This is a genomic window from Salmonella sp. SAL00670 (assembly GCF_046552235.1).
In the GTDB taxonomy this organism is placed as follows: Bacteria; Pseudomonadota; Gammaproteobacteria; order Enterobacterales; family Enterobacteriaceae; genus Salmonella; species Salmonella enterica.
In genome coordinates, this window is record NZ_JBGDUO010000001.1 from 798,125 (window position 1) to 855,795 (window position 57,671).

The window sequence follows — 57,671 nt, forward strand, 5'->3', positions numbered from 1 at the left end:
CCGAGGCAATCCCCGACATCCCTCTGGTCGAGCCGGAGCCCGAAGAAAAGCCGCTGGTAGAGGCGGCATTTAGTCAGGCGGATGAACCTTTGTTAACGTCTGTCATTGAGCCGCCGAAAATGCCGGAGGAACCTGCTGCGCCGCCCGTTATCGTTAGCGAGCCGAAGCCTGCCGCACCTATCCCGGTTGCTGAGGCGAAAAGAGCTCGTCGTCTACCGCTGTGGAGCTTACCTGTCGCTGCCGTGGTTATCGCCGCCGTCGCCACGCCTTTTTTCTGGCCATCTTCATCCGTTGACGGGGCCTCTCCTGTTCGCGCCGCGCCTGTCGCTACCGCGAAAACTGACGTTACCCCCTTGCCTGAACTCACCGCGCATTTGCCGCTGCATCGCGCTGAGGTGACGCCCGCCCCCAAAGCGGCGCCGTTGCCGGAAGCGCCTGTTATCATTGCCGCTATCCCCAAAGACGCGCTGGTGATGGACAATACGCAGATGAAGCTTGGAACCACGCGCTTTTTAAACGGTAGCTGGCGCATCAGTGTGGATGTCAAAGATCCGATTACCGGCAAGCCGCCCTCTCTGCGTTATCAGATCCAAAATAACAAAGGCATCGCGCGCGTAGTACATGGCGATAACGTGGTTTGTCGGGCGGAAATTTTCTCTGGTCTGCATCAAACGGGCGAGCTGATGATTAAAAGTCGCGGCAATGCGCGCTGCACCGACGGTTCACGTTATCCGATGCCGGAAATTACCTGTAAAGCAGGCGTCAATGACGTCGCAACCTGTACCGCCCGTTATGGCGACCACGCGGCAATTCCGTTGACGTTTAAAAAGATAGGTGCCTGATTTTATGTTGGTCAATCTGTGTGATTACAAACAGAGCGTCACGCTCATTGCAAACAGCGGCGTCCAGTTTCTTGATTTTGGCTTAACGCCGCAAGAGTCGGCCCACTACGGACGTTTTGTGCGCAAAACGGCAAACGGCCCGCTACTGCGCCTCGATTTTGATCTGACCAGCGGGCGCTACACGTTGCCAGGACGTGCTGGCGGCCAACCCGAAGTCGTGAAACCGGAAAGCACTCAGACGCTGCACTATTCTCTGGATGTACTCGACGGAATCTGGCTCCCCCTGCCGTTCCTGCGTTTTAATCCGCCGCGTACCTTTATTGACGGGCCGGATAACTGGGCGCGCATTCAGGTACGTAAACTCAGCGAGCCAGATAGCGCCGGAAACACACACCGCATCACCCTCGCCTTCGACAGTCAGCTGGCAAAAAATATGCCTGCGGCGTTGGCGCCTTGCGAAAACGATCTGCTCAATGGCACACGTTTTGCGCTCGCCTGGCGCGATGAAGAAGTTGCCGATTTTCTTGACCAGACATGGATTGACGGCTGGCTGCGCGAGTCGTTTCTTCAGTATGCCTCACAGGTGGAAAACCGTTCGGAACAGGCCATTCAGCAAGCGCTGCGTAGTTTTGAGTATCAGGCGCACTGGTTGAATTTACTGACGCTGTTAGGCGAACAGCTTACGGTGCCGGAAGTGAAGTTTGTGACACATACGTTAAGCACGCCCGCAATCCCGGTCGATCTGATTCTGGATGTCGGCAATACGCATACCTGCGGCGTCTTGATCGAGGATCATGGCGATGCGAATGACGGGTTACGCCAGACGGCAGAGCTTCAGGTGCGTTCTTTAAGCGAGCCGCAGTATCTGAACGATCCTTTATTTACCAGCCGGGTAGAATTCTCGGAAGCACGCTTTGGCAAGCAACACTTTTCTGTCGAAAGCGGACGAGACGACGCCTTTGTCTGGCCTTCCATTGTGCGTGTGGGCGACGAGGCTCGCGCCCTTGCTATGCAGCGTGTGGGCACCGAAGGCAGCAGCGGTATCTCCAGCCCACGTCGCTACCTGTGGGATGAAACCCCCGCCTTGCAGGACTGGCGTTTTAGCCAGATCCACGGTAAAACGCAGCGCGAACCGCTTGCCACCGCGTTTCCGCTGATGAATCTGATGAACGATGACGGACAGCCGTTATTCCGCCTGCCGTATGAAGAAAGGCTACCGGTTTTTTCGCCGCAATACAGCCGTAGCACCTTGATGACGCATATGTTGTGCGAAATTCTGGCTCAGGCGCTGGGGCAAATTAACAGCGTCGCCACCCGGCTGCGGCTCGGCTTTCCCGCCTCGCCGCGCCAGCTACGCACCCTGATTTTAACGCTGCCTTCCGCCATGCCGAAACAGGAGCGAGAAATTTTCCGCCAGCGAATGTTTGAAGCGCTGGCGCTGGTCTGGAAAGCCATGGGCTGGCATCCGCAGGATGAGGATTTCACCACGCCTAAGCAGCGTGAAAAAAGCGTGGTGCCGGTACCAGAAATACAGATGGAATGGGACGAAGCAAGTTGCGGCCAACTGGTATGGCTTTATAACGAAGCCATTTCGCATTACGCCGGGCGTACCGAATCCTTTTTTAATGCGCTGGCCAGACCGGATCGCCAGCCTGAACCCGGCGTCGTCCCCGGGCGCGCGTTGCGCGTGGCATCGATTGATATCGGCGGCGGCACGACGGATATGGCGATCGTTCACTATCAGTTAGATGACGGCGTGGGGGCCAATGTAAAAATTACGCCTCATCTCCTGTTTCGCGAAGGTTTTAAAGTCGCCGGGGACGATCTGCTATTAGATATCATTCAGCGTTGCGTACTCCCTTCCCTGCAAACGGCGTTGCAACGGGCAGGCGTTACGGATGCCGCCGCCCTGCTGGCGACCTTATTTGGTGATTCGGGACGAATTGATACTCAGGCCATTTTGCGCCAGCAAACGGCGCTGCAATTATTTATGCCGCTGGGCCATGCGGTACTTTCCGCCTGGGAGCAAAGCGACATTAACGATCCGTTTGCCGGTTTACATGCGACATTTGGCGATCTGCTGATCCGCCGCCCAACAAGCAACGTGATGAACTATATCCAGCAGGCGATCGATCATGCCTTACCGTCTGGTTCGCCGACATTTGATATATTCAATGTGCCGTTGCAAATCCAGTTTAGCCAGCTTCAGGAGGCTCTGCTGGCCGGTCAGTTTACGCTGACAACGCCGCTTCATGCGGTTTGCGAAGCGATCTCCCACTATCACTGCGATATCTTGCTGGTGACGGGGAGACCGACCTGTTTACCCGGCGTACAGGCGCTCATCCGGCACTTACAACCGGTGCCGGTTAATCGCATTGTGTGGATGGATAAGTATCAGGTACATGAATGGTATCCCTTCAGTCAGCAAGGGCGTATCGGCAATCCAAAATCCACTGCTGCGGTGGGCGCGATGTTATGCAGCCTGGCGCTGGACTTACGTCTGCCGCGTTTCAATTTTAAAGCGGCTGATATCGGCGCGTATTCGACTGTACGTTATCTCGGCGTACTGGATAATACCGTTAATACCCTTCGCGATGAAAATATCTGGTATCACGAGATCGATTTGGATAAACCCGGCGCAACGCTGGACGCTCGCTTGCATTTTCCGCTACGCGGCAACGTGACGTTGGGCTTTCGTCAACTGGCGAACAGTCGCTGGCCGGCAACCCCACTCTATTGCCTGAGTATTAATTCCGCCGAACTGGCGAAAACCATCGCTGGCGACGGCGTACTGAATGTGCGACTGAAATTACGCGGCAGTAGCAAAGATAGCGCCCCGGAATCGTTCATATTAAGTGATGCCTGGCTCCAGGACGGGACGCCGGTCGCCGCCGATGCGCTGACATTAAAATTGAATACGCTGGCTGACCGTCGCCACAGCGGCAGCCACTACTGGATAGATAGCGGGAGTGTATACCTGAAATGACAAAACCGTTAAACGCCACCCAGGCTGTTATCGAGTGGGTTAACAACACGCGCCGTTACGCAACGCGGCTGGATGACGAAGCCGACGCTCTGCTGGCGCAACTTACGCTTGCCGCGGCGGATGAGTCAGCGCTCAACGCCGCCTGCGCGTCACATGGCTGCGTTGGTCTGTACGGGTATGCGCAATCCGCAAAAGCGCATCTGTTAACGACGCTATGCGGTAACGAGAATGGCAAGCTGGAAATTATCACGCCGGACCGTGACTATGATTATTTCAGCCACATCAATCCGGGTCATGCGCCAGCGAATATGGCAATTCGCTTTACGCGCGACATTTTTTCAAACGAGAACGGCTGGCCGTTGCGCCTGCGCTTGATCAGTGAAGCTGAACTGGTGCAGATCTTTATTGCCTGGACCAGCGCGTCCCCCATTTGTCGCCAGGTCGAAAAATCCATTATCACATCACGCCTGGAGAAATGGCAATCGCTTCGCCAACCGCAGCCCGTCCCCGGCGTTACCGCTGAAGAGGTAGCGACCATCGCGAGTTTCTGGCGCTCTTGCCTGCCGTCCGCCAGACAACATATTGATGATGCGACATGGCAACACTTTGCCTCGCTCTTGCCTGCGCTGGATCTCACGACACGGGCGCACGCCTGGGCATTACTGTGGGGAGAGCAACCGGAGATCACCCAGCAATGGCTGGCGCTGGCGCATATGTTGCAACAAACCGGCCATGCCGGGGAACTGGCGGCGCCGCTCAGCCTGCTGGTCGATCATTTTGGCTTACCGGCGGAAAACTTCCTGACGCAAATGGCGCTAACCGCCAGCGATACGCAAAGCGATGTGGTGGTGCATCCGGTTAAGGAAGGCAGACTGCTCAATGCGGTCAGCCTTTCGCTTGATTCTCTGGCGCTGCTTACCCGCGAACTGGTGCTAACCGTTGAAAACAGCGTACTGGATAACGTTGATTTACTGGATATTCCGGTCGCGCCAGACAGTCATCCTCATCCGTTATGGCGGGCGAAATTAGGCTGGATGCTGGCCCATTACCGTCAGCAGATACAGCCCGATGTTCTGGTGATTTGCAATGCTCTGGCATCTCGCTCGCAAACGTCCACCGCCGCCCGTCACTTACTGGAGTGGGTTAACGCCACGCAGCCGCAGCATGAATCAGCGTTACCCGGCGTCGTCTGGGCTATTACTCCACAGGATGCCCGTTTTGCCACCCAGCAAAATCTGGATGAAGCCGTCCAGCAGTTGATGGGTAAACCTGGCGTGCATTGGGGAACGTTGCAGGCGCTGGATAAACACAGTATGCAGCGTTTGGTGGAGTGGTTATCGCAGGCGACATCGGCACCACAGCGACAGGCGCGCTTACAGGCGTTACGCGCACAACTGCGAGGCCGCGTGCGCGATCTGTTACCGATGTTTGATGACGCGCGGCTACCGGTTGAAACCGTGATCCGGCGTCTTCAGGCCCAGGCCGCCAGACATGGCGACCTGCTGGCCGGGCTGTTACCGCCAGTACAGAATTTCGAAGCGTTGCTGCGCACCCGACAGTCGCGAGAAGAACAGGTCAGCGGTTTATTTAATGACGCGATCGATCTCTTTGCCGACGAACCAACGCGCGCTTCAGCGTCAGAAGGTCACGAAACAGGCTACCAGGCGCACAAAATGTGGATCAATCATCTGCGCCAGTGGGCCCACTGCCGGGATAATGCGCAGCGTCTGGGACTGGAACCGCAGATGCTCAACGCCGTGGCGGAGATTTTAATTACCGCCAGCTATCGCCTCGGTTTACCTCAGCAGTTACAGAAAACCATGCAGCGCGAGGAGGTGAGCGGCGCGCAGCTTCATGCCATCATTGGTAACTTCATCGCCTGGCTCGGCTACGCCAATATCGAGGAGGCCCAACGCCCGGCCAGCCGCGTTCAGAAAGGCGCAGCCATTTTCGCCGCAACACCGCGTTCGACAATGTTGCGTCTAACAAAGCTTGACGAACAGCCCGTTCACGCCGCCAGCCGCTATGTCTATGACTGGCTTGTTGCGCTGTATACCCTGGCCAATGAGAACGCAGGATATCGGCATCCGCAGGACGTTACCGACGTAGACAGAGCGCAATTAATTGCCCTGATAGCCTGACCTGGCGGAAAAACCATGCCCGGTAACCTGTATCGGGCTTGAGGTCAGAAAAGCGAAAACAGCAATGCGACGGGGAAACTTATCGGCCATGTCGCGCCAACCAAAAAGGCGCTCAGGAAACGAATTCGTTTTTTGTCATGAGTCAAAAACCAGGTGATCAGGAATGATATCACCGCCATGACGGCGTAAAAAATTAATATCTTTTGAAAGAGGGTCATATCAGGCATCCGCGCCAACCAGAGGAAAAAACGCGCGCAATATGCTCTTTTTATTTGACACACATCAAGGTTTATCAGCCTTAACAGCAAAACGTTCTCAATGCACGGCTCCGCTCACAGAATATCCTGTTTACGTATTATTGCGGATCTCGCCAACCCGTACTATACCCATAGGGGTTATGATGAAAGGTGGCGAAAATGAATGTTTCCAGTAAAACCGTCGTGCTGATTAATGTCTTTGCTGCTGCAGGACTTTTGGGTCTGATCTCGTTGAGATTCGGCTGGTTTGCTTGAGGTGTTCAACCTTTGAGTACTTGCTGCGCATGTTGGCGGGGAGGTCCCCCTCTCCGCCGACACCCGCCTATTTTTTCACGATTTTTCTGAACAGTAAATGATCCTTAATGCTTAACCATGATGTGGCGGACAAGGGTGTAGTCTTCCAGACCATACAATGACATATCTTTGCCGTATCCCGACTGTTTTTGCCCTCCATGCGGCATCTCGCTAACCAACATGAAATGGGTATTAATCCAGGTACAGCCATACTGCAATCTGGCGCTAAGCCGGTGCGCCCGCCCGACGTCCTGAGTCCAGACGGAGGATGCCAGACCATAGCGAGAATCGTTGGCCCACCTCAGAACCTGATCTTCATCATCAAAGACGGTTATACTGACCACCGGGCCGAAGACCTCGCGTTGAACGATGGCATCTTCCTGTCTGGCGTCTGCCAGCAACGTCGGAGCGAAATAGTAACCTTTACCTTCCGTTTGACTTCCGCCAGTAATCACTCGGATATGGCTGAGGGCCTTCGCCTCCTCTACTGCCGCTGTGACGCGCTTCAGGTGCGCCAGCGAACTTAACGGCCCCAGCTCTGTCGACTCATCCTCCGGCGCGCCCATTTTCAGGCTGCTCACCGCGTTCCCCAGCTTTTCGACCAGCGCATCATAGATACCGCGCTGCGCGTATATACGGCACGCCGCAGTACAATCCTGTCCGGCATTATAGAAACCGAAAGTCCGGACGCCCTGCGCCACCGCATCCAGATCGGCGTCATCAAAAACAATCACCGGGGCTTTACCACCGAGTTCCATATGCGTACGTTTTATCGCTGGCGCAGTATGGCGCAGAATATGCTCCCCGGTCGCGATAGAACCGGTTAAAGAGACCATGCGTACTTTTTCATGACCGGTCAATACATCGCCAACAGTCTGCCCTCGTCCGAACAGGACATTGAGCACCCCCGGCGGAAAGATATCCTTCGCCAGCGCGGCAAGTTTAAGCGCCGTCAGCGGCGTGATTTCAGAAGGCTTAATCACCACGCAGTTACCTGCCGCCAGCACTGGCGCCAGCTTCCAGGCCGCCATCATGAGCGGATAATTCCACGGCGCGATAGAGGCAACTACACCAATCGGATCCCGGCGGATCATCGACGTATGTCCTTCCAGATATTCGCCCGCCGCCAGCCCACTCAAACAACGGGCCGCGCCGGCAAAAAAGCGAAAAACATCCACGATTGCCGGAATTTCATCATTAATTACGCAGTGCAAAGGCTTACCGCAGTTTTGCGATTCAAGCCGGGCGAACTCAAGGGCGTTTTGCTCGATGCTGTCCGCCAGTTTTAACAGACATTCCGCCCGTGCTTTGGGTGTGGTCTGCCCCCATTCGGCAAACGCGCTATCGGCGGCCAGCACTGCGGCGTCAACCTGCGCGGGCGACGCTTCCGCAATCTCAAGTATGACCTCGCCTGTCGCCGGGTTATAAACAGACTGCCTTTCTCCCTCGCCGTCCACCAGCACGCCATTAATCAGTAATTGATATTGCATAGCATTTTCCCATATCGTCATTAATCGATTTCCGGCGAACGGGCCGCCGCTTTCCTAAAAATAGACGGCGCGCCAGATGCTCACCCGGCACACTCGGGAAATTTAGTCAGGTTGTGAGCTGACACGCATTCCACCTCACACAAGGCTTTTAGCGCTCAGCATCTCGCGAATCAGGCTGCCAAGCTGTTTTACGGCCTGTTCTTCCCGTTCTCCCCAATGCCATGCGGTGTTAAAACGAAAGAAACGCGTCCAGGCGCCGGACGTTGAAAACATTTTCCCCGGCGCGATACTGATAAGGTGTTCAAGCGCTTTGGCGCTAAGTTCACCGGCATCAAGCTGCTCAGGTAGCTCCAGCCAAAGAAAATAACCGCTATCGTTATGGTGAATTTTTACTTCCGCCGGGAGATGGCGCAAAAGGGTTTGCCAGGCTTGCTGTTTACGTTCGGCAAGCTGCCTTCGCAATCGGCGCAGATGCGCGTCATATCGACGTGTCGAGAGATAATCCACTAACGCCAATTGCATGGGGGAACTGGTGGATAATGTGCTCATTAACTGCAAACGCTGAATTTGTCTGGCATGGCTTCCTCCCGCAACCCAGCCAATGCGAAAACCGGGAACCAGACATTTGGAAAAAGACGAACAATGCAACACGGTATCGTCGCGATCCCATGCTTTGGCAGGCAGAGGTTTCTCGCGGCCAAAGTAGAGTTCGCTATAAACATCGTCTTCAATTAGCGTCACGTTATGGTGCGTGAGTAACGCGACCAGCCGCGCTTTTTTCTCAGCACTCAGCGTGAACCCTAATGGATTCTGACTGTTGGTCATTAACCAGCACGCTTTCACCGGATATTCCTGTAACGCCTGTTCCAGCGCCATAAGATCGATACCTTCTTTAACATCGGTAGGTATCGACAACGCTTTCAGGCGCAATCGCTCCAGGGCCTGTAGCGCACCGTAGAAACAGGGGTTCTCCACCACCACCCAGTCTCCCGGCGCCGTCACCGCCTGTAAACTAAGATTCAACGCTTCCAGCGCGCCGGCGGTAATGACAATCTCGTCAGGAGAAACGGTAATCCCCTGCTGCGCGTAACGGCGTGCTATCGCATAGCGCAATTCTGCATTACCTGGCGGCAAGTTTTCGATGACGCTCATTGCCGTCGCGGTTTTACTGACCTGCGCCAGAGAGCGGTTCAATTGCGGCAAGGGAAACAGACGCGGATCGGGAAACGCTGAGGCAAAGGGCACCACAGAGGTATCACGGCTCGCCTGCAGCATCTCAAAAATATAGGTATTGATATCTACGGCTTCATCCCGAATAACGTGCGCTGCCGTCGCGACTGACCGACAAACCGGATGCGGCGCGACATAATAACCAGATTGCGGACGGGCGATAATCCGTCCCTGACTTTCCAGCAACTGGTACGCATGACCGACAGTCATAAAACTCATGCCGCTACTGGCGACCTGCTCCCTCAGCGAGGGTAATCGATCGCCGGGTTGCCAAACGCCAGAGGCGATTTGTTCTCTAATTTGCTCCGCCAGACGTTGATATTTTTTCATTATTCGATCTCATTGAGCGCTGCTTGCAGGTGGCAACCGCAGTGTATATCAGTTGTTAAAATTAACAATGATTTGCTAACTGTTATGGTGCTTTCCAACAGGCGTAATGATTAGATTTCGCAACAAAACGCCGTTTCAGGGTCTCTGCTTAACGGGAAAGTCAAACCAGGTGTTCGGGTATGGTTCATGAGTAAGAGAGAAGTGCCACCATTCAGTATCCAGTGGCGTAAAACCCGCATCACGCATCAATGTTTGTAATAACAACCTATTTGCGCGTTGCTGAGCGGTAAGTATGACATTATCGGGATGGGATAACGGACTAAAACAGTCAAAGCCGGTACCAAAATCCAGACTATTATCTGGCGAGCGTTGCGCCGCGGACGCAGTACAATTCACCAGTGGTCGTCCGGGATCGTATATTGGTATTTTACTGTCAAGTGGAACAATCGTTAGATCAAGCGTACTTCCCCGACTGTGGCCGGATCTGGCGGCAAGATAACCTTCCTCAAACAGACGATTTTTCTCTACCTGCGGATAAAATTCGTTTTTCATTTGGTTTTGAGAAGGATCTTTGGCCCACGCGATAAAGTCGTTCACTGCGCTTTGCGGACGGTAGCAATCATATATTTTTAAGGTAAGTCCGAAGGGGCGTAAACGATCGGCGGCCTGCTTCACTGCGTTCGCGGCTGGTCGTGTTAACAGGCAAACAGGCGCGTTATAGCCTTTAATGGGGCGACCAATAAAGTTATGGGAACTGAAGTATCGCATGTCTACCTGTACGTCGGGGGCGACCGTAGTAATATCGACAAAGTCTTTTGGCTGGTGGAGATCAATATGGTTTTCAGCTGACATTGCCTGAACGGACAACAGGCTGAACAGGAGGAAAGAAGATACGCATTTTACCATATGTTACACCTCGCGAGAGTCACAGGGGTGATTATGTATTTGAGCAGGTAAAGATTAGCGGACACCGCTTAAACAGATGGTTAAAATAAACATCATTCCCCCTGTAATCTGTGCCTTATCACAAATGGAGAGTTTATATTTTGCTTATACGACCACTGCGCCTCCTGTTCTATACCCAAAATAATTCGAGTTGCGTAAAGGCGGCAAGGGAGTGAGTCTCAGGAGCACAGATAACGATGTGTTTTCACAAAGGCGAGTCTACCTGACCAGAAAGGTCATTTGATAATCAGTAGTACAGTTGTTGTCGCCTTCCATAACTAAATAACATTGTTTCGCCAAAGATAAGACCACTATATAGTCAGGAAGGCAATTAGTGAGGAACACGTCGATTGTCGGCGATAATGCACTGAAATTACGATTCACTGCAGTTGTGCAAACACATAGAATCCCCCTCGAACCGAGATAATTCGGTCTGCTGGTCATAGCCATTATTCAGTAAGACCGCAGGTTGCAGCGGCGGATCACGGGCGTGAAGAAAAATCCTGTGCCCCAAATTTTTTGGACAAGCGCTGAACCTGCCGTATACTTTTACTTAACGTACACTCCGCCATAAAAATAAACCCTGCGATGATACCGTAATGCCATAGGCATAACTTAAGGATATGCCATAAATCAAGCGAAGCATGATTTAACTTCTCAGTAATTGCGATAGTCTGTACAAATATTATGGGATGAAATAATAAGATGCCTAACAAAAATATCCCTGCCACGATCATGGCAAGTAACTGAAAAAAAGCCCATCCGATAACGAAACGGTAAAGTAACAGCAATAATAGCCGTCCACATTTCCTTAGCCATTCTGACTGCAAAATGCCCCAGGATGCTGTCTTTTCGTGAATTTCACCATCTGATTTCTTCATTTTGAGCCTCCTCGCAGGTTTTTATAATTTTATCGCCCAACTGGAAACAAAGCCGTCAGCTAATCGTTACAACAAATATAATTAAGACAAAAACTAAAGAGTAAGATATTTATATCATAAGCACTATCAGTATTGGCCTTCTGCCCTACCGCTAAACATCTCATTGTTGTTAGCCTAATAATACTTTTAGTTTAACTTCTTATAAGACAATTTCTACACGGTTGAGCAACTATTTACTTTCTCTAAAAATAATATAGTGCGTAATTAATCATTACTCATAGTACATGATGATGTGAGAATTAAGAAAACCGTTTTACTTTCATTCGTTTTATCTGACATATTTCATGGCCAGGAGGCGTGGGCATGACTAAAGCTACGGGTCGATTTGAACAATTGAACAATAATGTTGACGGTTCAGGACAAAGCAAAAATCAGGTGTTTCACCGATAGGCAAACCGATGGGCAACATGGGATAATATTTCGAATACCACCTATTCCAGTAATGAAGTATCATATAATCACTTGTGGTCTACATTATTCCAATTACTATCGGGAGAGGATTTTTAAAGAGTGAGATGTTTTCTCAAAGTGCTATCTCTCAACGCTCTTTCTTTACGTTACTATGGGAAAAGATTAAAGATTTTTTTTGTGACACGCAAAGATCCACTGCCGATCAATATATAAAGGAATTATGTGATGTTGCCTCTCCGCCTGACGCGCAACGTTTATTTGATTTATTTTGCAAGTTATATGAATTATCATCACCGTCATGCAGAGGAAATTTCCATTTTCAGCACTATAAAGATGCTGAGTGTCAGTATACAAATCTCTGTATTAAAGATGGCGAAGATATTCCGTTATGTATTATGATACGTCAGGATCACTACTATTATGAGATAATGAATAGAACAGTGCTCTGTGTTGATACTCAGTCTGCCCACCTGAAAAGATATTCTGATATTAATATAAAAGCTAGCACTTATGTTTGTGAACCGCTATGTTGCTTGTTCCCTGAGCGGTTACAACTCTCGCTATCCGGCGGTATAACATTTTCCGTTGACCTAAAAAATATAGAAGAGACGCTTATCGCCATGGCAGAAAAGGGTAATTTATGTGACTGGAAGGAACAGGAAAGAAAAGCCGCCATCTCCTCCAGGATTAATCTGGGCATCGCCCAGGCAGGTGTAACAGCTATTGACGACGCTATCAAAAACAAAATAGCCGCAAAGGTTATTGAGAATACTAACTTAAAGAATGCAGCGTTTGAACCAAATTATGCACAAAGCTCAGTTACTCAAATTGTTTATTCATGTTTGTTTAAGAATGAGATACTAATGAATATGCTGGAAGAAAGTTCCTCTCATGGCCTGCTATGTTTAAACGAGCTTACTGAATATGTAGCGCTACAAGTTCATAACAGCCTTTTTTCTGAAGATTTATCTTCACTCGTTGAAACAACAAAAAATGAGGCTCATCACCAGAGTTGATCACACCATAAATAGTATGGATTTACAATCCCCTGGCAATACCAAAACCATCTAATACAATAACTTTAAATATATACTCCCAGGGAATAATGGATTTACTATGGAACGAATTGGCTCGTTATTTTTATAATTGACATACTGAGTATAAGTATATTTTCTCATACAACTTATCGCACTTATTGACAAACCGTTTTCGCTAATTTGAAGTGTGGAATAATAACTCAAAGAAATTATTGGCATCATAGCCTCACGACGTAACTGGAAGGTGGCATGATGCTTACAAAAACGTTATCAGTAGTTTTACTGACCTGTGCGCTGTTTTCAGGCCAGTTACTGGCGAAACAGCAAGACCACGCATTCGTATGGTTTGCGACGGGAGGGCACCAGCTTAGACACGAAGCCGACAGCGATGAATTACGGGCGGCAGCGGAAGAATCCGCGGAAGGCTTGCGCGAGCACCACAACTGGCAGAAATCGCGCAAACCAGAGAGCTATTTTCGTTAATTAAACGCCCCTGCGCTTCGGCAGCGTTTTCATCAGCGCTTCAGGGCTCACTGAAGCGACAACGCTGCCGGGCTGGGGCATTTTTAAGATGTGGTTTTTAATTTTGCCAATGACATGCATTTCGCAAGGGCGGCAGTCGAATTTTAGCGTCAGTACCTCATCGCCATGCACCAACTGCATCGGCGTGGCTTTCCAGCTCTTAATATTTCCTTTCGCCTGCTTTGGACAAAGGTTGAACGCAAAACGCAGGCAGTGTTTGGTGATCATGACCGGTACCTCGCCCTTCTCCTGATGCGCCTCATAGGCCGCATCAATCAATTGTACGCCGTAACGGTGATAAAATTCCCGCGCTTTGTGGTTGTAGACATTAGCGAGAAAGCTGAGATGCGTTTGCGGATAGACGGGCGCAGGCTGCGCCACGGGTTTCCGACGACCTCGTTGATAATGGGCCAGCCGCGCCGCGTCAAGCATATCAATCGCCTCCCGACGGAACTGATTGAGCAGGCTATTTGGCACGAACAACGCCGCCGGTAATGTCACCTGCATATCACGCGCGTAGTAAAGCGTTTGTCCCAGCTTCGCCAGTCCGGCTGTTAGGTTATTCAACGCTTTTTCAGAGTTGTTGGCTTCCTCAAATACCCCGTCAAGCGTATGCGTGATGCAGACACCGTCTTCACTGGTCAGTGTCAGAATAAGCTGTTCCTGCCAGCCGCCCAGCATGATATCAACCGCCACACGGCGCTCACTGGAGGTTTTTGTCAGCGCTTGCTGCCAGTTATGATCCAGATTACGATTCAACGGATGATGCGGACGGACTTTATGCAGGTCGGCAGGCATATCATTTGGCCAAACGCGGTAGCGGTTATGACCGGTTTTCTCCACCGTATTGGCGCGAAAACCCACCACTTCACGCTTAATCAACACGTTCAGACCATCGCCATTCGCCAACGGCTCCGTAGCTTCTACGTCGAGATAATCCTTCGCCACATTCAGCACCTCGCCTACCGGCAAGCCAATAAATTTTGGTGAATCAAATGCGCCAATATCACCTTTACGCGCGTTAACAAAATAGTCGGTGCTGCCGCGATGGAAAGTTTTCTCCGTGGAGGGAACAAAAAAGTGTTCGGTCCGACCAACCGACGCACGCGCCAGATCGCCACGTTGCTCGATAATCGCGTCCAGCATCTGACGATAATGCGCGGTGATGTTTTTGACATAGCTCATGTCTTTATAGCGCCCTTCAATCTTGAAGGAACGTACGCCTGCATCGATCAACGCGCCGAGGTTAGCCGTTTGGTCGTTATCTTTCATCGATAGCAAATGTTTTTCGTAAGAGACCACCCGCCCCTGATCGTCTTTTAACGTATACGGTAAGCGACAGGCTTGCGAACAGTCGCCCCGATTCGCGCTGCGCCCGGTTTGCGCATGAGAGATATAACACTGCCCAGAATAAGCGACACACAGCGCGCCATGAATGAAGAACTCAATCGTGGCGTCAGTAGCCTGATGAATAGCCGCTATCTGACTCAAATTAAGCTCGCGCGCCAGTACAATCTGTGAAAAACCGACATCGGCAAGAAACTTCGCTTTTTCCACGCTGCGAATATCACACTGTGTACTGGCGTGAAGCTCAATCGGCGGGATATCCAGTTCCAGAATGCCCATATCCTGCACAATCAGCGCATCCACCCCGGTGTTGTACAAATCGGTGATTAACCGCTGCGCGGGCTCCAGCTCATCATCATGCAGAATAGTATTCAGCGTGACAAAAATCCTGGCGCCGTAACGGTGAGCAAACGGAACCAGATCGGCGATATCGCGCAGACTGTTACTGGCGTTATGACGTGCGCCAAAACCGGGTCCGCCGATGTAGACGGCATCTGCGCCATGCAAAATCGCTTCGCGAGCAATTGCGGCGTCACGGGCCGGACTTAACAATTCGAGATAGTGAGGTTGCTGGCGCATACAGTCGTTCTTATCCAATAGAAGCGAAATGGCGGCTATTGTAGTCAGAAGCGCAAACTAACGAAATAGTTTTCCCGCTTAATCACGTGGGTAATGGATCAGCGAGTGAAAATGAACCGTCTGGTCACTGCTGTTGCGATAGGTATGCGCCGTATCGCCGGCAAAACGCAAACCTTTACCGGCGTCTATGGTTTGCCATACCCCACCAGTACACATGTCCAGCCGACCCTGAATCACCACCACATGTTCGATAACGCCGGCTTTATGCGGCGTTGATTCGCTGACCGTGCCAGGCGCCAGCAATAGAGAAAAATAGTCAAAACAGAGTTCAGGGTCCCACGGAAACAGCGGTGTGATTACCATCGCTTGCTGCTGGGGATCGAAGGTTGGCGGAAATTCGGCCTGCGGCGGCGAAATAAACATTGAGAATGGAACGTTCAGGCCCGTCGCAATTTTCCACAGCGTTGCGACTGTCGGGCTGGATTCATTACGCTCTATCTGCCCCAACATGGCTTTTGAGACGCCGGAGATCTCCGCCAGACGCGATAAACTCCAGCCTCGCTGATGGCGTAACATTCTTAACGTGGTCGCCAGATAGTGTGTCAGGTTATCCATTTTCCCCCCCTGTAAGACCATAGCGTATCACTTGTACGCTATAACGCACAATGCTACATTGACTGACCGTTATAACGCACAAGAGGCGATCATGCGTCTGTTATCACTGCCGTTACCTACTGTATTATCTGGTCTGGTCGCCGTTCTGGTCGGCTATGCAAGTTCCGCCGCCATTATCTGGCAGGCGGCGCTTGCCGCTGGCGCAACACCCGCAGAGATCGCCGGCTGGATGACCGCCCTCGGTATAGCCATGGGCATAAGCACACTAACGTTAACCTTGTGGTATCGTGCGCCGGTTTTAACCGCCTGGTCAACGCCTGGCGCCGCTCTGTTGGTAACAGGGCTTCAGGGATTATCGTTGCCAGACGCCGTGGGCATATTCATTGTCGCCAATGCCCTGATTGTGCTGTGCGGCGTCACGGGATTGTTTGCGCGTTTGATGCGGATAATCCCCCATTCTCTTGCCGCCGCAATGCTGGCGGGAATACTGCTACGCTTCGGCCTGCAGGCGTTCGGGACGCTCAACGGAGAGTTTGTCATGTGCGGCGGTATGCTATTGGCGTGGCTACTCTTTAAAGTATTCGCGCCCCGCTATGCCGTTATTGCTGCCATGGTAATGGGAATAACGGTGGCGCTCATCCAGGGTAAGGTGGCGATGAGCGGTATTCATTTCGCGCCGGTGTGGCCCACCTTCGTTCCCCCCCACTTTTCATTCGCTCAAAGCCTGAGCGTCGCGGTACCGCTCTTCCTGGTGACGATGGCATCGCAAAACGCCCCCGGCGTCGCCACAATGAAGGCGTCTAGCTATCAGCTTCCTGTCTCTCCGTTAATGATTTTTACCGGGTTGCTGGCGCTGCTGCTTTCGCCATTTGGCGTTTATTCTATCTGCATTGCCGCCATTACAGCCGCCATTTGTCAAAGCCCGGACGCACACCCCGATCCAACGCGTCGCTGGTTAGCGGCCGCCGCCGCAGGCGTTTTTTATTTACTTGCCGGGTGGTTTGGCGGTTCGATAACCGCGCTGATGGTCGCCCTGCCGGTTAGCTGGGTGCAAATGCTGGCTGGTCTGGCACTGTTAAGTACGATTAGCGGTAGCCTGTATCAGGCGCTTACTCACGAAAGTGAGCGTGACGCGGCAGTTATCGCATTTCTCGTCACCGCCAGCGGGCTAACGCTGATGGGCATCGGATCGGCATTCTGGGGGTTGATCGCTGGCGGAATAGGCTACACAGTATTAACGAGAACGCGCCGCCCATCGTTGTCTGGCTGATGGTGGCCGCTAATCTGCCGGGGTTTGCGCCATCTTGCGATGGCGCCGCAGAATTATTTTTTGTTAACGTCAAACATAGAGGTATCCGTCGCCATATCATCCACGACCTGTTTCAACGTCTCAAACGCCATTGGCGTACTGGAATTGCTCAGGTCTTTACCTTCACCCTGACGTACTACCTTGACGACCGGCTTGTTGGTCGCGGCATCTATCAGCTCACCCTCAAAATAGAGGTGGGTATCCATGGTCCGGTGGCCTGTCGCCATTTGCGTGCCCGCCACAATCAGCGCTACAGGGATCACCTCATAGAATTGCAGCCCTTCTTTGCTGGTATCCACGCCCGTAATCGCCCCGCGGAAAATCAAACTGCGCGGCCCTGGCGTCGTGACCAGCGGTTTGCGCTGTTCAATTGCTGATTTTACTTTAGTGTTCGTATAAGCCAGCAGTTTATCAAGAACTTGCTGCCCGACCTGGGTCGTTGGTTTGGGGACGGGATAATATGTTATCGGATTGTAAACAATACTATCATAGTTAGAGTCATTGAAATGTGGATCTACCCAGCGCAACACCGGTTTCCCCGTGGCGGAGGTAGTTTCCTGCAGGTCCGAATAATTTTTTAAGAATCCAGAATACTTATCCGGCTGTGTGACTTTAGACGCACAGCCGGATAACGCCAGCAAGCCAGTAAGCACTGCAACTTTAAATAAAGTATGAGTACGCATGAAACGATCCCTTTAGTCTTCGCAATGATGCAAAGGAAATAATAGCAAAACGAAATCATTCTGGATGCACTAAAAATGGTAACGACAGCACAATTTGAACGCGGCGCCCGACAAAAAAATGCCGAACGCAGCGAGACTTACAGAACTTGCATCGCTCAGGCCGTTTTTCTCGCCAGCATCGTAGCAAAGCGCAGTTTGATACGGTTGCCGTTTTCGTCCGTGCGGTGAAGCTCGCCGACATCTTCGTTGTATTTCAGCATGTCCCATCCTTCGTAATAGCGGCGTAATTCGCCTTCTTTAAAAGCAAACGGGAATCCCACCGTACAGGGAAAGTCCGGCGTATCCATTGCCGCAACAATCAAATTATACCCGCCGGGTTTTGTGCAGCGTTGCATATTGGCAATTAAACCGGGAATGGTTTGCGCCTCAAGAAACATCATAACTACTGTCGAGAGAATAAAATCGTATTCGCCGTCAAAGGTCAATGTATTCAGATCGACAATGTCGGTTTGCAGATTATCCAGCCCTTCTGCCGCTTTAATACGCTCAAGGTTAGCCATACTGGCCGGATTTTTATCCCACGCGGTAACGTCATAACCGTTCGCGGCCAGATACAGACTATTACGGCCATTGCCACATCCCAAATCCAGCGTTCGGCCTGGCGCGACAACCTTTGCCGCCGCCAGCACATCCGAATGCGTGCGGGTTAAACCGTATTTCTCAGTAAAGTAATTTTCGTCACGAACGGTCATTTTTTTCCTCCGTTTTCAACAGTGCAGCGCGCTCAGTGCGAATAAGCAACGTCCCCTGCACCAGCAATAGAAATGTACGAACCAGCAATAAAGCGATAATAGCGTTAGTGAAAATAAACAGCGGGACGGCCAGAATATGGAAAAGCCCTGATTCACTACCGTGACCAAGATGTAACCCCGTGGTCGCCAGCGCGGAAACGCCGAACGAAAAACTCCAGAAGGAAGCATTAAACGGTTGTGATAAATACCAGGGCATTAATCGCAGCATAAATAAAAGCTGTAACAGACCGTAGCCGAATAGCATTTTCGCCAGCGTGTCGCCCTCCCCGCCATTGACGCTCAGCCAGGCGCTACAGGCGACCAGCGCGGGCGCCAGTTGGATACCCAGCGACGTACGCAGCACCGCCGGTAATTCGCCGCAGCTACGCAGTCGCTGCAAAATAACCGGCTCCAGACTTAACCACGAAAAGACGCCTGCGCCTAAAAACACCAGTCCTGCATCATTGTAACCGAGCGCTCCACAGGCCATGGCGCTGATAAAATTATTCGCTACCGTGGGCAGATAAAGTCCTGGGGTTGTCGCTTCTTCCGGATGCGCTCCGCGCCAAAGTCCGGCCGTCTGCCAGGCGGCATACGCCAGTTGTATAACAACCCCCACGCTGAATAGCGCAACGGCCAACGGGCGATACCAGGGGACGAAGCCGATCGCGACCAGCATCGTGGTGGCGGGAAACAGGCTGACAAAACTGCTCATTACCGGATGTCGCACTTCAGCCATCACGCTATGGGGAAAGCGCACCAGACGGCTAAGGAACGCCAGGGTCAAGAGTGCCCAAATAATCATCGCCAGGATCACCATGATGTCGCCGGGCCAGTGGCTTATTCCCCAAATCTGGCTGGCATAACGCCAGGCGAATCCCATACCGATAGTGCCAAGGACGATGCCAAAATAGCCCGCAGGCAGATTGAGCACGCGATCGCTCTGCTTGTGATTACGCATTTTGTTTAATTTATAAAGTATATTTGAAATGCATTTTATGGAATTTCTGGTTGTTTCGCCAGTACCTTTGCTACGGTTATCTTAATCGTTCACACGGAATTTCCCTATGACCAAATATCGACTGAGTGAAGAACCTCGTGCTTTTACTTATCAGGTAGACGGTGAGAAGAAAAGCGTCTTATTACGACAAGTTATTGCCGTAACGGATTTTAACGATGTTAAAGCCGGAACCTCCGGCGGCTGGGTTGATGCCGATAATGTGCTGTCACAACAGGGGGATTGCTGGATTTATGATGAAAACGCGATGGCCTTTGCGGGCACGGAAATTACGGGTAACGCGCGTATCACGCAGCCGTGCACGCTCTACAATAACGTGCGAATAGGCGATAACGTCTGGATTGATCGCGCTGATATCAGCGATGGCGCACGGATAAGTGACAACGTCACCATTCAGTCCTCTTCCGTGCGCGGAGAGTGTGCGATTTATGGCGATGCCCGCGTGTTAAACCAGTCAGAAATTCTCGCCGTTCAGGGACTAACGCATGAACATGCGCAGATTTTACAAATTTACGATCGCGCCACCGTGAACCATTCGCGGATTGTCCATCAGGTACAGCTTTATGGCGACGCCACTATCACTCACGCTTTTATTGAGCACCGGGCGGAGGTCTTTGATTTCGCGCTCATCGAAGGCAACAAAGACAATAATGTCTGGATCTGTGACTGCGCCAAAGTCTATGGCCATGCGCGGGTTATCGCCGGTACAGAGGAAGATGCTATCCCTACCCTTCGCTACAGCTCGCAGGTAGCGGAACATGCGTTAATCGAAGGCAACTGTGTGTTAAAACATCATGTGCTGGTAGGCGGACATGCTGAGGTACGCGGAGGCCCGATTTTACTGGACGACCGCGTGCTGATTGAAGGCCAGGCCTGTATACAGGGCGAAATTCTGATTGAGCACCAGGTCGAGATTAGCGGACGGGCGGCGGTGATAGCCTTTGACGGCAATACTATTCACCTGCGCGGCCCAAAAGTGATCAATGGCGAGGATCGTATTACGCGTACCCCCTTAGTCGGTTCCCTTTAATCCGCATCAATAATGCGGGCATACATATTAACGTCGTGATAGTCGCTGTTAAGATACTCCGCCTGCTTCATACAGCCTTCCAGCGTAAAATGGTTGCGCCGTGCGACTGCGTTACTGGCCTGATTATCAACGCGGCATTTAATGACGAAGCGCCGAATATCGCCGCGCCGGGCATAATGTGTCATCAGCGCCTGTAATGATTGCGACATTATCCCTTGTCCCTGGAGGGACTCATCCAGCCAGTAACCGATATAGGCGGCTTTGTTTACCGGTTCAATGACATTAAATGAGAGTACGCCCGCCATCTCATTCTGGCAGAAAATCAGGTACATTTTGGCGTAACCACGCTGGTGCAACAGCATATTACCCTGCACATGCTTACGCGTTTCCTCCTGCGACGTGACATATTGCGGCCAGTCGAGCGACTGTTGTAGCCACGCTTTGTTTTTGAGTACCAGTTGGTGCAGCGCCGGAACATGACTTTCATCTGCCGCTTGTAGTTCCAGCGTCGTGCTAACAGGAATAATTTCCACCATCGCGTTGCCCTTCTTCGTTGTTGGTCGTAATCACATAAATAGCCTGGTTTACCGATAACCCGCAGGTGATATGAGCGTTTTTATTGTATCGCCATCACATTATTTTTTATTGGCCATATTTAGCGTATTTCCGCGTGACACATTTCACACTTATCCAACCATTCTCCGCCTATAAAACGCTCAACGACTGATTGTTTTATCACCACGGAGACGCCAATGACCTTTTCTGTGCAGGAAACGCTTTTTTCTTTACTGCGGCTAAACGGGATTTCAGGACATGAAAGCAGTATTGCAAACGTTATGCAGCACGCGTTTGAACAGCAGGCCAAAGACGTCTGGCGGGATCGCTTAGGCAATGTCGTCGCCCGTTATGGCAGCGACAAATCCGACGCGCTTCGCCTGATGATTTTTGCGCATATGGATGAAGTCGGTTTTATGGTACGCAAGATCGAACCCTCCGGCTTTTTACGTTTTGAACGCGTGGGCGGCCCGGCGCAAATTACTATGCCCGGTTCGGTCGTGACGCTTGCCGGACGTTCAGGCGATATCATGGGCTGTATCGGTATTAAAGCATATCACTTCGCGAAGGGTGACGAGCGCACCCAGCCTCCCGCGCTCGATAAACTCTGGATTGATATCGGCGCAAAAGATAAAGCGGATGCCGAACGAATGGGTATTCAGGTGGGGACGCCAGTAACCCTTTACAACCCGCCGCACTGTCTGGGCAACGACCTGGTGTGCAGTAAGGCGCTGGATGACAGGCTGGGGTGTACGGCGCTACTGGGCGTCGCCGAGGCCCTCGCCTCCACACCGCTTGATATCGCGGTATTCCTGGTCGCGTCGGTACAGGAAGAGTTCAATATTCGCGGTATTATTCCCGTTTTACGACGCGTGCGCCCCGACCTGGCGATTGGTATTGATATCACCCCCTCCTGCGACACGCCTGACCTGCAGGATTACTCAGATGTGCGGGTCAACCACGGCGTCGGCATCACCTGTCTGAACTATCACGGACGCGGTACGTTGGCGGGACTGATTACGCCGCCGCGTTTGCTGCGGATGCTGGAGACCACCGCGCACGAAAATAATATTCCCGTACAGCGTGAAGTCGCGCCAGGCGTCATCACCGAAACCGGCTACATTCAGGTTGAACTGGACGGTATTCCCTGCGCCAGTCTTTCTATTCCCTGCCGCTATACCCACTCGCCAGCCGAAGTCGCCAGCCTGCGCGACTTGGCTGATTGTATCCGTTTACTGACTGCGCTGGCCAACATGTCGCCAGAACAGTTTCCCATTGAGCCTGAAACAGGCGCTACACAAGAGGCACGACCATGATGAAAAAGATCCTTGTGGCATGTGGTACCGGCATGTCGACATCAACCATGATTGCACAAAAACTGCAGGACTTTCTTGCGGAGCAAGGCATTGCGGCAACCACGGCGCAATGTTGTCTGAATGAGATCCCGTTGAACTGTAACGGTATGGATCTCATCGTAACGTCCATGCGTACGCACAGTGACTATGGCATCCCGACGCTCAACGGCGCCGCCCTGCTGACAGGCATCAACGACGACGCATTAAAACAAGAAATCAAGGCGCTGTTAACACAATAAAGGGGGCATTATGTTTGATTACATCCTGTCTCTCGGCGGCACCGTTTTTGTGCCCATCATTATGATTATCATCGGCTTAATCTTTCGTATTCCCTGGCTGCAGGCAGTGAAAGCCGGGGTGACGGTCGGCATCGGTTTTGTCGGCATGGGGTTGGTGATCGTCATGGCGATCGACAGTCTCAGTCCGCCGATTAAAGTGATGATTGAGCGTTTTGGCCTGACGCTGCATGTGTTTGACGTCGGCGCCGGACCCGCATCCGGCGTCGGCTATGCGACGGCCATCGGCGCGATGATCATTCCCGTTATCTTTCTGCTCAACGTCGGTATGCTGGTGACTCGTCTGACCAAAACCATGAACGTTGATATTTATAACTACTGGCACTACGCCATTACCGGAACGGTCGTCCAGTTGATGACCGGCAGTCTGATTTATGGCGTACTGGGCGCGATTTGCCACGCCGCCTTGTCGTTGAAAATGGCCGACTGGACGGCGAAACGGGTACAGAACATTGTGGGTCTGGAAGGGATTTCTATTCCGCAAGGGTATGGCTCCAGCTCCGTGCCGTTGTTCGTATTGCTGGATGCGATATACGAAAAAATACCGTTTATGAAAGGACGCAATATTGACGCTCAGGAGATCCAAAAACGGTATGGGATGGTCGGCGACCCGGTGATCATTGGCGTTGTTCTCGGGCTGATCTTCGGACTTGCCGCAGGCGAAGGCTTTAAAGGGTGCGCAACCTTAATGATTACCGTGGCGGCGATTATGGTGCTGTTTCCGCGCATGATTCGCCTTATCGTTGAGGGATTAATGCCCATTTCCGACGGCGCGCGTAAGTTCTTCCAGAAACACTTTAAAGGGCGCGAAGTCTTTATCGGTCTGGATACCGCAGTGACGTTAGGCCACCCGACCACCATCGCGGTTGGACTGCTGTTAATTCCCATCATGTTAATTCTGGCGAGCATACTGCCGGGCAATAAAGTCCTGCCGCTGGCTGATTTACCGGTTGCGCCGTTTTTTATCTGCATGGCCACGGTTATTCATCGCGGCGATCTGATTCGTACTCTGCTCAGCGGCATCATTGTCATGATTACCGTTTTGCTGATCGCCACCCAGTTCGCGCCGTACTTTACCGATATGGCGCTCAAAGGCGGCTTTAGCTTCGCCGCTGAAAACGCGCAAATTACCGCGCTGTCGGTGGGAAATATGTTTGGCTGGTCAATATCTGAATTGATGTCGCTGGGCATGATTGGTGTGGTTATTGTGGTCGGCATTGTCGCCAGCATCATACTTGTCTTACGTAAACGTGAACTACCGGAATAAGGAGCAACCCAGAATGAGTTGGCTAAAAGAGGTAATAGGAACAGAAAAAGCCGTTATCGCCATGTGCCATTTACGGGCGCTGCCGGGCGATCCCGGGTTCGATACTAGGAAAGGCATGAACTGGGTAATTGACCGCGCCCATGACGATTTAATGGCGCTACAAAATGGCGGCGTGGATGCGGTGATGTTCTCCAACGAATTTAGTCTGCCTTATTTAACGAAAGTCAGACCGGAAACGACCGCCGCGATGGCAAGAATCATCGGTCAGTTAATGAGTGAAATTCGCGTACCGTTTGGGGTAAACGTGTTGTGGGACCCTGTGGCCTCGTTTGATTTGGCAATGGCGACCGACGCAAAATTTATTCGCGAAATTTTCACCGGCGCTTACGCCAGCGATTTTGGCGTCTGGGATACGAATGTCGGCGAAACCATTCGCCATCAGCATCGCATCGGCGCAGGCCACGTGAAAACGCTGTTTAACATCGTGCCGGAAGCGGCGGTGTATCTGGGAAACCGCGATGTCTGTTCAATTGCGAAATCGACCGTATTTAACAATAACCCCGATGCCCTGTGCGTCTCAGGCCTGACGGCGGGTGCCCGCACGGATAGCGCCATACTGAAGCGGGTAAAAGAGACCGTTCCCGACACGGTCGTGCTGGCGAATACCGGGGTGTGTCTGGAAAACGTTGAGGAGCAGCTCTGCATTGCCGACGGATGCGTAACGGCAACCACGTTTAAAAAAGACGGCGTCTTCGCCAACTTTGTCGACCAGGCGCGCGTGGCGAAGTTTATGGAGAAAGTACGCCATATCCGACAATAAAATGGGGATAAGCAAAACGCTTATCCCCTGCAGAGAGCGATAACTCTTCTGCCGATCTCCGTCGCCTTCGCCAAAAGACACGCCGGGGATCGGTTCCAGAGTAACCCGAACCGGCAAGGAGTCAACGATCGATGATTAATGATGTTAAGTGGGTTCAGGCGCAACGCCATGCCAGCGACTGGCGACACGCGCTGGATATCGCCGTTCGTCCGCTGATTACCTTCGGCGCGGCGGCCCCCTGCTACCTGGACGGTATTATTGAGAACACCCTTAAATGGGGGCCATATTATCTTATCGCGCCGGGGATTGCGCTGCCCCATGCCAGACCAGAGCAAGGCGCCAACCATAATCAAATCAGCGTCACTACGTTAGCAACGCCGGTCGCTTTCGGCAATGCGGATTGCGATCCCATCTGGCTGTTGCTTTGCGCCAGCGCCACGGATGCCGAAGCACATATTCGCACCATTCAACGCATCAGCCAGTGGCTCGACTCGCCGGAAAGCGTCGCGATACTGCAAGATGCGCCAAATGACGCCGCGCTTTTCGCGCAATTAACCGCATTGCGCTGATGGAGGTTCCGATGATCCTGCACCCTTCACTGGCCTCCGCCGATCCGCTGCGCTATGCCGAGGCGTTGACCGCTTTACACGATGCGCCTCTCGGCTCGCTGCATCTGGATATCGAAGATACCAGTTTCATCAACAATATTACCTTCGGTATGAAAACCATTCAGGCAGTCGCACAACACACTCGCCATCCGCTCTCATTTCACCTGATGGTCTCATCACCGCAACGCTGGCTACCCTGGCTTGCAGCTATCCGCCCCGGCTGGATTTTCATTCATGCCGAAAGCGTGCAAAACCCCTCGGAGATTCTGGCGGATATTCGCGCTATCGGGGCGAAAGCAGGACTGGCGCTTAACCCGGCAACGCCGCTATTGCCTTATCGTTATCTGGCATTGCAACTGGATGCGCTGATGATCATGACCAGCGAACCCGACGGGCGCGGGCAGCAATTTATCGCCGCGATGTGTGAAAAAGTGAGTCAGAGCAGAGAGCATTTCCCTGCTGCGGAATGCTGGGCGGACGGCGGTATTACACTTCGCGCCGCACGGCTGCTTGCCGCCGCAGGCGCACAGCATCTGGTGATTGGCCGGGCGTTGTTCACGACGGCGAACTATGATGTGACGTTGTCACAATTCACCGCGCTATAAAGGAGTCATATGCTGATGAGCCAACAGCGCCCCGACCGTATCAAACAGATGTTGCATTACCTTTGGCAACACAGGCACCTCTCAACACAACAAGCTATTGAGCTTTTTGGCTATGCAGAGGCAACCGTGCGCCGGGATTTTCACTATATCGCCAGCCGTTATCCCGGTATGGTTCGCGGCCATGGTTGTATTGACTTCGACGACAGTACGGAAGATAAAGAATATGTTTTCGACGTTAAGCGAACGTTACAAAGTGAGGCGAAACGCGAAATCGCCGCCCTCGCCCGCACGTTCATCAAAGATGGAGACTGCTTTTTTCTCGACTCCGGCTCCACCTGTCTGGAACTGGCAAAATGTCTGGTTGACGCCAAAGTAAAAGTCATTTGCAATGACATCAAAATCGCTAATGAACTGGGTGGCTTCCCACACGTAGAGAGCTACATTATCGGCGGACTGATCCGCCCCGGCTACTTTTCGGTGGGCGAGAGTCTGGCGCTGGAGATGATTAACGCCTTTGCCGTTGAACGCGCCTTTATCTCCTGCGATGCGCTGTCGATTGAAACGGGCATCACCAACGCTACGATGTTTGAAGTAGGCGTCAAAACGCGCATTATTCAGCGCTCACGCGAGGTCATATTGATGGCCGATCATTCAAAGTTTGATACTGTAGAACCCCATGCGGTGGCGACGCTGTCCTGTATTACTACCATCCTTAGCGACAGCGCGCTCCCGTCTGCTATCGCCCGACGTTATCAGCAGGCGGGGTGCCGTCTCATCATGCCAGACCCCTCATCAGGAGTGCGTTAATGGACATCAGGCAAATGAACAAAACCCATCTGGAGCACTGGCGCGGATTGCGAAAACAGCTCTGGCCTGGTCACCCGGATGACGCCCATCTGGCGGACGGCGAAGAAATTCTGCAAGCCGATCATCTGGCATCATTTATTGCGATGGCAGACGGGGTGGCGATTGGCTTTGCGGATGCCTCAATCCGCCACGATTATGTCAATGGCTGTGACAGTTCGCCCGTGGTTTTCCTTGAAGGTATTTTTGTTCTCCCCTCATTCCGTCAACGCGGCGTAGCGAAACAATTGATTGCAGCGGTGCAACGATGGGGAACGAATAAAGGGTGTCGGGAAATGGCCTCCGATACCTCGCCGGAAAATACAATTTCCCAGAAAGTTCACCAGGCGTTAGGATTTGAGGAAACAGAGCGCGTCATTTTCTACCGAAAGCGTTGTTGAGGGAAATCATACAGGAAAAGGTCGGGTATAGTACCCGACCTTTATATTACTGGGGCAGATCTTTTTCAGTTAACAAGCGTGTCGTTTTCACTTGTTCAATATTTCTGGCGCCACCCAACATCATGTTAATTGTCAGCTCTTTGTTTAGCTGTTCAATCACTGATGCCACACCCTGAGCGCCACCAAGATTAAGACCATATAATACAGGCCGGCCAACCGCCACAATATCCGCCCCGCTGGCTAACGCTTTGAATATGTGCGAACCACGGCGTACTCCACTGTCAAAAATAACAGGCACTCGCTTGTTGACGACTTTTGCAATCGCAGGAAGCATGTCGAATGAGGACGGCCCGCTGTCTAATTGACGGCCGCCATGATTAGAAACCCATATTCCTGCGGCCCCGGCCTGGATAGCAATTTCAGCATCCTCCGGCGACTGAATGCCTTTTACGATAACCGGCAGACCGGAAATACGATGTACATAGGCAATATCCTCCGGCGTAAAGGCTTGTTTAGCCTGCGCGTAAATTTCACTTATCCCTGCTCCTTTGCCAGTTTTTGAACCATCGTCATTTTTTCTGGCGAACATTTCCAGGTTTGCAAAACCCAGCGGGAACTGGAAGTTATTTTTAATATCTTCTTCCCGATAACCGCCGACAGGCGAATCTACGGTCAGAATAATCGCTTTAGCGCCATGTTTTACCGCTTGTGCAAGAATAAATTCGTTAAATTGATTATTCTTGCTCATATAAAGCTGGAAGAAGAACGGATTTTTCCCGGAAACGTTAGCCACCTCTTCGATGGTCTTGTTGCCATAGGTGCTCAACGAGAAAATCGAACCGACCTGCGCCATGCCTTTCGCCGTCGCCAACTCTCCGGAGGCGTGGGCCAGGCCCTGCGCCGCCATCGGTGCCTGGATTATAGGCGTTTTAAGCGGAATACCCAGTAGCTGCGTTGATAAATCGATCTCTTTTAACTCAATGCCCTGTAATACGCGCGGCATAATATATTTTTTGTCAAAGCTTTCGGTGTTGCTGCGAAGGTTATTCTCATCTTCGGCTCCACCGCGAATATAACCAAATGCCCCTTTCTCCATTCTGGCCTGAACGCGCGCTTCCAGAGAGGCTACGTTCGTCATTTTTATTGCTTTTTCGTCCGTGCTGGCTTTGTACTCTTCAGCATAAGCCAGGCCTGATGTTGCCAACATTACCAGCGAGGCCACTACCCGAATGAGGTGATGAGTTTTCATCATTATTCCCTTTATTGCTTAACCGCTTCTGCCTGGATTTTTATATCGACAACTTTCGTCATCCCCATATCGACCAGATAATCTACCCCCCACTGGGTGCGATCTATTTGCGTGACAAAATCACCACCGCAAACCTGCGCCTTGAATATCGGGCTCATATAGCAGCCAAACTTGGTGGTGGTTAAGGTAACGGGCTTAGTTACTCCCTTCATTGTTAGCAAACCGTCAATAGAAACCGGTTTATTATCTTCAAAATGCCATTTTGTTGATTTAAATACCATTTCTGGATATTTTTCCGCATCCAGAATATCGCTACTGCGGATATGGTTATCAAACGCATCCACCCCGGTATTTAAGGCGCTTACGGGAATCGTCACGCGCATCTCTGCATCTTGCTTTTCCGGCTGATATTTCAGTTCGCCGCTAATAGCATAAAACCCGCCATGATTGGTTGAGGTCTGGAAATGATCGATATTAAATACCGCATTGGTATGCGTATTATCAAATTTATATACATCTGCATGAGCAGCACTTAATAAACCCAGAGACAGGACAGCACCAAGAAAATTCTTTTTCATTATATTCACTTTATATCTTAAATAAGGTGAAGTTATCTTAATGTTCCCTGTCCGCAGGATCGAGAGGGATAAACAGGAAGGACTGTTGCAAAAATAGAACGATGGAAAGGCCGTGTTACAAAAACAGCGGCTCACGAATGGGTTTATGCCAGGGCAATTTCCGCAACCTGTACCGCCTTTGTGGCGGTACAGAAGGCAAACTGACTAACGCATGATACGATCGTCGACATAACGGCGCTTATCCGGCGCGGGCGGGAAATACTGATACAGCCAGGTTTCGCTGATAGCCTCCCCCTGGCAGCGCAGGAACATACGCATATCCACCGGTGCCGTAGAATCCGAGGTCGGATACCAGTCAAACTGGATACGATAACCGTCGAAAGGCTCAACGTAGAGGATCTCAATCTGCTTCGCCTCACCGCTGGAAAGCGTAATCACCGGCTCAATGCCTTTTGGCGCGGCCGCTTTCAGATCGCCGCCGACAAAATCAATAGCAAAACGGCGCGCCCATTTATCCGGGTAATGTTCGCCCGGCGCCCAACCTTCGGGAAAGCCGCCCATCCCTGTACGGGTCGCCATGACCCGCGCAAGCGGCGATTGTACCGGCGGCTGCGCGCTCCAGTACAAACGATAATTGAACGCCAGCGTATCCCCGGCTTTGATCGCTTTTTCCGGCTGCCAGAAACAGACCACATTATCCAGAGTTTCACCAGTGGTTGGGATCTCCATCAGGCTAACCGCGCCTTTCCCCCACTTACTGCGCGGCTCCACCCACAGGCTCGGACGTTTGTTGTACCAGCCCATCACATCCTGATAATGCGAGAAATCGCGATCGAGTTGCAGCAGGCCGAACCCTTTCGGGTTATCGTCCATATATGCATTGAACTGCAATTTCTGCGGATTATTCAGCGGGCGGCAAATCCACTCGCCGTTACCCCGCCACATCGCCAGCCGATCGGAATCGTGAATTTGTGGATGAATGGTGTCGCATACCCGGCGTTCATTATTCCCACAGCTAAACATACTGGTCATCGGCGCAATGCCAAGTTGCTTAATATCTTTACGGGCGTAGAGATGGTTTTCTACATCCATGATCACCTGCGATTTTTCGCAATGAATCACAAATTTATACGCGCCCGTCACGCTGGCGCTGTCCAGCAGAGCGTAAACGGTAAACGTAGTATCGCCCGGCTTGGCGGTGTCAAACCAGAATGCGGTGAAGTCAGGGAACTCTTCCTGACCGTCAGTATAGGTATCTATCGCCAGCCCGCGAGCCGACAGGCCATACTGATAAGTATCATCTACCGCCCGGAAATAACTGGCGCCCAGGAAGGAGACGACATCGCGCCGCGCCAGTTCCGGCGCTTTAAAGACACGGAAACCGGCGAAACCGAGATCGCTCTGCCCTTCCAGTTGCGTCGTGTCGACGCCGGCATCGTTGTATTTAAACAGTTCCGGACGAAAATGGATCTCGCGAGCAAGATGCGTCGTCGTATCAACGGAAAACATGCGTACGCGACGACGAAAGCCCATCCCTACGTGGAAAAACTGAATATCGAGCTGCCGGTTGGCAACACCGTTCCAGAGTGAATGCGCCGCGTCATACTGAATGCTGTTATAGGCCTGCGGCGTCAGATTGGCGAGCGTATCCGGCAAGGGTCCCGGCGCGCCGCCCCAGGGCTTTTTCGCTAACGCCTGGGCCATTGATTGCAGACCAGCAAAATCAAAACGGACAATTTTACCATCCGCAATATCGGATTCCGCGGCAAACGCCGCCTGAGAAAAGAGGGAAGCAATACCGCTGGAACCGCACACGGCGGCCATTGCCATTGAACCTTTAATAAATCGTCTACGATTCATACCTGAAAATGAGTCCTTCTGGTCTTGTGAATGGTCCCGCGCTGGTTTTTTCAGCAGCAAGAATGTGCCCGTTTCTGACCGCTCACTCTAGACAAAATTCATTAATAATCCAATTGTTGGTCGCCTGGAAACTGTGCAAAAGCGTAAATATTTTATGTCGATAAGAACCGACCTAATCGGATGTAAACCTCACGCAGCATTCTTCAGGTTATGAAAAGTTTATTCCAGACTAACGTGATGTTTCATGACTCGTTTAAACAGCGCCAGACGCGCACGCATAAAGCGGTTTTCCACTTTAAAACCGGCAAGTTTGTTCAGCCCAATCCGCAACAGACGATCTCGCCCCCGAATGCTGGCGGGCCAGCGAACCGGGCCGTGCAGCACGTCGCGCGTGCGGCTGGCATGACGAGCGAAATTCACCCAGTAATCCGCCACCTGCGAGGCAAAGGCCAGGTCATTCTCATTCACATAATGGCATGTGGGCTCAGCCCGCGTTAACGTATCGAATACATACGGTATTTCATTGCCATGGCAGGCGCCATTCGCGTAGGTGTTATGCTCCGCTTCGGCGACATAATCAAACCAGTAACGCCAGCACGGTTCGCCGATCCGCTGCTGCGCTTGCATGACGACATAACCCAACGTGGTAAATACCATATCCCGACAGACCTGCCGCCCTAGTGCTTCGTCGCCTTTCACTCCAGGATAAAGCAGCCGGATTAACCCCAGGCCAACACGCCGCTCACGGCGCATTTTTTGAATTTGACCGGCAATATCGACGCCAAAAACGGCCAATACGCTGGCTTCATCGCTATTCGAGCCGATCATCACCGGTATGGGATGCTGTTTCGCCGCAAAGAAGGTTTCCAGCATCGGATGCGGCAGCACGACGTCGCCGGAAATCGGCGTCGGCGCAATTTTAAAAGGCGCGTCCAGCGGCCAAAACGTCTCTGCCGGTAAAGCGCGTAGCTGTTCGGCAGTGGCATGGGCTAAGCCAAGATGTTCTGCCAGCGCAACGCCTTTTTTTAGCGCCACCTCGCGGGGCGTATCCGGCAGCGTATAACCACTCTGAATAATCGCTTTATGAAAAAGCCCCTTCGCCAACGGCGAAGCCATCAACGACAGCACGCTGCGGGCGCCGGCGGATTCGCCAAATAACGTCACATTCTGCGTATCGCCGCCAAATGCGGCAATATTGTCCTGCACCCAACGCAGCGCAGCGATTTGATCGAGTAAAGCGAAATTATGAATACACTCCGCCCCTTCGCCTTCCAGCGCCGGATGCGCGAAAAAGCCCAGATGGCCAAGCCGATAATTGACCGTCACCACGATCGCGCCGCGCTTCGCCAGCGCTTGACCGTCATAGGGCGGCAAACTCCCCGCGCCAATGGTGTAACCGCCGCCGTGTAGCCAGACCATGACCGGCAACGGTTCATGACGCACGGCGGGAGCCCAGACGTTCAGATAGAGACAGTCTTCGGAAAAATTTCCCGGATCGCCGCCGCCGAGTTCACGACACCATGTAATATCCTGCCAACTGGCGCAGGAGAAACAATCCGCCTGGCGCACATCCTGCCAGGGCGTAACAGGCTGCGGCGCACGCCAGCGTAGCTCCCCTGTTGGCGGCGCGGCATAAGGTATACCGCGCCAGATATGGATTTCTTCCTGTACGACGCCCACGATTTTACCGTGACGCGTCGCCACCAGCGGGATGGAGGGATTCAACATAACGCCTTCCTTTTACAGTATCCTCACAGCCTGTGAAGCTTACCGCTTTTAAAGCAGACCGCAACGGCGTTTACTGCGTTCTTCCGCTTCCTGATATAACGAAAATTCATCCCGTACTGCACATCCCAGCGCCTGTTCAAAGGCGTCGCGGCTGGCATTGCCGTGGCTTCTTGCCAGCGTTTCATCTCCCAAATTCGACTGAAAAATGCCGGCTGCGCTGACCGGAAGAAAATCTTCATAGGTAATCGGCTGCGCGATCACCCAACCGCGCTCAATAAGCGGCTGCGGATCGTCGCCAGGATGGATCGCCTGACGATGCGCCTCGCCGGAAGGCGTTAAGCGATAACGGAACCAGGCAAGCCCCTGCTGGCGAAGCAGAAATTCGCTATCCGGAAAGGCGTTAAAGACCTCCCGCAAATGGAGTTGATGCGTGAAGTTGTCCTTACCCGTTCCCGCCTTGTGCAACAGTTCGTCATATAATCGACGACCTTTTGGCGTCAGCGCGACGCCACGTTGCTCAATTTCGCCGAAGCGCGCCGTGTGCGTACCCTGCTTTTCATCAACGAAGAGCACCTGCTCTTCCAGGGCTTTGAAACTGGTTTGCCGCAACAGAATAGGCACTTCGCGGCGAGGCGGACCTTCGATAAGAATTTTAGGCGTAATGCCGCACTCCGGCATCATGGCCTGTACCCGGTCGATATCCAGAGTACGTGGCGTCAGATGGTTAATGTGGCACCCCGGAAAACAGACCACGTCGGCAATTAAACGATGCTCACGATGCAGGCTGCGGTACGTTTCTTCATCAACGGTAGCCTGACGATGCCAGCGAAAAGTCTCCAGCGTTTCACGGACGAACTCTTCGGCCTGAGCAGCACTAAAACCGCCCTGCTCGTCGTACTCATCCAGCAATTGTCGGCAGCGCGATGTAAAAATATCACGCTGCGATAAGATCTCCGCCGCCCGCTGGCGTAATGCCGCGTTTTCAATGAGCTCCAGGCGTAATAGCGAAGTGAACATGCGAAAGGGATTACGCGAGAGCGAAGCCTCGTCAATGGGACGAAATGCCGTGGAGTGCACAGGCACGCCCGCCTGAGAGAGATCGTAATAACTTACTGGGTACATCCCCATGATGGCGAATATCCGACGCAAGGTAGAAAGTTCTTCTGCGGTGCCAACACGAATGGCGCCATGTCGTTCCACGTTCAATCGCGCCAGTTCATCGGCATTAGCCAACTGCTCATGCAGTTTGGGATTATTTTCCAGCACCGCCAGATTCACGTCAGCCACAAGTTCCAGTAACGTACCGTACTGCGGAACTTCCTGCTGGTACATTGCCGACATTGCCTGCGAAAAGTGTTCCCGAATCTCATCTGCCGTGATGGTGTTCGCCATAATGTCATGCCTCCAGTGAATGTTACCTGGAGTGTAGAAAACCTCATCCATTCCGGGGAGAAGAATTTACAAACTGTGATCCGACCTGAATTCATTATGCAGAACGGATTGACATGAGCTGGCATATCCCCGACCAGATCGCGGCTTAACACGCTTAACGGCAGTTGAATCATCAGTAAAATAAAACAGTTGTAACTTGAAATGGTAAAATGTTAATAATATTTTGCTATCAGGTTATCAAAAACAAACAACTTTACTTGTCACCCGCACGGCTCTGTTTTTAACATCGCTTATGGAAAAAAATGGTCTGTTTAGTCAGCGCATTCGGTTGCGCCACCTTCATACATTTGTCGCCGTTGCGCAACAGGGAACTCTGGGGCGCGCGGCTGAAACTCTTAACCTGAGTCAGCCAGCGCTTTCTAAAACGCTGAACGAACTGGAACAACTCACCGGAACCCGTCTGTTTGAACGCGGGCGACTGGGCGCGCAATTAACGGTTCCTGGCGAACAATTTTTGACTCACGCGGTAAAAGTATTAGATGCATTGAATACCGCCGGGCAGGCGCTGAATCGCAAAGAGGACGCCAGCGCCGATGTGGTGCGTGTTGGCGCGCTCCCCACCGCTGCGCTGGGTATACTCCCGGCGGCTATTGGGCGGTTCCATCAACAGCAAAAATCGACCTCGTTACAGGTCGCGACCATGAACAATACGATGTTGCTTGCGGGTCTGAAATCAGGCGAGATCGATCTGGGTATTGGCCGCATGTCAGACCCGGAATTAATGGGCGGTTTAAATTACGAACTGCTGTTTTTAGAATCGCTTAAATTAGTGGTACGCCCCGGTCATCCCCTGTTACAGGAGACGATCACGCTCAGCCGGGTTATGGAATGGCCGGTAGTCGTCTCGCCAAAAGGCACGGTACCGCGCCAGAATGCGGAAGCCCTGTTGCAAAGCCAGGGGTGTAAAATGCCTGCCGGATGTATCGAAACGCTATCCGCATCGTTATCACGACAACTGACCGTAGATTACGATTACGTCTGGTTCGTCCCCTCTGGCGCGGTTAAAGAAGATCTTCGCCAGGCGACGCTGGTCTCATTACCCGTGCCGACCCAGAGCGCAGGCGAACCGATAGGTATTCTTACGCGAGTTGATATCCCGCTCTCAACTGGGGCGCAAATGCTGATTGCGGCGATCCGTAAATCGATGCCGCTGTGATAGCGGCTGTCGGAGAATAAACGCGCCCGCGGCTAAAATAGCCCGCTGGCGCGACGCTTACTAAAGGAAGGATGATCGCATCGTCGCGCCAGTATCCTGTAAACGAAACGCATCAACGGCTTGCGTCAAGCGGGCAGCCTGTTCTTCAAGCGAAGCGGCCGCCGCGGACGCCTCTTCGACCAGCGACGCGTTTTGTTGCGTAACCCTGTCCATCTCAGAAATAGCCTGACTGACCTGAACAATACCGCGACTTTGCTCATCAGAGGCTGCCGCGATGTCGAGCATAATATCGGTGACGCGTTTGACGGCATCCACAATCTCATTCATGGTGCTCCCCGCAGTGATAACCTCTTCAGATCCTTGTTCAATCAGGCTGACCGATGCGCCGATCAAGCCTTCAATCTCTTTTGCCGCCTGCGCGCTGCGACTGGCGAGGGTACGAACCTCACTGGCGACCACCGCAAAACCGCGTCCTTGTTCCCCGGCGCGTGCCGCCTCGACCGCCGCGTTCAGCGCCAGGATGTTGGTCTGGAAAGCGATACTGTTAATGACGGCGGTAATTTCCGAGATTTTTTTCGAGCTGGTGGAAATATTCCCCATCGTTTGTACGACCCCGGAAACCATCTGGCCTCCGCGGCTGGCTTTACCGGAAGCATCTTCCGCCAGTTTGCTGGCGTGATGCGCATTATCCGCATTCTGCTTAACGGTTGCCGTCAACTGTTCCATACTGGCCGCGGTCTGTTCAATGGCGGCAGCCTGCTGTTCAGTACGAGAAGATAAATCCGTATTACCAGCGGTAATTTCGCTGGTGCCTCGATAAATTTCCTCCGCCCCCTGACGCACCGCCCCTACCGTTTGTTGCAACGCATGCTGCATCTGCTGAAGATGATGGCTCAGGCGACCAATTTCACTGCGTCCTGTGGGCTCGTCAGCCATGGTCAGATCGCCCGCCGCAATGCGTTCGATACGTGACGCAGACTGCTGCAAGGGTTGTATCACCGTGCGACGCAGTACCATGAAGGCCATTAACGTCAATACCAGCGCCAACGTAAATGCGCCAATCATAAACATCATACCGAGCCGGGTACGTTGGTAAGCCTGCTCGCTAAGTAGTCTTGCCCGCTCGGTGCGCAGTTCAATCGCTTTCAACAGGACATGGTTATATGCTGCATCCAGTTGTTTTGCCTGCTCGTTTTCATGATTAATGATCGCTTCGAACATGCCATTTTTGGCAAATTTCAGCATCGGTTGCAGGCCGTTGATATAGGCGGTGTAGCGGGCGTTTAACTCGTTATCTAACGCGTCATCGGCGGGTGTTTTCACCGCTCTGGACATATAAGCGTTAAAGCCGTCCTGAGACTGCTTGATCCGCGTTTCCGCAGCGGCAATATTGGCTTTCATTTCATCCATTTCAGCAATCCGGCTCGCCGCGCCAGCGTGGATCATATTGATACGTGCGGTACGTAAGTGGTTAGCGCTGTTGGATAATCCCATCCGTACCTGAATCTCGTCCGTGACATCACGCTGATCGCGATCGGCCTGTAACAGAAAATAGCCTGCCAGCCCGGCGCTCAAAGCAAAAAGAAGAAGGATGCCACCGAGAATGGAGGAAAACAGCGGAACCAGCCGAATATGATGCAGGAAGCCCAGTTTATGCGAGGCTTGCATCGAGAATGTGTTGCCCATGACCGTCGACTCTCTTGTAGGTTTTATGCGTAAAACACGCCCGTTAGATAGTCATCGGCACTTCGTGACGTTTGCTTACCGCGAAAAGCATCGCCTTCGTCACATTTTCACAACATTCATTCCAGAAAATTCAGAAAAGCGCCAGCGGAAAATCCGCTGGCGGATGAATCAGTTATCGCCAAAGTGGATAACAGTACGGATGGATTTACCCTGATGCATCAGTTCAAAGGCATCGTTAATCTGCTCCAGCGGCAGGCGGTGAGTAATAAAAGGATCTAAACGGATTTTACCGTTCATCGCATCTTCGACCATCCCTGGCAGCTGCGTGCGCCCTTTCACGCCGCCAAAGGCGGAGCCACGCCAGACGCGACCGGTCACTAGCTGGAAGGGACGGGTTTTGATTTCCTGCCCTGCCCCCGCTACGCCAATAATAATGCTTTCGCCCCAGCCTTTATGACAACATTCCAGCGCTGCTCGCATCACGTTAACGTTGCCGATACATTCAAAACTGAAATCTACGCCGCCATCAGTAAGCTCAACAATAACGTCCTGGATCGGTTTGTCGTAATCATTCGGATTAATAAAGTCCGTGGCCCCCATTTCGCCCGCCAGCGTAAATTTTTCCGGATTCGTGTCGACAGCTAAAATACGCCCGGCTTTAGCCTGAACCGCGCCCTGAATAACCGCCAGCCCAATACCGCCTAAACCAAAAACGGCAACGGTGTCGCCCGCTTTCACTTTAGCGGTGTTATGGACGGCGCCAATACCAGTCGTCACGCCACAGCCCAACAGACACACTTTATCCAGCGGCGCCTGCGGGTTCACTTTCGCCAGAGAAATTTCCGCGCAAACGGTATATTCGCTGAACGTGCTGGTTCCCATATAGTGATAAACGGGTTCGCCGTTATAAGAAAAGCGGGTAGTGCCATCCGGCATCAGCCCTTTTCCCTGAGTGGCGCGTACGGCCTGACAAAGGTTAGTTTTACCGGACTTACAGAACTTACACTCGCCGCATTCCGCCGTATACAGTGGAATAACATGATCGCCGGGTTTCAGGCTGGTGACCCCCTCGCCGACCTCGACTACCACGCCGCCGCCTTCGTGACCCAGGACTGCCGGGAATACGCCTTCCGGATCATCGCCGGAAAGGGTAAAAGCATCGGTATGGCAAACGCCGGTATGAGTGATTTTGACCAGAACTTCGCCTTTTTTCGGCGGCGCAACGTCAATCTCGACAATTTTTAACGGCTGACCGGGACCAAAAGCAACTGCTGCACGTGATTTCATATATCTCTTCCTGTTACGGTGAGGGAAATTGTTATTTTAGATAAGCGCGAAGAAGATGGCCGATTTCCGCCATCCGAACCGCGCGCTGATCTGGCGTAGTCTCCCCGCTGACCAGCTCATCTTTCAGATGGATTTCAACCATTTCACTCATCAGGCCATTAGACGCGCCGCGCACGGCGGCAATCTGTTGCAGAATCGCCAGACAAGGTTCGCCAGACTCAAGCGCCCGCTCCAGCGCTTCGACCTGCCCGCGTATGCGACGAACACGGGTAAGGATACGTTTTTTATCTTCAGGTGAATGCGGCATTCGACCTCCATATACTATAGGGGGGTATACTATCAGAATTTTATGTTTATGTAATTGTAAAATTACACACAATATAAAAATCAATAGCTTATAGATTTCCGGCATAGACCATCAAGAATCAGTTCACATTCAGCATATTCAGCTCATGGGAACTTTTTCAGGCCACAGACAATAAACACCAAAGCTTTCTTTCTAAGCTGCAATGTTCTGCCCGACTGGGGCACAGAGGTAATGCCGGTAAATCCAGTCCCATTACCCAGAAGTAAATATTTGCTTAATAGTTTTTATTTACTCACCAGGTGGTAATGAATAAAGGTTATGATATGAAGATGTCAGTCTTGTAAGAACGTAACATCACAACTGCGATACACCGCCGACGGGTAGCGAAAATATCTCAACCCTGTGTCTTTCCAGGCTTAGTCAATGTGGACAAAAAATCAAATGAGCGTTATTTGAAAGATTTTTAATACCCAAAAGCGTCATCATTATTGTTAATTTGAAATCAATCTCAGGTAATAATCCATGCCTATTTCGATTTGTAAACATGGTGCTCCTTTTGTTGTTCAACATGAAAATCGGTACGGTTCCGGTGCAAGTCAGTCATCATCACTTTCAAAATCAATCCGCCATATTAGCAACTCTCATGAGGAAATAAAATTTATAAGTTGCTATAGTGCAAATGGAGCCTGTTTTTCCAATGCACAGATGCTAGCCAATGCCTCAGGGAGGCCTGTTATAGGTTACTATGGGAAAATAAATAAGTTAACAGCCAGTCTGGATAATAGCGGTCGTATATTCCGCCCACAGCATAAGCTTGCGGCCAATATTTGTTATGTAGGTAATCGGCTTCTGAGCGCTCCAGTTCAACTTGGGTTTGGCCTGAAACATCTGCTAACCTGTCACTCAAATGGTAATGTCAGATAAAGTGTCATGCCATGTCCTTCCCGGCATTGCTATTCCACAGCCTACAGATATGGGCGCTCAGTTCTTTCCTCAATCGTTGCTATGGGAAGTTCTGCCGTCATTTCACGCTCTTGCCAACCAGCATTTTATTAAAGCCTGACTTTTACCAGAGTAATTTCATAAGAGTGCCCATCTTCTGGTCTAAAAATAATAAATCTATTGTTATTTTTAGTAAAGGATTTCGACAAAATAAAACTATCATGATATCTGGCCAGGACGTAGTACCAGCCTCCATCATACAATATCATTTCGTATTCTTTCTTTAATTGTGGTTTATAGATCCCAACAAAAAAAGAAAATATAAAAAAATATATAATAAAACCAAGCATAACTATAGTGAAACAATGCCTTCGCACCCAACTGAGTTGCGTAAAACAAATCACTGGCATCAATTTACTATAAAAACGCATCCCCACCGATAAGCATAAAGCTACCAGTAAAATGATAAAAAAAAGCTCCCACAAAAACGATTCTGTTAAGAGAGAAAACTCGATAACAATTGGAATAAAGAACAAAACCGCTGCCAAAAAAAGACGTAAAAAGCTAATGTCGTGGATACGTGCTTTTTGCTTTACTAGAAAAAATAATAGAATACCCACTCCCCACGCTATTATGAATATAGCCATCAGGCTAATCGCATGGAATAGACTTCGGGCAATGTTGTCAGGGCCGACGCCTACATACCACCACGGGAAACCATAGTACGCGGAGACGCCCCAGCCATAAAAATAGGCGCTTCCCCATCCCAAACCACCTAAATAGGCCAAAAGCATCGAAGAGTTTTTAATAATTGAATCATCATTCATTAGAGTTAACTCACTTAAGAAATATTTAATATGAAAATAGAAATCAAAATGTCACATAAAACACTAGCACTTTAGCAATAATAGTCGGATGATAAGTTTGTCTGTTTTTCCTGAGTATCAAGCCAGCTCATACTCACGCCAGCACACTAAAATCAGGAGTGGCTTCTTTTTTAGATCTTTGCCTTAGCCAGGCGCACACTCAATAATGATAGCAGTCAGATAATATGTACCAGGCATTAACCTCACGTTGTTGATGATATATTTACTTCGTTGAAAAACAATAAACATTGTATGTATTTTATTGGCGACAAAAAACTGTTAAAGAAGCGTAATTCCATATACACCATTTACCTGATTACTTTTCTTGCTAATATTTGCTAATTAATTATTTGCTAAAGCGTGTTTAATAAAGTAAGGAGGACACTATGCCATTGAGTGTTGGACAGGGTTATTTCACATCATCTATCAGTTCTGAAAAATTTAATGCGATAAAAGAAAGCGCACGCCTTCCGGAATTAAGTTTATGGGAGAAAATCAAAGCATATTTCTTTACCACCCACCATGCAGAGGCGCTCGAATGTATCTTTAATCTTTACCACCATCAGGAACTGAATCTAACACCGGTACAGGTTCGCGGAGCCTACATCAAACTTCGAGCCTTAGCGTCTCAGGGATGTAAAGAACAGTTTATTATAGAATCACAGGAACACGCCGATAAGTTGATTATTAAAGATGATAATGGTGAAAATATTTTATCTATTGAGGTTGAATGTCATCCGGAAGCTTTTGGTCTTGCCAAAGAAATCAATAAATCACATCCCAAGCCCAAAAATATTTCTTTGGGTGATATTACCAGACTGGTATTTTTTGGCGACAGCTTGTCTGACTCCTTAGGGCGTATGTTTGAAAAAACACATCATATCTTACCCTCCTATGGTCAATACTTTGGCGGAAGGTTTACTAATGGATTTACCTGGACTGAGTTTTTATCATCTCCACACTTCTTAGGTAAAGAGATGCTTAATTTTGCTGAAGGGGGAAGTACATCGGCAAGCTATTCCTGCTTTAATTGCATCGGTGACTTTGTATCAAATACGGACAGACAAGTCGCATCTTACACCCCTTCTCACCAGGACCTGGCGATATTTTTATTGGGGGCTAATGACTATATGACACTACACAAAGATAATGTAATAATGGTCGTTGAGCAACAAATTGATGATATTGAAAAAATAATTTCCGGTGGAGTTAATAATGTTCTGGTCATGGGGATTCCCGATTTGTCTTTAACACCTTATGGCAAACATTCTGATGAAAAAAGAAAGCTTAAGGATGAAAGCATCGCTCACAATGCCCTGTTAAAAACTAATGTTGAAGAATTAAAAGAAAAATACCCCCAGCATAAAATATGCTATTACGAGACTGCCGATGCATTTAAGGTGATAATGGAGGCGGCCAGTAATATTGGTTATGATACGGAAAACCCTTATACTCACCACGGCTATGTACATGTTCCCGGGGCTAAAGACCCTCAGCTAGATATATGTCCGCAATACGTCTTCAACGACCTTGTCCATCCAACCCAGGAAGTCCATCATTGTTTTGCCATAATGTTAGAAAGTTTTATAGCTCATCATTATTCCACTGAATAAAGTTCCATCGGCTGCGGTACGCCTTGAGCAAAACACAACTCAATATCATAGTGCCGGTGGCATGAAAATATGATGCTATCTTTGCTGCCGATTGGTCAATAAGTGATACATAGTCTATGTTCAGTAAGACAAAAATGGATAGAGTCGATAAATCGCCACCGTAACTAAAATACTCACTATCACACTGACAATAAAGTATGTTTTGAATGGCTGCTTTTGCGTTTTATGACGGAAGAGTTGTTGACCAACAATCGCCCCAGGCCACCCACCGACAACCCCAAACACCAACAAAGTGGATTCCGGCACTCTGCGCCAGGTTTTACGTGCCGCCGTTTTGTCTATACCGTAGATCGCCAGCGTTAGCACATTGGCGAGCAGGAACCACATCGCGACGGGATGCGATGTAAAAATGCTTCCGACCGCAGCGAAGATCAGGAGTAAATAACAAAAGCGGTTAAGATACATATCATTATGTCATAGCAATAATTAGGGGCATCGGAGCCCATTATACGCGATACATGCGCCTATGTGATGTAGAATTTTTTTCACTCAGCCAACGAGTCATTAAGGATTCATTTTTAATTACCATGGTAATCATAAGGTAATTAACGGCTGTGAACACGATTAAAATGGGTAAAGCCACCGAAAATGTTATCACCTTAATCGTTGCCAGGATAACTTAATGAAGAACCCTCTTTATTGCTGTTTGTTATCCGGTTGGCAGTCTCAGTTTTGGATTTATTAATCGTATTTATATTTATTACATAAGATGTACGATGTTAATTTGAGAATTTTATCTCAACAACCGTATATATTCAGATATTTCTGAATTAAGATTATCATCGATTAAAACAAGTTAACGTTTTGATAAACATAACAACATCGTCAAAAATCCTGATTTGTTGTCGTTTGTTCATGAGACAAATAATTTATATGCTTGCAAATATAGATAGCACGCAAATCAACTTAGCTCAAAAAATGTATTTGACAAGAAAAGATAAGTCTTTATATTGGCCCTGGATAGAGTGGTAAGATGATAATTAGAGACATGAAAGGCACCGTCACTGAAGCATTTATCTGCTTATCATGTAAATATGTATGCGTAAATGGAGCATAAACTATGTCCAGTATACTAATGTCTATGATATCTTTACATTTTCACCTTTCATGGTGTCGCTGCACTCATATCCAGTTGATATCTCATGGTATATTCAATCCATTCCCTTTGATGATTCCTGTCAAACCTCCTGATTAAATTAGTTAACAGCGATGGAATACATAACGTTAAGTACTTTACGCCTGCAAATGTCAGGCTCACGCCCTAATGCTTAATTTATAATACGCATTACCTTACTACAGGAAATAGATAGCATGTTATCCAAAAAATTTGGCTTATCGATGATAGTGTTGGGAATAATGTCGTCTTCAGCGTTTGCTGATAGCATCGTTGAAGGGAGAACGCTCAATGTCGCAGTATCACCAGCCTCTCCCCCTATGTTATTTAAAAGTGCTGATGGCAAATTGCAGGGGATAGATCTGGAGCTTTTTTCGTCTTACTGTCAGTCACGGCATTGTAAGCTAAACATCACCGAATATGCCTGGGATGGAATGCTTGGCGCAGTGGCGAGTGGTCAGGCAGATGTCGCATTTTCGGGAATTTCAATTACAGATAAACGTAAGAAAGTTATTGATTTCTCTGAACCTTATTACATCAACTCTTTTTATCTGGTCAGTATGGCCAATCATAAAATAACGCTCAATAACCTCAATGAATTAAATAAATATTCTATTGGATACCCTCGAGGAATGGCTTACTCCGACCTTATCAAAAACGATCTGGAGCCCAAAGGATACTACTCGTTAAGTAAAGTAAAATTGTATCCAACCTATAATGAGACGATGGCTGATCTAAAAAATGGCAATCTTGATCTGGCTTTTATAGAAGAGCCGGTTTATTTTACCTTCAAAAATAAGAAAAAGATGCCGATAGAAAGCCGTTATGTTTTCAAGAATGTTGATCAGCTTGGCATTGCCTTTAAGAAAGGCTCTCCCGTGCGCGATGATTTCAACTTATGGCTTAAAGAGCAAGGGCCACAAAAAATATCTGGCATTGTCGATAGCTGGATGAAATAGTAAGCTATGTCATCAGGTAATATGCTGGCTATCTTTTATTTCCTATTGGAAGGGATTGGTAATACGCTGCTTGTAACATTTACCTGTTTTCTCTCAGCGTTTTTGTTTGGGCTTACAGTCGCCGTATTACGGCGACTATCCCCCCTTCCACTACAGAAGATACTCGACGTACTGGTCTTTATTCTTCGGGGAATTCCAATACTTATTGCTGTTTTTCTTGTTTATTTTGGATTGCCATCGATTGGCATATATGTTTCACCTCTGGTGGCCATGAACCTCAGCGTCGGCTTAATCAGTGGGAGCTATCTTGCCGAGGTGTTCAGAGGGGCGCTTAAATTAGTTGAGCCATACGAAATTACGGTAGCGAAAGTAGCAGGAATGCGTCAATTACAGGTTATAATAAATATTGAACTGCCACAGATGTTGCGATTTTCTGTGCCCGGTATTATCAATGAGTTTTCTTCTGTATTAAAAGCGACGCCCTTTGCTTATACTGTAGGTATCGCTGAAATAACGAAGCAGGCAATGTCACTGACAGCCATCACGCTGAACGGGTTACAGATCTATACTCTTGCCGGGGTATTATATTTCATTATTTATAAAGTTTTTACTCTTCTGGCCGGAGTGTTTGAGAAAAAATATCGCATCAGTTGAACCATAAAAATAGAGGTGATACTCATGGCTTTACTGAAACTAAAAGAGATAAGTAAGGAATATTCAGGAAAAAAGGTTCTTGATACGGTTAGTCTGAAAATTCAATCGGGAGACATGAAAGTAGTCATGGGGCCATCAGGTTGTGGAAAAACGACGCTTTTACGCTGTCTGCTTCGATTAGAAGAACCTGATTATGGCAATATTTATTTTCACGGGAAAAATATTTACGACAAAGAATTTACTATTCTTGAGTTCAGAAAAAAAGTTGGTTGTGTCTTCCAGAATTACGCTTTGTATCGCCATCTTAACGTCATGGATAATATTACCCTTGCCCTATGTAAAGTGTTTGGCATGCCGGGACAACTAGCCCGGGAGAAAGCCTTACATGAGCTACAAAAACTTGATATGGCCTCGCATAGCGCGAAATACCCTTCGCAATTATCGGGCGGCCAGCAACAGCGCGTCGCCCTGGCCCGTACAATGGTCACCGACCCAGAACTCATTATTTTTGATGAGCCGACGTCTGCGCTTGATCCGCTCATGACTCGTGAAGTCGGAATGTTGATCAAGCAACTTCACGACAATGGCGTCACTATATTATGCGTCACTCATGATATTCGCCTCGCCAGATTACTAAGCGATAACGTAACGTTTCTTAATCATGGCAAGATTCGTGCAGAAGGCGCTTTTACCGATCTTGCCTTACGAGAAACGGATCCAGATATCCACTGTTTTTTTAGCGAGGCACAACGATGATCGCTGGCTGGTCTCTCTTCTTTAATGACCTGACTGAACAACTGCCACTTGTTGTGGACGGTATTAAAGAAACCTGTAAACTTGCGCTGATTGTTTCCATCACCGGTTTTTTGTGGGGAATTATTATTTTCTTTCTGAGCCTGAGCCATCGCCCCGTGGTAAAAGCCATAACTCGACTGTACATGGATTTCTTTATCGGTACGCCACTCATTCTTATTCTATTTGTTATCTATTATGGTTTACCTCAATCTGGCATTCACCTGTCCTCTTTTACCGTGGCGGTTACAGGTTTTACCTTGAATGTCGGCGCATATAATGCCGCGTACATGACAACGGCCTATAACGCATTGAATAAGTATGAAACGGAGGCAGCAGTCGTTCAGGGGTTGAACAAACGGCAGGTCTTTTTGTGGATTATACTGCCTCAGGTATTGCTGTCTTCCATTCCAGCCTTAACGAATCAGGTGATTAATAACCTTAAAGACAGCACCATCGTTTTTCTTATCCAATATACTGAGTTTTTCGCGCGAATTCAGGAGGTTGCTGCAACCAGCTTTAAATTCTTCCATGCTTACCTTTTTGCCGCCATAGTGTATCTTATTGGCGTTACCTTTATCGTCGGTTTGACCCGGTTTTTAGAGCATAGACTGCTTCGCCATTACGGTCAGGGTTACTGAGTTGTACTGCACTATTCTGATTAATTCACCACTGACATTATCAAAGTTATTTTTATTTAGCGTTGATTAAGATTTTAACCTTCATTATTGCGTTAGATGTCCATTCTGGTCTAAGTCTTACTCCATTGAGGATATTATGGCGCTACCACAACTATCAATATGGCAGCCCGGCGATGGGTTAAGAAAAATAAAGTATAAATATCATGTTTGTCTCATTGTCATATTTTCCGTCCTTATACGGTTGCTGTTTTTAACTGACCGCTACCTTTGGTGTGACGAAGCGTCCAGCGTGCTGATTAGTCGACATAGCGTAGATAATCTGCTCTTCCATGCCGCTTTTGACGTGCATCCTCCGCTTTATTATCTGTTACTGCATGACTGGATGATATTATGGGGTGATAGCATTGCAGCGGTACGCTCTCTCAGTCTACTCTTTGGGATCCTGACAGTTGTGCTGGTTATCGCGCTTACGCGATGGCTGGCAAATGAACGTACAGCCTTATTGGCGGGATGGTTCGCCGCCCTGATGCCGATGGCAGTCCATTACAGTCAAGAAACGCGCATGTACGCGTTAATGGGAATGCTAACACTCGCTGCCGCGTTAGCATTGATGATGTGGATAAAAACACCCACCCATAATCGCTATCTTGTCGCGTATGCTTTACTTATGACGTTCAGCTTTTACACCCATTATTTCACCCTATTTACACTTATTGCCCACTGGATCGCAGTAACAATATTATCCTGCCAAAGCCATAAAACGGCCTGCTACCTTAAACTTCCTGGCTGGTGGTTTGCTAACCTGGCGATTGCTGTCGCTTATCTCCCCTGGTTGCCCGTATTGTTTAATTTACTGACTCATCTGGCGCAGTTGAGAGCCGGTAATGATATCGGTTGGATTCCCCCCGTAACATGGCGTGACCTGCCTGCGATGTATTGGCATTTCTTTACCGGAAACAACGGACAGGGTTTTCCGTCGTTCATTCTGTGGCTGGCTGTGGGAGGTTTTATCGGTACTGTGGGGCGAATATCTTTATGCAACGGAGAATATGAAAGATATCAGCTGATATTATTTTGTAATCTGGTCATCCCTGTAATGCTGGTCTTCATCATTTCCTGGTGGATGCCGTTATTTATCGATCGTTATTTCTTCTTCTCATCGCTGAGCATTCCTCCCCTGCTCGCGGTATTACTTACCCGCGCAAAAAAAGCGGTTTGTGGCTTCTGGTTTATCTTATTCACCTTATTATTCGGCTATGGTTCATATCATAATAACCCTGAGCACATAGACGAGTTTAAACCACTGGTAAACTATATTAATACCCGTCACCAGCCTAATGATGCCGTGGTAGTCAGTAAAATGTTCGATTATTTAAGTTATGTGTATTATAATAAGCGAGATTATCGTACGTTTCTTTATACACCGCCTAACGCTCATGGAACATCAGGCAGACCGAATGCCTATGGCTTTGGTTCACTGTTTTATGCGCAAGCCGATCAGACATATATTGATACTCTGACAACGCTTTCAAAAAGTTACCATCGTGTCTGGTTGGTAAGCGGCGGTAACTTTAGTCAGGATTATCCCTTGCCGTCAGAATGGCAAAATATCGCAAACTTCAGAAGTGGTAGATTTCAGGTACAGTTATTTGTAATACCGACTCAACAGGCGCGTCAAATGCAATGATTACCGTTTTTTATCCAGTGCAGTGATAAACAGTACTGCCACTGCCAGACCGCCTAAAAGTAAGGTCCAGCCAAACGCTTCAAAAACCTCAATCATATCGCCTCCAGGTAGGTGATATTAAATAAAGATGGCTATCTCAGCGTAACATTTAAAATATCAATTAATGTGCAATAATCGCTTTATGTGTTTGAATAAATATTGTTCTTCCTGCATTTAATTGCATTGTTATTATCAAAGGGCTTAATACGCGTACATCAACGATTATTAATTATCAGCTTATAATAATATGACTGTTCAACTCATTTATCAGCTATTATTATCCTCTATATTCTTTAAGATAGCCGCTTAATTCATAATATCTCCTTTATTCATCGCATTAAATTACTCACTCACCTGATTAATGCTTGCCTAACGATTGCTTCGTTGTTTTAATTCCAGCGCGAAATTATTTAGTGAGAGAACAATGAAGCATACACAACAATCAGGCGCAAAAGTCTATAACCCATTCACGCTTAGCTTATATGACTGGTGGGTACTCAATATCTCAAACAAATATGCATGGAAGTGTCCTACTGATACGCAACTACTTCCTTTCTTCCTGCATCACATGGGCGAGACTCACCTGGATATTGGCGTAGGTACAGGTTATTACCTGAAACATGCACCTGCGACTCATGCCATTTCGCTGATGGATTTAAATCCGGATAGCCTGAAAATAGCCGCCAGCCGAGTGGGTAATACGAAAATCCGCGCCACACTACAACACGATGTTTTCGACACGTTCCCGGCGGACTGGCACGGGCGCTTCGATTCCGTTTCGATGTACTATCTTCTGCACTGCTTACCTGGTGAGATGACAACAAAAGCGAAGGCAATTAAAAATGCCGGTATGGCGCTTAAACTCGGCGGCACACTTTTTGGCGCCACGATTCTGGGCAAAGAGGTTCCTCACAATGCTTTTGGTAAGAAATTAATGGCTGTTTATAACAAGAAAGGAATATTCAGTAATACCAATGATTCAGCCGATACGTTACGCAGCGTGTTGGACGAACATTTCGCTAAGGTGACTTTGGAGCAACATGGCGCCGTTGCGCTATTTTCCGCCACTACGCCACGCTCATCGTAAGTACAGGCACTTCCGAGCGGTCGGCAGCGCGATCATGTGGGTTTAACCCGTTGATTAAACATTGGATTACGGAATAGCAATTGCTTATTTTATTTGTCATACAAATAAGTATAATACCCGCTTCCGATGTAGACCCGTCCTCCTTCGCCTGCGTCACGGGTCCTGGTTAGACGCAGGCGTTTTCTGTATGGAATACGCAATCCCCTCTGATAGATGCCTTGTTTACCTGAAGCAGTTAACCCCACCTGCGACAAACGTCATGCAGGACGGTCAGTCACGCTTACGCGGCATCATCCGTAACAGCGTATTGTCTTTCCAGAAATAGTGATGCATCAAAGCAGCGATGGCATGAAGTCCAATAACAAAATAGCCCAGATTCGCCAGCGTGACGTGCCAGGATTTCAGCATATCTACGCGTTCAAAGTTAGCTTCGGCGGCATGCGGCATAGTAATGCCAAATGCGACCCAGGGATTGCCGCGGTTATACATCATGACCAGACCAATAACAGGCAGCGCGATAAATAACAGGTAAATCACCAGATGTCCCAAATGCGCCATTCCGGTCATCATCGGTTTTGGACGAGGAACAATGGGCGGCGTGGGATATTTCAGCCGAATAATCAAGCGCGCCACCATTAAAAGCAAAATAGTGATACCACATGAAACATGCGTCATATTAAACCAGGGCCGATAACTACGCGGCGCAAAACCGCGTAGTTCCATCGCGGCGTAAGCCACAATAACCAGAAAAAAGACTAACCAGTGAATACCAATTTGCAGGCCGGAATACTTATTGCCCATAGCGCGTCCTGAATGAAAACCGTAAAGCGACAACATAACCAGCTTTTATAAATAATTCATCAAATTTATGAGATGGTGGTCGCACTTGCCCGTTCACCCTCGCAAACGGGCGATTTTTAGCGTAACGCTCTCTGTTCTAACGCACTGCGCAGCGTCGTATCTGCCTGCAATACCTGCCATGCGTTTTCAATATCGCGTGGGATATCAACGTGAATGATAAAATCTTTACCGCGCGGTCCATACCCTGTTTCATCGTCACGCAAACGTGGCAGCTCGCCGGCAATCAGAGACAGATAACGCTCCACCGTCCAGATGCCCTCTTCAACGTTGGCAAAACGTGTACCGCCGTTAAGGTGGCGCAGTACCGGAACAAAACCAGGAAAACTCAGCCAGCGCGGCGCATCGGTGTCGTCGTTTGTCACGCGCCGGAATGCCGCGATAGTGCGCCGCTGCATGGTGGGGTCTTGCACAACGATAGCCGTGTTAATGTTTTCTTTCGCCTGACGGATCAGTGCGCAGGAGAAACGGGCATTTTCGCCGCAATTAGTTGACCGATCTTCCAGCCAAATTTTCTCAGCCGGAATATGCCAGAACTGGTTCGCGATATCCGCGAGGATCGCGGCTTCAGCGCGTCCGGTTGTGCGAATAGTGTGGTAGCGCGGATGCCGGGCAATCACGGCGTACAAAAACGGCGTCGAATGACCTATACCGCCGCTAATCAGTAAAGGAACGCCTTGCGCTTTGGCGATGCGACAGGCCGCGTCGATAGTGGGGATCACCGCATTGCCCGCCAGGACGACGCAATCCGACGAATAAGATTGTTCGCCGGAAAAATCATTTTGCGCCAGCCACTGTCCGACGGTATTCACCGCCAGCAATGTTTCCGCAGAGAGCGCCGGAAATGGCGTTGTATTCATAATTCCTCCTTTTTGTTCCGAACTTGTACCGGATCTCTTTGAAAGACATCGTCGCCTGGCTTTTTAGGCCGTAATCTGATCCATGGCCTGTAAAATACGCTTATCGGAAATAGGATAAGGCGTACCGAGCTGTTGGGCGAAATAACTGACACGCAGTTCTTCAATCATCCAACGGATCTCTTTAACATCATCATCTTCGCGACGCGCTGGAGGCAGTTTATTTATCCATTGTTGCCACGCCTGCTGGACGCTTTCGACTTTCAGCATTTGCGCCCGATCGCGGTGCGGATCGACAGCCAGTTTCTCCAGCCGCTTTTCAATTGCCTGCAGATAACGCAGCGTATCGCCGAGACGTTTAAAGCCGTTGCCAGTCACAAAACCACGGTATACCAGGCCGTTCATCTGCGCCTTGATATCGGAAAGCCCCAACGCCATGCTCATATCCACCCGCCCTTTCAGACGCTTATTGATATTGAATACGGTCGTCAGGATGCGCTCAACCTGCTTCGCGATATCCACCACAGTATCATTCAGCTCGGCGCGTACCTTTTCGTGCAGCGCGGTGAAACCTGCTTCGCTCCACACCGGCCCGCCGTTGGCATCTATCAGCTTATCTACCCCGCAGGCGATACAGTCATCAATCAACTCCAGTACTTTGCCGTACGGGTTAAAGTACAGCCCCAGCTTGGCTTTATTCGGCAATTTCTCATGCAGATACTTTATCGGTGAAGGAATATTGAGCAACAGCAGACGGCGTAAACCGCACCACATCGCCTGTTGTTGTTCCAGCGGATTATCAAACAATTTGATAGCGACGCTGTCACGCTCATCCACTAATGCCGGCCACGCCTTCACTTTATAATTACCGCGTTTCTGTTCGTAGCTTTCCGGCAGCTCGCCGAAACTCCAGATATGCAGCCCGCTCTGCTCGATGCCGTCATCCGCCACCGCCGAGAGCGTCTCCTGCACTTTGCCTTTCAGCGCATTTTTAAGCTCGGCGAGCGAACGCCCTTCCTGCAGTTTCTTGTTTTTGTCATTCACCACGCGAAACGTGATTTTCAGATGCTCGGGCACCTGATCCCAATGCCAGTCTTCCCGGTCGACCGTGACGCCGGTCATCCGGCGCAGTTCACGCTCCAGAGCGTCCAGCAGCGGCAGCTCCAGCGGCGTTACGCGACCTAAAAACGCTTCAGCATAGTTTGGAGCCGGAACAAAGTTGCGACGTACCGGTTTTGGCAACGATTTAATCAGCGCAATAACTAATTCACGGCGCAGTCCTGGGATCTGCCATTCAAAACCGCTCTCATCAACCTGGTTAAGTAGCGGCAACGGAATATGGACGGTCACGCCGTCAGCATCCGCGCCCGGTTCAAATTGATAGCTCAAACGCAGCTTGAGATTGCCCTGGTGCCAGAAATTCGGGTAATCCAGTTTGCTGATTTTTTCCGCGCCTTCTTTAATCAGCATACTTTTTTCAAAGTTGAGCAGATCCGGCGTCTCGCGGCTGATTTTTTTCCACCAACTATCAAAGTGGCGGGCGGAAATAACGTCATGGCTAATACGCTGGTCATAAAACTCAAACAGGGTATCGTCATCCACCAGGATATCGCGGCGGCGAGATTTGTGCTCAAGTTCCTCGACTTCCGCACGCAATTTTAGATTCTCACGGAAGAAGGCATGACGGGTTTGCCAGTCCCCCTCCACCAGCGCATGGCGGATAAACAACTCGCGACACAACGCCGGGTCAATCTGGCTGTAATTCACCTTGCGCGCGGTGACAATCGGCAGACCGTAGACAGTAACCTTTTCCGTCGCCATCACCGCGCCTTGCGCCCGCTCCCAGTGCGGTTCGCTATATGAACGTTTAATCAGGTGCTGGGCTACCGGTTCCACCCATTCTGGCTCAATGCGGGCAGCGATACGCCCCCACAAACGGCTGGTCTCCACCAGTTCTGCGACCATTGTCCATTTCGGCGGTTTTTTGAATAAACCGGAACCGGGGAAAATAGAGAATCGGGCGTTACGCGCGCCGGTGTACTCTTGTTTATCGGCATCTTTCATCCCGATATGCGACAACAGCCCCGTTAACAACGCAACGTGAATTTCCCGGTATTCTGCGGGTTCGCTGTTTACCGGAATCCCCAGTTCTTTTACCACCTGACGCAGTTGGGTATAGATATCCTGCCACTCACGCACGCGTAAATAGTTCAGATAGTCGGTGCGACACAGACGGCGGAATTGATTCGACGACAGGGCCTTTTGTTGCTCGCCGAGGTAATTCCACAGGTTAACAAACGCCAGAAAATCAGACTCCTTATCATGGAAACGCCGGTGTTTCTCATCGGAAGCCTGCTGCTTATCCACTGGGCGCTCGCGCGGATCCTGAATAGAGAGTGCGGAAGTAATGATCATCGCTTCGCGCACACAGCCATGCTTTTGCGCTTCCAGAACCATACGCGCCAGGCGCGGGTCGACCGGCAACTGGGATAATTGTCGGCCCAGCGGCGTCAGCTTATATGCCGTTTGCTGTTCGTCGGCGGTAATCGCCCCCAGCTCTTCCAACAAACGCACGCCATCCTGAATATTGCGCTTATCCGGCGCTTCGACAAACGGGAAGGCGGCAATGTCACCCAGCCCCAGGGCGGTCATCTGCAAAATAACCGACGCCAGGTTGGTACGTAGAATTTCCGGGTCGGTAAATTCCGGACGTGACAAAAAGTCATCTTCCGAATACAGACGAATGCAAATCCCTTCCGATACGCGTCCGCAACGCCCTTTACGCTGGTTGGCGGAAGCCTGTGAGATCGGTTCAATCGGCAGGCGCTGCACTTTAGTGCGGTAGCTGTAGCGGCTGATGCGCGCAGTGCCAGGATCGATCACATATTTGATACCCGGCACCGTCAGCGAGGTTTCCGCCACGTTAGTCGCCAGCACGATACGGCGTCCGCTGTGCGACTGGAAAACGCGGTTCTGTTCGCTGTTCGACAAGCGTGCATACAGCGGCAACACTTCGGTATGCCGTAAGTTCAGCTTGTTCAGGGCGTCGGCGGTATCGCGGATTTCCCGCTCTCCGCTCATAAAAATCAGGATATCGCCGGGACTTTCACGCCCCAGTTCATCGACAGCGTCGAAAATTGCCTGTAGCTGATCGCGTTCAGTGTCGTCAGCCTCTTCCACAATGGGGCGATAACGAACTTCTACGGGATACGTTCGGCCAGAGACTTCGATAATCGGCGCGTTATTAAAGTGGCGCGAGAAGCGTTCCGGGTCGATGGTCGCAGAGGTAATAATCACTTTCAGATCGGGGCGACGCGGCAGAAGTTCTTTCAGATAGCCGAGCAAGAAGTCAATATTCAGGCTGCGTTCATGCGCTTCATCAATAATGATGGTGTCATACTGCATCAATAGCCTGTCCTGCTGGATTTCCGCCAGCAGGATACCGTCCGTCATCAGTTTGACCATGGTGTTGCTACTGACATGATCGCTGAAACGAACTTTATAGCCGATGCAGCCGCCAGGCTCCGTTTGCAACTCTTCGGCAATGCGGTTAGCGACGGTGCGCGCCGCCAGACGACGCGGTTGAGTATGTCCAATAAGTCCTTTAATTCCGCGTCCCAGTTCCATACAAATTTTCGGCAACTGGGTGGTTTTACCGGAACCGGTTTCCCCTGCCACGATCACCACCTGATGATCGCGGATCGCTTCCAGAATGTCCTGTTTCTTCTGGCTAACAGGCAGATTTTGCGGATAAGTGATTGAGGGGCGCGCCGCTTCGCGGAGAGCGACCTGCGTCGCAGCCTGTTCAATTTCTTTCGCCATCGTCTGGAAAATGGCCTGTTGCGCATCAGGATTTTTTACTTTCTTTACGCCATGCAGGCGGCGCGAAAAGCGCTGTTTGTCGCGCAGCATCAGTGCATCCAGCCGCTGCTGTAACACCTGAAGTGTCAACCTAGATTGTTCAGTCATAAAGCTCTTGGGCAGCATTCTGCCTGTTTAAAATCGTTTTAAATGATAGGTATAGAGTACCACATTGGGGCTTTTTTTGTGTTGTTCAATAATTTCGAACAAAGGGTTCGATATATTGCGCTATCCCTGCGACATATTTGTGAATAAAGTGTCAACAAGCAACGGGGCACGCCCCTTCAAACACATAAAAGGAAACACCCATGAGCAAGGTATTAGTTCTTAAATCCAGTATTCTGGCAGGGTACTCTCAGTCTGGTCAGTTGACTGACTATTTTATTGAACAATGGCGCGAAAAACACGTCGCAGATGAAATTACTGTCCGCGATCTGGCGGCCAACCCTGTTCCGGTGCTGGATGGCGAGCTGGTGGGCGCGATGCGTCCGGGCGATGCGCCTTTAACGCCACGTCAACAGGACGCTCTGGCGCTGTCTGATGAACTCATTGCTGAACTGAAAGCCCACGACGTCATCGTTATTGCGGCACCGATGTACAATTTCAATATCCCGACGCAGCTGAAAAACTACTTTGATCTGATTGCCCGCGCCGGTATCACTTTCCGCTATACCGAAAAAGGCCCGGAAGGTCTGGTAACCGGCAAACGCGCGGTGGTTCTCTCCAGCCGCGGCGGTATCCATAAAGACACCCCGACGGATTTGATTGCGCCTTACCTGAAAGTGTTCCTTGGTTTTATCGGTATCACCGACGTGAATTTTGTCTTTGCCGAAGGCATCGCCTACGGGCCGGAAGTGGCGGCTAAAGCTCAGGCCGATGCAAAAGCCGCGATTGACAGCGTAGTGGCCGCTTAAATATTTTTGCCTCCCGTTTCGACGGGAGGTGACTTCTTAGGTTCGTAGCGCAAATATCCTACCACGCCGCTACTGCCGCCATCGCTGGGATGCGTTACCCCATCATTGACTTCAACGCAGGCGAAATCAAAAGGCGACACATTTTCGATGCACGCCACATTGACCCCATATTGATCGGGATTGGATCGGCGCTGATGAAAAGTATATATCCCGCATACCGAACAGAAAAAATGCACCGCCTTGCCCGTATTGAAGCGATATTCGGTAAGCTTATCCTGCCCTTTTAGCACTTTAATACCCGATAGCGGCGCAGACACTGCCACCGCTCCGCGCATCCGGCAAAACGAACAGTTGCAGCGCCTGGCGGTATGAAAGCCATCGCTAAGTTGAACGGTAAACACGACGCTGCCACAATGGCAAGCAGCAGATAATTTTTCAGACGTCATACCTGGTTACTCTCGCGAATAGTGATACCAGTCGACAGTATAGAAATAGCCTTCCGGTTCGCCTAATGTAAATACGACCTCCGTATTCAAAAATTACCCATATAAAAATGCATTTTGCGGTAAAAAAATTGTCGGGAAGCGGTTATTTACGCATCCATTTGCCATTAATTCCCTGGACATATTCTCCCGGCCTGGCGCGCTCAACCAGTTTTTGCCCTGCCATCTTCGCCACCTCGTCCACGGGAAGATGATTGCTATCCGCTAACTGCTGATAACTGGCGCGGCGGGCATGATTAATATCAAGCACCAGTTTCTGGGTTTCGGCATCATTCTTTAAGGCCACCAGATAGCCATTCAGCGTTTCCCCGACCCGGCCCTGCGTGCGCGCTTCGTCCAGGGTTAAGGCCCACACAGAAGGTGTGAGCAAGCTCAGCGTCAGCACCCATAGTATTAAATACTTTTTCATTATGGCCTCAGAATAGATCGCTGCGTGATTTCAGGAGTTCTTCAACGTCTTTATCGACTTTGATATGTATTTCATGCTCGATCTTTACATTCATGTTGATGGTAATCGGCTGTTCCGGCGCGGCGACTTCAATACGTGGCGTGCACCCCACCACGATAAATGACGCAAGCGCTGACAGCATGGCAATACTCATTTTCATTATTTATCCTCACAGTCCTTGTCTTTCCGGCAAGGAGGTTGCGGCAACGCTGTATTTTGTTCAAGCCATGCCTGTAAATTGTCGCCAAAACGCAAACTGCGCCACAGCGTAAACACATTTTCTTCATGGGTATAGTTCAAGTTAACGATCGCGGTTTTACCATCTACCCGGCTTTTGCCGGTAATAGCCGCCTGCATCGTTAGTACGCCCAGGTTATCAACGTTAATTTTCGTCCACGAATGCGTAATCTCCATATAACGTAGCCAGTTGATCGCCGAGCCTGCCGTGACATTATCCTTCACCACCGCATCCGCAGTATCTTTATCGATACGCAACGTCATTGGCCCAGGATTCGTAAGCCAGCCATCTTTGATTATCCATTTTTCATTGTTCAGCCACAGCGGCAGCGCGCCGCTGACCGGACCAGACATGGCGAATTGCTTTGGATTTATGGCGCTAATCAATTCGCTGGATGAAATATTTTGCACCCGCAAAAGCGCCGGGTCGTGCTGCGGCATTCGCAACTGTTTCATAATGATTTGACCGCCCAGCACGTCTACGCTGACATCGCTTAGCAGTAATGGATTCGACTCGCTCCAGGGATAACCGCCCTGTAAATCAGCGGTGATATTTTTCGCCGTGACCTGGTTAACTATCCCGGCGATACGCAGCGAGATGGGCCCGCGCGTCCCCAATTGCCACGCGCCGTTGTGGAAGCGAAATGGCAGAATGAAATCGACGCCGTTGATTTTGTTATCAGGCATC

General features: G+C 50.0%; 55 protein-coding genes (2 of these 55 running past the window's edge). 26 read left to right on the forward strand and 29 right to left on the reverse strand.

Annotated features, from left to right (window positions below; all coding sequences use genetic code 11):
* The 3 genes in view from srfA to srfC are tightly spaced (at most 4 nt apart) and all read left to right on the forward strand, a layout consistent with a single transcriptional unit that may run on beyond the window.
* Positions 1 to 842, forward strand: partial view of a virulence-associated effector SrfA gene (srfA, locus tag ACLJRS_RS03980; RefSeq protein ID WP_001129948.1) — the 3' portion only. Its footprint begins 478 nt before the window's first position; the window shows 842 of its 1,320 coding nt (coding positions 479–1,320); its start codon lies off the left edge, out of view; it ends in the stop codon at positions 840 to 842.
* Positions 843 to 846: 4 nt separating this feature from the next.
* Entirely contained in the window at positions 847 to 3,828 is a 2,982-nt protein-coding gene (locus ACLJRS_RS03985; protein WP_000960832.1) for a virulence factor SrfB, read from the forward strand.
* Complete coding sequence (gene srfC, locus ACLJRS_RS03990) at positions 3,825 to 5,969, forward strand: virulence-associated effector SrfC (RefSeq protein ID WP_000165619.1); 2,145 nt, start codon at positions 3,825 to 3,827, stop codon at positions 5,967 to 5,969. Before ACLJRS_RS03985 ends, srfC begins: the two co-directional genes overlap by 4 nt.
* Before the next feature lie 44 nt (positions 5,970 to 6,013).
* Here srfC and ACLJRS_RS03995 read toward each other — a convergent pair whose 3' ends face one another.
* A complete protein-coding gene (locus tag ACLJRS_RS03995) occupies positions 6,014 to 6,187 on the reverse strand; it encodes a GhoT/OrtT family toxin (RefSeq protein WP_001522647.1) in 174 nt (57 codons plus the stop codon).
* A gap of 198 nt (positions 6,188 to 6,385) precedes the next feature.
* Between ACLJRS_RS03995 and yncL the strand changes: the two genes are divergently transcribed.
* Positions 6,386 to 6,481 (forward strand): stress response membrane protein YncL, encoded by a 96-nt coding sequence (yncL, locus tag ACLJRS_RS04000; RefSeq protein WP_001103198.1) that lies wholly within the window; start codon positions 6,386 to 6,388, stop codon positions 6,479 to 6,481.
* Between the two features lie 104 nt (positions 6,482 to 6,585).
* On the opposite strand, the gene patD is transcribed toward yncL, so the two are convergent.
* The 5 genes from patD to ACLJRS_RS04025 all read right to left on the reverse strand — a co-directional run bounded on the left by patD (position 6,586) and on the right by ACLJRS_RS04025 (position 11,396).
* On the reverse strand, positions 6,586 to 8,031 hold the full coding sequence (gene patD, locus ACLJRS_RS04005) for an aminobutyraldehyde dehydrogenase (protein WP_410957752.1): 1,446 nt from the start codon (positions 8,029 to 8,031) through the stop codon (positions 6,586 to 6,588).
* Between the two features lie 114 nt (positions 8,032 to 8,145).
* Positions 8,146 to 9,570 carry a GntR family transcriptional regulator YdcR gene (ycdR, locus tag ACLJRS_RS04010; RefSeq protein ID WP_000760692.1) on the reverse strand — a complete coding sequence of 475 codons (1,425 nt, stop codon included), beginning with the start codon at positions 9,568 to 9,570 and terminating at the stop codon, positions 8,146 to 8,148.
* Positions 9,571 to 9,705: 135 nt separating this feature from the next.
* A complete protein-coding gene (locus ACLJRS_RS04015) occupies positions 9,706 to 10,476 on the reverse strand; it encodes a M15 family metallopeptidase (protein WP_410957753.1) in 771 nt (256 codons plus the stop codon).
* Between the two features lie 258 nt (positions 10,477 to 10,734).
* On the reverse strand, positions 10,735 to 10,965 hold the full coding sequence (locus ACLJRS_RS04020) for a hypothetical protein (RefSeq protein ID WP_001597849.1): 231 nt from the start codon (positions 10,963 to 10,965) through the stop codon (positions 10,735 to 10,737).
* Positions 10,966 to 10,997: 32 nt separating this feature from the next.
* Entirely contained in the window at positions 10,998 to 11,396 is a 399-nt protein-coding gene (locus ACLJRS_RS04025; RefSeq protein WP_000747895.1) for a hypothetical protein, read from the reverse strand.
* A 536-nt stretch (positions 11,397 to 11,932) separates the two neighbouring features.
* On the opposite strand from ACLJRS_RS04025, the gene sifB reads away from it, so the two are divergent.
* Entirely contained in the window at positions 11,933 to 12,883 is a 951-nt protein-coding gene (gene sifB, locus ACLJRS_RS04030) for an SPI-2 type III secretion system effector SifB (protein WP_001122926.1), read from the forward strand.
* A gap of 273 nt (positions 12,884 to 13,156) precedes the next feature.
* Entirely contained in the window at positions 13,157 to 13,387 is a 231-nt protein-coding gene (locus ACLJRS_RS04035; RefSeq protein WP_000956438.1) for a DUF2554 family protein, read from the forward strand.
* On the opposite strand, the gene ACLJRS_RS04040 is transcribed toward ACLJRS_RS04035, so the two are convergent.
* The gene (locus ACLJRS_RS04040) at positions 13,388 to 15,352 is read right to left on the reverse strand and encodes a peptidase U32 family protein (RefSeq protein WP_001249758.1); all 1,965 of its coding nucleotides are present in this window, start codon (positions 15,350 to 15,352) and stop codon (positions 13,388 to 13,390) included.
* A 78-nt stretch (positions 15,353 to 15,430) separates the two neighbouring features.
* Positions 15,431 to 15,967, reverse strand: coding sequence for a helix-turn-helix domain-containing protein (locus ACLJRS_RS04045; RefSeq protein ID WP_000369537.1), 537 nt, complete (start codon positions 15,965 to 15,967; stop codon positions 15,431 to 15,433).
* Positions 15,968 to 16,058: 91 nt separating this feature from the next.
* Between ACLJRS_RS04045 and ACLJRS_RS04050 the strand changes: the two genes are divergently transcribed.
* Positions 16,059 to 17,237: a benzoate/H(+) symporter BenE family transporter gene (locus ACLJRS_RS04050; protein WP_001238506.1), complete on the forward strand. Its 1,179-nt coding sequence runs from the start codon at positions 16,059 to 16,061 to the stop codon at positions 17,235 to 17,237.
* Positions 17,238 to 17,290: 53 nt separating this feature from the next.
* Here the strand turns inward: ACLJRS_RS04050 and ACLJRS_RS04055 are convergent, their stop codons facing one another.
* The 3 genes from ACLJRS_RS04055 to tehA form a co-directional block, all read right to left on the reverse strand.
* Complete coding sequence (locus ACLJRS_RS04055; RefSeq protein ID WP_001259025.1) at positions 17,291 to 17,959, reverse strand: DUF3313 domain-containing protein; 669 nt, start codon at positions 17,957 to 17,959, stop codon at positions 17,291 to 17,293.
* A gap of 155 nt (positions 17,960 to 18,114) precedes the next feature.
* Complete coding sequence (gene tehB, locus ACLJRS_RS04060) at positions 18,115 to 18,711, reverse strand: tellurite resistance methyltransferase TehB (protein ID WP_000218276.1); 597 nt, start codon at positions 18,709 to 18,711, stop codon at positions 18,115 to 18,117.
* Positions 18,698 to 19,711: a dicarboxylate transporter/tellurite-resistance protein TehA gene (gene tehA / locus ACLJRS_RS04065; protein ID WP_001244002.1), complete on the reverse strand. Its 1,014-nt coding sequence runs from the start codon at positions 19,709 to 19,711 to the stop codon at positions 18,698 to 18,700. The genes tehB and tehA overlap by 14 nt, the downstream gene beginning before the upstream one ends.
* A 106-nt stretch (positions 19,712 to 19,817) precedes the next feature.
* On the opposite strand from tehA, the gene ydcK reads away from it, so the two are divergent.
* A complete protein-coding gene (gene ydcK / locus ACLJRS_RS04070) occupies positions 19,818 to 20,798 on the forward strand; it encodes a YdcK family protein (RefSeq protein WP_000170586.1) in 981 nt (326 codons plus the stop codon).
* Here the strand turns inward: ydcK and rimL are convergent.
* Positions 20,795 to 21,334, reverse strand: a complete 540-nt coding sequence (gene rimL, locus ACLJRS_RS04075) for a 50S ribosomal protein L7/L12-serine acetyltransferase (protein WP_410957754.1) — start codon at positions 21,332 to 21,334, stop codon at positions 20,795 to 20,797. The genes ydcK and rimL overlap by 4 nt on opposite strands.
* Before the next feature lie 216 nt (positions 21,335 to 21,550).
* Between rimL and ACLJRS_RS04080 the strand changes: the two genes are divergently transcribed.
* The 8 genes from ACLJRS_RS04080 (at position 21,551) to aac(6') (ending at position 27,548) form a co-directional block, all read left to right on the forward strand.
* Positions 21,551 to 22,669 carry a M42 family metallopeptidase gene (locus tag ACLJRS_RS04080; protein WP_000144626.1) on the forward strand — a complete coding sequence of 373 codons (1,119 nt, stop codon included), beginning with the start codon at positions 21,551 to 21,553 and terminating at the stop codon, positions 22,667 to 22,669.
* Complete coding sequence (sgcB, locus tag ACLJRS_RS04085) at positions 22,666 to 22,947, forward strand: PTS sugar transporter subunit IIB SgcB (protein ID WP_000976132.1); 282 nt, start codon at positions 22,666 to 22,668, stop codon at positions 22,945 to 22,947. The genes ACLJRS_RS04080 and sgcB overlap by 4 nt, the downstream gene beginning before the upstream one ends.
* A 10-nt stretch (positions 22,948 to 22,957) precedes the next feature.
* Positions 22,958 to 24,271 carry a PTS sugar transporter subunit IIC SgcC gene (gene sgcC / locus ACLJRS_RS04090; RefSeq protein WP_000460835.1) on the forward strand — a complete coding sequence of 438 codons (1,314 nt, stop codon included), beginning with the start codon at positions 22,958 to 22,960 and terminating at the stop codon, positions 24,269 to 24,271.
* 13 nt (positions 24,272 to 24,284) lie between these two features.
* Positions 24,285 to 25,091: a BtpA family protein SgcQ gene (gene sgcQ, locus ACLJRS_RS04095; RefSeq protein ID WP_000118615.1), complete on the forward strand. Its 807-nt coding sequence runs from the start codon at positions 24,285 to 24,287 to the stop codon at positions 25,089 to 25,091.
* Positions 25,092 to 25,222: 131 nt separating this feature from the next.
* On the forward strand, positions 25,223 to 25,660 hold the full coding sequence (gene sgcA, locus ACLJRS_RS04100) for an SgcA family PTS sugar transporter subunit IIA (protein ID WP_000606453.1): 438 nt from the start codon (positions 25,223 to 25,225) through the stop codon (positions 25,658 to 25,660).
* An 11-nt stretch (positions 25,661 to 25,671) separates the two neighbouring features.
* Entirely contained in the window at positions 25,672 to 26,304 is a 633-nt protein-coding gene (locus ACLJRS_RS04105; protein ID WP_000600602.1) for a ribulose-phosphate 3 epimerase family protein, read from the forward strand.
* 15 nt (positions 26,305 to 26,319) lie between these two features.
* Complete coding sequence (locus ACLJRS_RS04110; protein ID WP_001676823.1) at positions 26,320 to 27,111, forward strand: DeoR/GlpR family DNA-binding transcription regulator; 792 nt, start codon at positions 26,320 to 26,322, stop codon at positions 27,109 to 27,111.
* Positions 27,111 to 27,548: a cryptic aminoglycoside N-acetyltransferase AAC(6')-Iy/Iaa gene (gene aac(6') / locus ACLJRS_RS04115; protein WP_000354853.1), complete on the forward strand. Its 438-nt coding sequence runs from the start codon at positions 27,111 to 27,113 to the stop codon at positions 27,546 to 27,548. The genes ACLJRS_RS04110 and aac(6') overlap by 1 nt, the downstream gene beginning before the upstream one ends.
* A 46-nt stretch (positions 27,549 to 27,594) precedes the next feature.
* Here aac(6') and ACLJRS_RS04120 read toward each other — a convergent pair whose 3' ends face one another.
* The 5 genes from ACLJRS_RS04120 to ACLJRS_RS04140 form a co-directional block, all read right to left on the reverse strand.
* Entirely contained in the window at positions 27,595 to 28,797 is a 1,203-nt protein-coding gene (locus ACLJRS_RS04120) for a lactate oxidase (RefSeq protein WP_000848088.1), read from the reverse strand.
* A gap of 11 nt (positions 28,798 to 28,808) precedes the next feature.
* Positions 28,809 to 29,384 carry a YceI family protein gene (locus ACLJRS_RS04125; protein WP_001024304.1) on the reverse strand — a complete coding sequence of 192 codons (576 nt, stop codon included), beginning with the start codon at positions 29,382 to 29,384 and terminating at the stop codon, positions 28,809 to 28,811.
* Positions 29,385 to 29,579: 195 nt separating this feature from the next.
* Positions 29,580 to 31,235: a glucan biosynthesis protein D gene (locus ACLJRS_RS04130; RefSeq protein WP_001081947.1), complete on the reverse strand. Its 1,656-nt coding sequence runs from the start codon at positions 31,233 to 31,235 to the stop codon at positions 29,580 to 29,582.
* Positions 31,236 to 31,454: 219 nt separating this feature from the next.
* Positions 31,455 to 32,963 carry a carboxylesterase/lipase family protein gene (locus ACLJRS_RS04135; protein WP_000933983.1) on the reverse strand — a complete coding sequence of 503 codons (1,509 nt, stop codon included), beginning with the start codon at positions 32,961 to 32,963 and terminating at the stop codon, positions 31,455 to 31,457.
* A gap of 48 nt (positions 32,964 to 33,011) precedes the next feature.
* Complete coding sequence (locus ACLJRS_RS04140; RefSeq protein WP_000024091.1) at positions 33,012 to 34,355, reverse strand: VOC family protein; 1,344 nt, start codon at positions 34,353 to 34,355, stop codon at positions 33,012 to 33,014.
* Between the two features lie 292 nt (positions 34,356 to 34,647).
* On the opposite strand from ACLJRS_RS04140, the gene ACLJRS_RS04145 reads away from it, so the two are divergent.
* Positions 34,648 to 35,571 (forward strand): LysR substrate-binding domain-containing protein, encoded by a 924-nt coding sequence (locus tag ACLJRS_RS04145; RefSeq protein WP_000414259.1) that lies wholly within the window; start codon positions 34,648 to 34,650, stop codon positions 35,569 to 35,571.
* Between the two features lie 60 nt (positions 35,572 to 35,631).
* Here ACLJRS_RS04145 and ACLJRS_RS04150 read toward each other — a convergent pair whose 3' ends face one another.
* The 3 genes from ACLJRS_RS04150 to ACLJRS_RS04160 all read right to left on the reverse strand — a co-directional run bounded on the left by ACLJRS_RS04150 (position 35,632) and on the right by ACLJRS_RS04160 (position 38,851).
* On the reverse strand, positions 35,632 to 37,257 hold the full coding sequence (locus tag ACLJRS_RS04150; RefSeq protein ID WP_000528478.1) for a methyl-accepting chemotaxis protein: 1,626 nt from the start codon (positions 37,255 to 37,257) through the stop codon (positions 35,632 to 35,634).
* Between the two features lie 168 nt (positions 37,258 to 37,425).
* On the reverse strand, positions 37,426 to 38,544 hold the full coding sequence (locus ACLJRS_RS04155) for an S-(hydroxymethyl)glutathione dehydrogenase/class III alcohol dehydrogenase (RefSeq protein WP_000842141.1): 1,119 nt from the start codon (positions 38,542 to 38,544) through the stop codon (positions 37,426 to 37,428).
* 31 nt (positions 38,545 to 38,575) lie between these two features.
* Complete coding sequence (locus ACLJRS_RS04160) at positions 38,576 to 38,851, reverse strand: metal/formaldehyde-sensitive transcriptional repressor (RefSeq protein ID WP_001120770.1); 276 nt, start codon at positions 38,849 to 38,851, stop codon at positions 38,576 to 38,578.
* Positions 38,852 to 39,373: 522 nt separating this feature from the next.
* On the opposite strand from ACLJRS_RS04160, the gene steB reads away from it, so the two are divergent.
* Positions 39,374 to 39,775, forward strand: a complete 402-nt coding sequence (gene steB, locus ACLJRS_RS04165; RefSeq protein ID WP_001540100.1) for a type III secretion system effector SteB — start codon at positions 39,374 to 39,376, stop codon at positions 39,773 to 39,775.
* 128 nt (positions 39,776 to 39,903) lie between these two features.
* On the opposite strand, the gene ACLJRS_RS04170 is transcribed toward steB, so the two are convergent.
* Positions 39,904 to 40,620, reverse strand: coding sequence for a membrane protein (locus ACLJRS_RS04170; RefSeq protein ID WP_000997195.1), 717 nt, complete (start codon positions 40,618 to 40,620; stop codon positions 39,904 to 39,906).
* 425 nt (positions 40,621 to 41,045) lie between these two features.
* On the opposite strand from ACLJRS_RS04170, the gene sseJ reads away from it, so the two are divergent.
* Positions 41,046 to 42,272 carry an SPI-2 type III secretion system effector SseJ gene (gene sseJ, locus ACLJRS_RS04175; RefSeq protein ID WP_001131430.1) on the forward strand — a complete coding sequence of 409 codons (1,227 nt, stop codon included), beginning with the start codon at positions 41,046 to 41,048 and terminating at the stop codon, positions 42,270 to 42,272.
* 120 nt (positions 42,273 to 42,392) lie between these two features.
* On the opposite strand, the gene ACLJRS_RS04180 is transcribed toward sseJ, so the two are convergent.
* On the reverse strand, positions 42,393 to 42,737 hold the full coding sequence (locus tag ACLJRS_RS04180) for a DUF1294 domain-containing protein (RefSeq protein WP_000281185.1): 345 nt from the start codon (positions 42,735 to 42,737) through the stop codon (positions 42,393 to 42,395).
* Positions 42,738 to 43,643: 906 nt separating this feature from the next.
* Between ACLJRS_RS04180 and ACLJRS_RS04185 the strand changes: the two genes are divergently transcribed.
* The 6 genes from ACLJRS_RS04185 to ACLJRS_RS04210 all read left to right on the forward strand — a co-directional run bounded on the left by ACLJRS_RS04185 (position 43,644) and on the right by ACLJRS_RS04210 (position 49,305).
* Positions 43,644 to 44,405, forward strand: a complete 762-nt coding sequence (locus ACLJRS_RS04185) for a transporter substrate-binding domain-containing protein (protein ID WP_000949370.1) — start codon at positions 43,644 to 43,646, stop codon at positions 44,403 to 44,405.
* Between the two features lie 6 nt (positions 44,406 to 44,411).
* Positions 44,412 to 45,059, forward strand: coding sequence for an amino acid ABC transporter permease (locus ACLJRS_RS04190; RefSeq protein ID WP_000094446.1), 648 nt, complete (start codon positions 44,412 to 44,414; stop codon positions 45,057 to 45,059).
* A gap of 24 nt (positions 45,060 to 45,083) precedes the next feature.
* Complete coding sequence (locus ACLJRS_RS04195; RefSeq protein ID WP_001196340.1) at positions 45,084 to 45,815, forward strand: amino acid ABC transporter ATP-binding protein; 732 nt, start codon at positions 45,084 to 45,086, stop codon at positions 45,813 to 45,815.
* Positions 45,812 to 46,492, forward strand: a complete 681-nt coding sequence (locus ACLJRS_RS04200; RefSeq protein WP_000560166.1) for an amino acid ABC transporter permease — start codon at positions 45,812 to 45,814, stop codon at positions 46,490 to 46,492. Before ACLJRS_RS04195 ends, ACLJRS_RS04200 begins: the two co-directional genes overlap by 4 nt.
* A gap of 136 nt (positions 46,493 to 46,628) precedes the next feature.
* Complete coding sequence (locus ACLJRS_RS04205) at positions 46,629 to 48,179, forward strand: glycosyltransferase family 39 protein (protein ID WP_001532476.1); 1,551 nt, start codon at positions 46,629 to 46,631, stop codon at positions 48,177 to 48,179.
* A gap of 463 nt (positions 48,180 to 48,642) precedes the next feature.
* Positions 48,643 to 49,305 carry a class I SAM-dependent methyltransferase gene (locus ACLJRS_RS04210; protein ID WP_001672692.1) on the forward strand — a complete coding sequence of 221 codons (663 nt, stop codon included), beginning with the start codon at positions 48,643 to 48,645 and terminating at the stop codon, positions 49,303 to 49,305.
* 270 nt (positions 49,306 to 49,575) lie between these two features.
* On the opposite strand, the gene cybB is transcribed toward ACLJRS_RS04210, so the two are convergent.
* The 3 genes from cybB to hrpA all read right to left on the reverse strand — a co-directional run bounded on the left by cybB (position 49,576) and on the right by hrpA (position 54,989).
* Positions 49,576 to 50,106: a cytochrome b561 gene (cybB, locus tag ACLJRS_RS04215; protein WP_000527277.1), complete on the reverse strand. Its 531-nt coding sequence runs from the start codon at positions 50,104 to 50,106 to the stop codon at positions 49,576 to 49,578.
* Positions 50,107 to 50,222: 116 nt separating this feature from the next.
* On the reverse strand, positions 50,223 to 51,023 hold the full coding sequence (locus ACLJRS_RS04220) for a YdcF family protein (RefSeq protein WP_001098518.1): 801 nt from the start codon (positions 51,021 to 51,023) through the stop codon (positions 50,223 to 50,225).
* A gap of 63 nt (positions 51,024 to 51,086) precedes the next feature.
* The gene (hrpA, locus tag ACLJRS_RS04225; RefSeq protein ID WP_024135799.1) at positions 51,087 to 54,989 is read right to left on the reverse strand and encodes an ATP-dependent RNA helicase HrpA; all 3,903 of its coding nucleotides are present in this window, start codon (positions 54,987 to 54,989) and stop codon (positions 51,087 to 51,089) included.
* A 200-nt stretch (positions 54,990 to 55,189) separates the two neighbouring features.
* On the opposite strand from hrpA, the gene azoR reads away from it, so the two are divergent.
* Positions 55,190 to 55,795, forward strand: a complete 606-nt coding sequence (azoR, locus tag ACLJRS_RS04230; RefSeq protein ID WP_000048924.1) for an FMN-dependent NADH-azoreductase — start codon at positions 55,190 to 55,192, stop codon at positions 55,793 to 55,795.
* Here azoR and ACLJRS_RS04235 read toward each other — a convergent pair.
* The 4 genes from ACLJRS_RS04235 to ACLJRS_RS04250 form a co-directional block, all read right to left on the reverse strand.
* Positions 55,792 to 56,241 (reverse strand): GFA family protein, encoded by a 450-nt coding sequence (locus tag ACLJRS_RS04235; protein WP_001518898.1) that lies wholly within the window; start codon positions 56,239 to 56,241, stop codon positions 55,792 to 55,794. The two genes, azoR and ACLJRS_RS04235, sit on opposite strands and share 4 nt — an antisense overlap.
* 142 nt (positions 56,242 to 56,383) lie before the next feature.
* On the reverse strand, positions 56,384 to 56,707 hold the full coding sequence (locus ACLJRS_RS04240; RefSeq protein WP_000760345.1) for a YdbL family protein: 324 nt from the start codon (positions 56,705 to 56,707) through the stop codon (positions 56,384 to 56,386).
* Positions 56,708 to 56,714: 7 nt separating this feature from the next.
* The gene (locus ACLJRS_RS04245) at positions 56,715 to 56,906 is read right to left on the reverse strand and encodes a YnbE family lipoprotein (protein ID WP_000784063.1); all 192 of its coding nucleotides are present in this window, start codon (positions 56,904 to 56,906) and stop codon (positions 56,715 to 56,717) included.
* A protein-coding gene (locus tag ACLJRS_RS04250; protein ID WP_000677017.1) for a YdbH family protein crosses the window boundary here: on the reverse strand, positions 56,906 to 57,671 show its end. It continues 1,871 nt past the right edge of the window; only the last 766 of its 2,637 coding nucleotides appear in the window; its start codon lies beyond the right edge, outside the window; it ends in the stop codon at positions 56,906 to 56,908. The genes ACLJRS_RS04245 and ACLJRS_RS04250 overlap by 1 nt, the downstream gene beginning before the upstream one ends.

Bases quoted from the DNA above. Each gene is read 5' to 3' on its own strand.
- azoR (WP_000048924.1), top strand. From the start codon at position 55,190: ATGAGCAAGGTATTAGTTCTTAAATCCAGTATTCTGGCAGGGTACTCT.
- ACLJRS_RS04170 (WP_000997195.1), bottom strand. From the start codon at position 40,620: ATGAATGATGATTCAATTATTAAAAACTCTTCGATGCTTTTGGCCTAT.
- ACLJRS_RS04135 (WP_000933983.1), bottom strand. From the start codon at position 32,963: ATGTTGAATCCCTCCATCCCGCTGGTGGCGACGCGTCACGGTAAAATC.
- ACLJRS_RS04210 (WP_001672692.1), top strand. From the start codon at position 48,643: ATGAAGCATACACAACAATCAGGCGCAAAAGTCTATAACCCATTCACG.
- ACLJRS_RS04025 (WP_000747895.1), bottom strand. From the start codon at position 11,396: ATGAAGAAATCAGATGGTGAAATTCACGAAAAGACAGCATCCTGGGGC.
- sgcA (WP_000606453.1), top strand. From the start codon at position 25,223: ATGATTAATGATGTTAAGTGGGTTCAGGCGCAACGCCATGCCAGCGAC.
- ACLJRS_RS04110 (WP_001676823.1), top strand. From the start codon at position 26,320: ATGAGCCAACAGCGCCCCGACCGTATCAAACAGATGTTGCATTACCTT.
- ACLJRS_RS04195 (WP_001196340.1), top strand. From the start codon at position 45,084: ATGGCTTTACTGAAACTAAAAGAGATAAGTAAGGAATATTCAGGAAAA.
- ACLJRS_RS04080 (WP_000144626.1), top strand. From the start codon at position 21,551: ATGACCTTTTCTGTGCAGGAAACGCTTTTTTCTTTACTGCGGCTAAAC.
- ACLJRS_RS04120 (WP_000848088.1), bottom strand. From the start codon at position 28,797: ATGAAAACTCATCACCTCATTCGGGTAGTGGCCTCGCTGGTAATGTTG.
- ACLJRS_RS04185 (WP_000949370.1), top strand. From the start codon at position 43,644: ATGTTATCCAAAAAATTTGGCTTATCGATGATAGTGTTGGGAATAATG.
- ycdR (WP_000760692.1), bottom strand. From the start codon at position 9,570: ATGAAAAAATATCAACGTCTGGCGGAGCAAATTAGAGAACAAATCGCC.
- ACLJRS_RS04205 (WP_001532476.1), top strand. From the start codon at position 46,629: ATGGCGCTACCACAACTATCAATATGGCAGCCCGGCGATGGGTTAAGA.
- hrpA (WP_024135799.1), bottom strand. From the start codon at position 54,989: ATGACTGAACAATCTAGGTTGACACTTCAGGTGTTACAGCAGCGGCTG.
- patD (WP_410957752.1), bottom strand. From the start codon at position 8,031: ATGACGATATGGGAAAATGCTATGCAATATCAATTACTGATTAATGGC.
- ACLJRS_RS04235 (WP_001518898.1), bottom strand. From the start codon at position 56,241: ATGACGTCTGAAAAATTATCTGCTGCTTGCCATTGTGGCAGCGTCGTG.
- srfC (WP_000165619.1), top strand. From the start codon at position 3,825: ATGACAAAACCGTTAAACGCCACCCAGGCTGTTATCGAGTGGGTTAAC.
- sgcQ (WP_000118615.1), top strand. From the start codon at position 24,285: ATGAGTTGGCTAAAAGAGGTAATAGGAACAGAAAAAGCCGTTATCGCC.
- ACLJRS_RS04150 (WP_000528478.1), bottom strand. From the start codon at position 37,257: ATGGGCAACACATTCTCGATGCAAGCCTCGCATAAACTGGGCTTCCTG.
- cybB (WP_000527277.1), bottom strand. From the start codon at position 50,106: ATGGGCAATAAGTATTCCGGCCTGCAAATTGGTATTCACTGGTTAGTC.
- ACLJRS_RS04020 (WP_001597849.1), bottom strand. From the start codon at position 10,965: ATGGCTATGACCAGCAGACCGAATTATCTCGGTTCGAGGGGGATTCTA.
- rimL (WP_410957754.1), bottom strand. From the start codon at position 21,334: ATGGTGGAAATTATTCCTGTTAGCACGACGCTGGAACTACAAGCGGCA.
- ACLJRS_RS04145 (WP_000414259.1), top strand. From the start codon at position 34,648: ATGGAAAAAAATGGTCTGTTTAGTCAGCGCATTCGGTTGCGCCACCTT.
- ACLJRS_RS03995 (WP_001522647.1), bottom strand. From the start codon at position 6,187: ATGACCCTCTTTCAAAAGATATTAATTTTTTACGCCGTCATGGCGGTG.
- sseJ (WP_001131430.1), top strand. From the start codon at position 41,046: ATGCCATTGAGTGTTGGACAGGGTTATTTCACATCATCTATCAGTTCT.
- ACLJRS_RS03985 (WP_000960832.1), top strand. From the start codon at position 847: ATGTTGGTCAATCTGTGTGATTACAAACAGAGCGTCACGCTCATTGCA.
- ACLJRS_RS04155 (WP_000842141.1), bottom strand. From the start codon at position 38,544: ATGAAATCACGTGCAGCAGTTGCTTTTGGTCCCGGTCAGCCGTTAAAA.
- ACLJRS_RS04190 (WP_000094446.1), top strand. From the start codon at position 44,412: ATGTCATCAGGTAATATGCTGGCTATCTTTTATTTCCTATTGGAAGGG.
- yncL (WP_001103198.1), top strand. From the start codon at position 6,386: ATGAATGTTTCCAGTAAAACCGTCGTGCTGATTAATGTCTTTGCTGCT.
- ACLJRS_RS04015 (WP_410957753.1), bottom strand. From the start codon at position 10,476: ATGGTAAAATGCGTATCTTCTTTCCTCCTGTTCAGCCTGTTGTCCGTT.
- sgcC (WP_000460835.1), top strand. From the start codon at position 22,958: ATGTTTGATTACATCCTGTCTCTCGGCGGCACCGTTTTTGTGCCCATC.
- ACLJRS_RS04050 (WP_001238506.1), top strand. From the start codon at position 16,059: ATGCGTCTGTTATCACTGCCGTTACCTACTGTATTATCTGGTCTGGTC.
- ACLJRS_RS04130 (WP_001081947.1), bottom strand. From the start codon at position 31,235: ATGAATCGTAGACGATTTATTAAAGGTTCAATGGCAATGGCCGCCGTG.
- ACLJRS_RS04220 (WP_001098518.1), bottom strand. From the start codon at position 51,023: ATGAATACAACGCCATTTCCGGCGCTCTCTGCGGAAACATTGCTGGCG.
- ACLJRS_RS04180 (WP_000281185.1), bottom strand. From the start codon at position 42,737: ATGTATCTTAACCGCTTTTGTTATTTACTCCTGATCTTCGCTGCGGTC.
- steB (WP_001540100.1), top strand. From the start codon at position 39,374: ATGCCTATTTCGATTTGTAAACATGGTGCTCCTTTTGTTGTTCAACAT.
- ACLJRS_RS04245 (WP_000784063.1), bottom strand. From the start codon at position 56,906: ATGAAAATGAGTATTGCCATGCTGTCAGCGCTTGCGTCATTTATCGTG.
- sgcB (WP_000976132.1), top strand. From the start codon at position 22,666: ATGATGAAAAAGATCCTTGTGGCATGTGGTACCGGCATGTCGACATCA.
- ACLJRS_RS04040 (WP_001249758.1), bottom strand. From the start codon at position 15,352: ATGCGCCAGCAACCTCACTATCTCGAATTGTTAAGTCCGGCCCGTGAC.
- ACLJRS_RS04160 (WP_001120770.1), bottom strand. From the start codon at position 38,851: ATGCCGCATTCACCTGAAGATAAAAAACGTATCCTTACCCGTGTTCGT.
- ACLJRS_RS04240 (WP_000760345.1), bottom strand. From the start codon at position 56,707: ATGAAAAAGTATTTAATACTATGGGTGCTGACGCTGAGCTTGCTCACA.
- ydcK (WP_000170586.1), top strand. From the start codon at position 19,818: ATGACCAAATATCGACTGAGTGAAGAACCTCGTGCTTTTACTTATCAG.
- ACLJRS_RS04055 (WP_001259025.1), bottom strand. From the start codon at position 17,959: ATGCGTACTCATACTTTATTTAAAGTTGCAGTGCTTACTGGCTTGCTG.
- ACLJRS_RS04105 (WP_000600602.1), top strand. From the start codon at position 25,672: ATGATCCTGCACCCTTCACTGGCCTCCGCCGATCCGCTGCGCTATGCC.
- tehA (WP_001244002.1), bottom strand. From the start codon at position 19,711: ATGCGTAATCACAAGCAGAGCGATCGCGTGCTCAATCTGCCTGCGGGC.
- ACLJRS_RS04045 (WP_000369537.1), bottom strand. From the start codon at position 15,967: ATGGATAACCTGACACACTATCTGGCGACCACGTTAAGAATGTTACGC.
- ACLJRS_RS04200 (WP_000560166.1), top strand. From the start codon at position 45,812: ATGATCGCTGGCTGGTCTCTCTTCTTTAATGACCTGACTGAACAACTG.
- tehB (WP_000218276.1), bottom strand. From the start codon at position 18,711: ATGACCGTTCGTGACGAAAATTACTTTACTGAGAAATACGGTTTAACC.
- ACLJRS_RS04035 (WP_000956438.1), top strand. From the start codon at position 13,157: ATGCTTACAAAAACGTTATCAGTAGTTTTACTGACCTGTGCGCTGTTT.
- ACLJRS_RS04140 (WP_000024091.1), bottom strand. From the start codon at position 34,355: ATGGCGAACACCATCACGGCAGATGAGATTCGGGAACACTTTTCGCAG.